52 protein-coding genes, 2 tRNA genes and 1 riboswitch (2 of these 55 cut by a window edge) are annotated in these 55,895 nt (G+C 71.9%); of the genes, 33 read left to right on the top strand and 21 right to left on the bottom strand.

The window, feature by feature from the left end; all coding sequences use genetic code 11:
- Positions 1–433 carry the end of a 1-aminocyclopropane-1-carboxylate deaminase/D-cysteine desulfhydrase gene (locus V4Y03_RS23105; protein ID WP_332436154.1) on the top strand. The gene continues 512 nt to the left of window position 1, outside the view, so the window shows 433 of its 945 coding nt (coding positions 513–945); the start codon falls outside the window, past its left edge; it ends in the stop codon at positions 431–433.
- On the opposite strand, the gene V4Y03_RS23100 is transcribed toward V4Y03_RS23105, so the two are convergent.
- Positions 409–2,007, bottom strand: a complete 1,599-nt coding sequence (locus V4Y03_RS23100; RefSeq protein ID WP_332436153.1) for a Na+/H+ antiporter — start codon at positions 2,005–2,007, stop codon at positions 409–411. The two genes, V4Y03_RS23105 and V4Y03_RS23100, sit on opposite strands and share 25 nt — an antisense overlap.
- A 47-nt stretch (positions 2,008–2,054) precedes the next feature.
- Between V4Y03_RS23100 and V4Y03_RS23095 the strand changes: the two genes are divergently transcribed.
- The 3 genes from V4Y03_RS23095 to V4Y03_RS23085 all read left to right on the top strand — a co-directional run bounded on the left by V4Y03_RS23095 (position 2,055) and on the right by V4Y03_RS23085 (position 4,136).
- Positions 2,055–2,315 (top strand): UBP-type zinc finger domain-containing protein, encoded by a 261-nt coding sequence (locus V4Y03_RS23095; protein ID WP_056567228.1) that lies wholly within the window; start codon positions 2,055–2,057, stop codon positions 2,313–2,315.
- Between the two features lie 340 nt (positions 2,316–2,655).
- Positions 2,656–3,069: an anti-sigma regulatory factor gene (locus V4Y03_RS23090; protein ID WP_332436152.1), complete on the top strand. Its 414-nt coding sequence runs from the start codon at positions 2,656–2,658 to the stop codon at positions 3,067–3,069.
- Entirely contained in the window at positions 3,066–4,136 is a 1,071-nt protein-coding gene (locus V4Y03_RS23085) for an RNA polymerase sigma factor SigF (protein WP_332436151.1), read from the top strand. The genes V4Y03_RS23090 and V4Y03_RS23085 overlap by 4 nt, the downstream gene beginning before the upstream one ends.
- A gap of 4 nt (positions 4,137–4,140) precedes the next feature.
- On the opposite strand, the gene V4Y03_RS23080 is transcribed toward V4Y03_RS23085, so the two are convergent.
- The gene (locus V4Y03_RS23080; RefSeq protein ID WP_317875622.1) at positions 4,141–4,593 is read right to left on the bottom strand and encodes a hypothetical protein; all 453 of its coding nucleotides are present in this window, start codon (positions 4,591–4,593) and stop codon (positions 4,141–4,143) included.
- A 106-nt stretch (positions 4,594–4,699) separates the two neighbouring features.
- Between V4Y03_RS23080 and V4Y03_RS23075 the strand changes: the two genes are divergently transcribed.
- Both V4Y03_RS23075 and V4Y03_RS23070 read left to right on the top strand, forming a co-directional pair.
- On the top strand, positions 4,700–5,668 hold the full coding sequence (locus V4Y03_RS23075) for a diacylglycerol/lipid kinase family protein (protein WP_317875623.1): 969 nt from the start codon (positions 4,700–4,702) through the stop codon (positions 5,666–5,668).
- A 318-nt stretch (positions 5,669–5,986) separates the two neighbouring features.
- Positions 5,987–6,244, top strand: coding sequence for a WhiB family transcriptional regulator (locus tag V4Y03_RS23070; protein ID WP_003953983.1), 258 nt, complete (start codon positions 5,987–5,989; stop codon positions 6,242–6,244).
- 195 nt (positions 6,245–6,439) lie between these two features.
- Here the strand turns inward: V4Y03_RS23070 and V4Y03_RS23065 are convergent, their stop codons facing one another.
- A complete protein-coding gene (locus tag V4Y03_RS23065; protein WP_317875624.1) occupies positions 6,440–7,921 on the bottom strand; it encodes a histidine kinase N-terminal domain-containing protein in 1,482 nt (493 codons plus the stop codon).
- Positions 7,922–8,517: 596 nt separating this feature from the next.
- Here V4Y03_RS23065 and nagB point away from each other — a divergent pair.
- Entirely contained in the window at positions 8,518–9,303 is a 786-nt protein-coding gene (gene nagB / locus V4Y03_RS23060; RefSeq protein ID WP_317875625.1) for a glucosamine-6-phosphate deaminase, read from the top strand.
- A 100-nt stretch (positions 9,304–9,403) separates the two neighbouring features.
- Here nagB and V4Y03_RS23055 read toward each other — a convergent pair whose 3' ends face one another.
- The 4 genes from V4Y03_RS23055 to V4Y03_RS23040 all read right to left on the bottom strand — a co-directional run bounded on the left by V4Y03_RS23055 (position 9,404) and on the right by V4Y03_RS23040 (position 14,255).
- Positions 9,404–10,927, bottom strand: a complete 1,524-nt coding sequence (locus V4Y03_RS23055) for a glycoside hydrolase family 3 protein (RefSeq protein WP_332436150.1) — start codon at positions 10,925–10,927, stop codon at positions 9,404–9,406.
- 9 nt (positions 10,928–10,936) lie between these two features.
- A complete protein-coding gene (locus tag V4Y03_RS23050; protein WP_442809710.1) occupies positions 10,937–11,803 on the bottom strand; it encodes a carbohydrate ABC transporter permease in 867 nt (288 codons plus the stop codon).
- A complete protein-coding gene (locus V4Y03_RS23045; protein ID WP_317875627.1) occupies positions 11,800–12,822 on the bottom strand; it encodes a carbohydrate ABC transporter permease in 1,023 nt (340 codons plus the stop codon). The genes V4Y03_RS23050 and V4Y03_RS23045 overlap by 4 nt, the downstream gene beginning before the upstream one ends.
- Before the next feature lie 137 nt (positions 12,823–12,959).
- Complete coding sequence (locus V4Y03_RS23040; protein WP_317875628.1) at positions 12,960–14,255, bottom strand: extracellular solute-binding protein; 1,296 nt, start codon at positions 14,253–14,255, stop codon at positions 12,960–12,962.
- 285 nt (positions 14,256–14,540) lie between these two features.
- Between V4Y03_RS23040 and V4Y03_RS23035 the strand changes: the two genes are divergently transcribed.
- The 19 genes from V4Y03_RS23035 to V4Y03_RS22945 all read left to right on the top strand — a co-directional run bounded on the left by V4Y03_RS23035 (position 14,541) and on the right by V4Y03_RS22945 (position 35,279).
- Positions 14,541–15,305, top strand: a complete 765-nt coding sequence (locus V4Y03_RS23035) for a GntR family transcriptional regulator (protein WP_317875635.1) — start codon at positions 14,541–14,543, stop codon at positions 15,303–15,305.
- 420 nt (positions 15,306–15,725) lie between these two features.
- Positions 15,726–15,926 (top strand): hypothetical protein, encoded by a 201-nt coding sequence (locus V4Y03_RS23030; protein WP_332436149.1) that lies wholly within the window; start codon positions 15,726–15,728, stop codon positions 15,924–15,926.
- Positions 15,927–15,952: 26 nt separating this feature from the next.
- Entirely contained in the window at positions 15,953–16,231 is a 279-nt protein-coding gene (locus tag V4Y03_RS23025) for a hypothetical protein (RefSeq protein ID WP_332436148.1), read from the top strand.
- 95 nt (positions 16,232–16,326) lie between these two features.
- Positions 16,327–17,352 carry a glycosyltransferase family 2 protein gene (locus V4Y03_RS23020; protein ID WP_332436147.1) on the top strand — a complete coding sequence of 342 codons (1,026 nt, stop codon included), beginning with the start codon at positions 16,327–16,329 and terminating at the stop codon, positions 17,350–17,352.
- A 40-nt stretch (positions 17,353–17,392) separates the two neighbouring features.
- Positions 17,393–18,355, top strand: coding sequence for a UbiA prenyltransferase family protein (locus V4Y03_RS23015; protein ID WP_332436146.1), 963 nt, complete (start codon positions 17,393–17,395; stop codon positions 18,353–18,355).
- Positions 18,352–19,389, top strand: coding sequence for a lysylphosphatidylglycerol synthase domain-containing protein (locus V4Y03_RS23010; RefSeq protein ID WP_332436145.1), 1,038 nt, complete (start codon positions 18,352–18,354; stop codon positions 19,387–19,389). The genes V4Y03_RS23015 and V4Y03_RS23010 overlap by 4 nt, the downstream gene beginning before the upstream one ends.
- Positions 19,386–20,816 (top strand): aspartate aminotransferase family protein, encoded by a 1,431-nt coding sequence (locus tag V4Y03_RS23005; protein ID WP_332436144.1) that lies wholly within the window; start codon positions 19,386–19,388, stop codon positions 20,814–20,816. Before V4Y03_RS23010 ends, V4Y03_RS23005 begins: the two co-directional genes overlap by 4 nt.
- Positions 20,810–21,871 (top strand): NAD-dependent epimerase/dehydratase family protein, encoded by a 1,062-nt coding sequence (locus V4Y03_RS23000; RefSeq protein ID WP_332436143.1) that lies wholly within the window; start codon positions 20,810–20,812, stop codon positions 21,869–21,871. Before V4Y03_RS23005 ends, V4Y03_RS23000 begins: the two co-directional genes overlap by 7 nt.
- Before the next feature lie 12 nt (positions 21,872–21,883).
- A complete protein-coding gene (locus V4Y03_RS22995; protein WP_332436142.1) occupies positions 21,884–22,936 on the top strand; it encodes a glycosyltransferase family 2 protein in 1,053 nt (350 codons plus the stop codon).
- Positions 22,929–24,047, top strand: coding sequence for an endonuclease/exonuclease/phosphatase family protein (locus V4Y03_RS22990; RefSeq protein ID WP_332436141.1), 1,119 nt, complete (start codon positions 22,929–22,931; stop codon positions 24,045–24,047). The genes V4Y03_RS22995 and V4Y03_RS22990 overlap by 8 nt, the downstream gene beginning before the upstream one ends.
- On the top strand, positions 24,044–25,015 hold the full coding sequence (locus V4Y03_RS22985; protein ID WP_332436140.1) for an endonuclease/exonuclease/phosphatase family protein: 972 nt from the start codon (positions 24,044–24,046) through the stop codon (positions 25,013–25,015). Before V4Y03_RS22990 ends, V4Y03_RS22985 begins: the two co-directional genes overlap by 4 nt.
- A gap of 17 nt (positions 25,016–25,032) precedes the next feature.
- Positions 25,033–25,998, top strand: coding sequence for an aldo/keto reductase (locus tag V4Y03_RS22980; RefSeq protein WP_332436139.1), 966 nt, complete (start codon positions 25,033–25,035; stop codon positions 25,996–25,998).
- Entirely contained in the window at positions 25,988–27,904 is a 1,917-nt protein-coding gene (locus V4Y03_RS22975) for an MMPL family transporter (RefSeq protein WP_332436138.1), read from the top strand. Before V4Y03_RS22980 ends, V4Y03_RS22975 begins: the two co-directional genes overlap by 11 nt.
- A gap of 90 nt (positions 27,905–27,994) precedes the next feature.
- Positions 27,995–28,978 (top strand): LuxR C-terminal-related transcriptional regulator, encoded by a 984-nt coding sequence (locus V4Y03_RS22970; RefSeq protein WP_332436137.1) that lies wholly within the window; start codon positions 27,995–27,997, stop codon positions 28,976–28,978.
- A gap of 185 nt (positions 28,979–29,163) precedes the next feature.
- Complete coding sequence (locus V4Y03_RS22965; protein ID WP_056558058.1) at positions 29,164–29,376, top strand: DUF3311 domain-containing protein; 213 nt, start codon at positions 29,164–29,166, stop codon at positions 29,374–29,376.
- Positions 29,373–30,995, top strand: a complete 1,623-nt coding sequence (gene mctP / locus V4Y03_RS22960; protein ID WP_317877227.1) for a monocarboxylate uptake permease MctP — start codon at positions 29,373–29,375, stop codon at positions 30,993–30,995. Before V4Y03_RS22965 ends, mctP begins: the two co-directional genes overlap by 4 nt.
- A 75-nt stretch (positions 30,996–31,070) precedes the next feature.
- Positions 31,071–31,571: a GNAT family N-acetyltransferase gene (locus V4Y03_RS22955; RefSeq protein ID WP_317877228.1), complete on the top strand. Its 501-nt coding sequence runs from the start codon at positions 31,071–31,073 to the stop codon at positions 31,569–31,571.
- Positions 31,572–31,625: 54 nt separating this feature from the next.
- Positions 31,626–31,757, top strand: a riboswitch (cobalamin riboswitch).
- Between the two features lie 133 nt (positions 31,758–31,890).
- Positions 31,891–34,266, top strand: a complete 2,376-nt coding sequence (locus tag V4Y03_RS22950; RefSeq protein ID WP_332436136.1) for a ribonucleoside-diphosphate reductase subunit alpha — start codon at positions 31,891–31,893, stop codon at positions 34,264–34,266.
- A complete protein-coding gene (locus V4Y03_RS22945) occupies positions 34,266–35,279 on the top strand; it encodes a ribonucleotide-diphosphate reductase subunit beta (protein WP_317877230.1) in 1,014 nt (337 codons plus the stop codon). The genes V4Y03_RS22950 and V4Y03_RS22945 overlap by 1 nt, the downstream gene beginning before the upstream one ends.
- Positions 35,280–35,344: 65 nt before the next feature.
- On the opposite strand, the gene def is transcribed toward V4Y03_RS22945, so the two are convergent.
- From def to V4Y03_RS22905, 8 genes are all read right to left on the bottom strand, one after another.
- Positions 35,345–35,980: a peptide deformylase gene (gene def, locus V4Y03_RS22940; RefSeq protein ID WP_332436135.1), complete on the bottom strand. Its 636-nt coding sequence runs from the start codon at positions 35,978–35,980 to the stop codon at positions 35,345–35,347.
- A gap of 67 nt (positions 35,981–36,047) precedes the next feature.
- Positions 36,048–37,028, bottom strand: a complete 981-nt coding sequence (locus V4Y03_RS22935) for a tetratricopeptide repeat protein (protein ID WP_332436134.1) — start codon at positions 37,026–37,028, stop codon at positions 36,048–36,050.
- Between the two features lie 79 nt (positions 37,029–37,107).
- A complete protein-coding gene (locus tag V4Y03_RS22930) occupies positions 37,108–38,424 on the bottom strand; it encodes an HD-GYP domain-containing protein (RefSeq protein WP_332436133.1) in 1,317 nt (438 codons plus the stop codon).
- Positions 38,421–39,806 carry an HD-GYP domain-containing protein gene (locus tag V4Y03_RS22925; protein ID WP_332437247.1) on the bottom strand — a complete coding sequence of 462 codons (1,386 nt, stop codon included), beginning with the start codon at positions 39,804–39,806 and terminating at the stop codon, positions 38,421–38,423. Before V4Y03_RS22925 ends, V4Y03_RS22930 begins: the two co-directional genes overlap by 4 nt.
- 145 nt (positions 39,807–39,951) lie before the next feature.
- Positions 39,952–40,269: a mycothiol system anti-sigma-R factor gene (rsrA, locus tag V4Y03_RS22920; protein WP_317879011.1), complete on the bottom strand. Its 318-nt coding sequence runs from the start codon at positions 40,267–40,269 to the stop codon at positions 39,952–39,954.
- The gene (locus tag V4Y03_RS22915) at positions 40,266–40,922 is read right to left on the bottom strand and encodes a sigma-70 family RNA polymerase sigma factor (RefSeq protein WP_056558039.1); all 657 of its coding nucleotides are present in this window, start codon (positions 40,920–40,922) and stop codon (positions 40,266–40,268) included. Before V4Y03_RS22915 ends, rsrA begins: the two co-directional genes overlap by 4 nt.
- Before the next feature lie 243 nt (positions 40,923–41,165).
- Positions 41,166–41,819, bottom strand: a complete 654-nt coding sequence (locus V4Y03_RS22910) for an alpha/beta hydrolase family protein (protein WP_443079819.1) — start codon at positions 41,817–41,819, stop codon at positions 41,166–41,168.
- A gap of 38 nt (positions 41,820–41,857) precedes the next feature.
- Complete coding sequence (locus V4Y03_RS22905) at positions 41,858–42,673, bottom strand: SOS response-associated peptidase (protein WP_317878363.1); 816 nt, start codon at positions 42,671–42,673, stop codon at positions 41,858–41,860.
- A gap of 49 nt (positions 42,674–42,722) precedes the next feature.
- Here V4Y03_RS22905 and V4Y03_RS22900 point away from each other — a divergent pair, with 49 nt between their 5' ends.
- The 4 genes from V4Y03_RS22900 (at position 42,723) to V4Y03_RS22885 (ending at position 46,228) form a co-directional block, all read left to right on the top strand.
- Entirely contained in the window at positions 42,723–43,418 is a 696-nt protein-coding gene (locus V4Y03_RS22900) for a M50 family metallopeptidase (protein WP_332436132.1), read from the top strand.
- A 20-nt stretch (positions 43,419–43,438) separates the two neighbouring features.
- Positions 43,439–44,794, top strand: coding sequence for a 3-phosphoshikimate 1-carboxyvinyltransferase (gene aroA / locus V4Y03_RS22895; protein WP_317878365.1), 1,356 nt, complete (start codon positions 43,439–43,441; stop codon positions 44,792–44,794).
- Between the two features lie 3 nt (positions 44,795–44,797).
- Positions 44,798–45,811, top strand: coding sequence for a ribosome small subunit-dependent GTPase A (rsgA, locus tag V4Y03_RS22890; protein ID WP_317878366.1), 1,014 nt, complete (start codon positions 44,798–44,800; stop codon positions 45,809–45,811).
- Positions 45,812–45,904: 93 nt separating this feature from the next.
- Entirely contained in the window at positions 45,905–46,228 is a 324-nt protein-coding gene (locus tag V4Y03_RS22885) for a DMT family transporter (protein ID WP_079044739.1), read from the top strand.
- Here the strand turns inward: V4Y03_RS22885 and V4Y03_RS22880 are convergent.
- Positions 46,120–46,755 carry a TetR/AcrR family transcriptional regulator gene (locus V4Y03_RS22880; RefSeq protein ID WP_332436131.1) on the bottom strand — a complete coding sequence of 212 codons (636 nt, stop codon included), beginning with the start codon at positions 46,753–46,755 and terminating at the stop codon, positions 46,120–46,122. The two genes, V4Y03_RS22885 and V4Y03_RS22880, sit on opposite strands and share 109 nt — an antisense overlap.
- A gap of 131 nt (positions 46,756–46,886) precedes the next feature.
- Between V4Y03_RS22880 and hisN the strand changes: the two genes are divergently transcribed.
- Together hisN and V4Y03_RS22870 are read left to right on the top strand one after the other, a co-directional pair.
- A complete protein-coding gene (gene hisN, locus V4Y03_RS22875; RefSeq protein WP_317878453.1) occupies positions 46,887–47,696 on the top strand; it encodes a histidinol-phosphatase in 810 nt (269 codons plus the stop codon).
- A gap of 193 nt (positions 47,697–47,889) precedes the next feature.
- Positions 47,890–48,279: a CBS domain-containing protein gene (locus tag V4Y03_RS22870; protein WP_317878452.1), complete on the top strand. Its 390-nt coding sequence runs from the start codon at positions 47,890–47,892 to the stop codon at positions 48,277–48,279.
- Positions 48,280–48,387: 108 nt separating this feature from the next.
- On the opposite strand, the gene V4Y03_RS22865 is transcribed toward V4Y03_RS22870, so the two are convergent.
- Positions 48,388–49,839 (bottom strand): catalase, encoded by a 1,452-nt coding sequence (locus V4Y03_RS22865; protein WP_317878451.1) that lies wholly within the window; start codon positions 49,837–49,839, stop codon positions 48,388–48,390.
- A gap of 127 nt (positions 49,840–49,966) precedes the next feature.
- Here V4Y03_RS22865 and V4Y03_RS22860 point away from each other — a divergent pair, with 127 nt between their 5' ends.
- Positions 49,967–50,386: a Fur family transcriptional regulator gene (locus V4Y03_RS22860; protein WP_317878450.1), complete on the top strand. Its 420-nt coding sequence runs from the start codon at positions 49,967–49,969 to the stop codon at positions 50,384–50,386.
- 121 nt (positions 50,387–50,507) lie between these two features.
- On the opposite strand, the gene V4Y03_RS22855 is transcribed toward V4Y03_RS22860, so the two are convergent.
- From V4Y03_RS22855 to V4Y03_RS22840, 4 genes are all read right to left on the bottom strand, one after another.
- A tRNA-Met gene (locus V4Y03_RS22855) sits at positions 50,508–50,581 on the bottom strand.
- Between the two features lie 80 nt (positions 50,582–50,661).
- Complete coding sequence (locus V4Y03_RS22850; protein ID WP_332436130.1) at positions 50,662–52,632, bottom strand: tetratricopeptide repeat protein; 1,971 nt, start codon at positions 52,630–52,632, stop codon at positions 50,662–50,664.
- A 204-nt stretch (positions 52,633–52,836) separates the two neighbouring features.
- Positions 52,837–52,910 (bottom strand) — tRNA-Met (locus V4Y03_RS22845).
- 45 nt (positions 52,911–52,955) lie between these two features.
- A protein-coding gene (locus V4Y03_RS22840; protein WP_317877786.1) for a UPF0182 family membrane protein crosses the window boundary here: on the bottom strand, positions 52,956–55,895 show its 3' portion. 18 nt of this gene lie beyond the right edge of the window; only the last 2,940 of its 2,958 coding nucleotides appear in the window; the start codon falls outside the window, past its right edge; its stop codon occupies positions 52,956–52,958.

Genomic DNA, 55,895 nt, shown 5'->3' with positions numbered 1-55,895 from the left:
GGCGGACACGGTCGCCGTCGCCTGCGGGACCGGCGGCACCCTCGCGGGCCTCGCGGCCGGGCTCTCCCCCGGGCAGCGGGCGCTCGGCGTCCCGGTCCTCAAGGGCGGCTTCCTGGGCGGGGAGGTCCGCGCCCTCCAGGAGGCGGCGTTCGGCGGGCCGCGCGGTGGCTGGACGCTGGACGAACGTTTCCACTGCGGGGGGTACGCGCGCACGTCCCCCGTTCTGGAGGCCTTCGCACGCGACTTCGAGGCGCGGCACGGACTCGCCATCGAGCGACTGTATGTGGCCAAAATGCTGCACGGCCTGACGACCCTCGCGGAGGAGGGCGCGTACCCGGCGGGCACCCGGCTCGTGGCCGTCGTGACGGGCGCGCCGGACGGGGCGCGGGCGGACGACCCCGGCGGCACTCAGCCGTCCGACTCCTCGCGGTAGGCCGCCGCCTCTTCCAGGTCGAGCCTGCGCAGCAGCGTCCGCATCATCTCGTCGTCGATCCGGCGCGCGTCCCGCAGCTGTACGAAGACCTCCCGCTCGGCGTCGATCATCTCGCGCGACAGCCGCCGGTAGGTGTCGTCCGCCGTCTCGCCGGTGACCTCGTTGACGGAGCCCAGCCGCTCCCAGACCGCGTTGCGGCGCCGTTCGAGGACCGTGCGCAGCCGGTCGGCGAGGGGCTTCGGCAGGGCGTTGCGCTCGTCGGCGAGGAGCTCGTCGAGGCGTTCCTCGGCGGCCCGCGAGGCCTCGCTCTGCGCCTGCGCCTCGGCCAGCGTCTCGGCGTACCCGTCCCGGCCGGGGAGCTTCAGGAGCCGGATCAGGGGCGGCAGGGTCAGTCCCTGGACCACCAGGGTGCCGATCACGGTGGTGAAGGTGAGGAAGAGGACGAGGTTGCGGGCCGGGAATTCCACGCCGTCGGTGACGACGGGGATGGAGAAGGCGATGGCCAGGGAGACCACGCCGCGCATGCCGGCCCAGCCGACGACGAGCGGCGCCCGCCAGTCCACCTCGGGCTCCCGTTCCCGGATGCGCGGGGACGTCCAGCGGGGCAGGAAGGTCGCCGGGTAGACCCAGACGAAGCGGACGACGACCACGGCGACGAAGACGCCGACCGCGTACCGGACCGCCTCGCCGATCCCGTACGGGCCGAGTCCCTGGACGACGTACGGCAGCTGGAGGCCGATCAGGGCGAAGACGGCGGACTCCAGGACGAAGGCGACCATCTTCCAGACCGCCTCCTCCTGGAGCCGGGTCGCGAAGTCGACCTGCCAGGCGCGGTGGCCGAGGAAGAGGCCGACCACGACGACGGCGAGGACTCCGGAGGCGCCGACCTCCTCGGCCGCCGCGTAGGCGACGAAGGGGATGAGGAGGGAGAGCGTGTTCTGGAGGAGGGAGTCGCCGAGGGTGCGGCGCAGCCAGTGGATGGGGACCATGAGGACCAGGCCGACGCCGATGCCGCCGAGGGCCGCGAGCGCGAACTCCCCCAGGCCGCCCGCCCAGCCGATGCCCTCGCCGACGGCCGCCGCGAGGGCGACCTTGTAGGCGGTGATGGCGGTGGCGTCGTTCACCAGGGACTCGCCCTGGAGGATCGTGGTGATCCTGTTCGGCAGGCCGAGCTTGCGCGCGATGGCGGTGGCGGCGACGGCGTCCGGCGGGGCGACCACCGCGCCCAGCACGAGCGCGGCGGTCAGCGGCAGGTCGGGGACGAGGACGTACGCGAGCCAGCCCACGGCCACGGTGGCGAAGAGGACGTACCCGACGGAGAGCAGCGCGACGGGCCGGATGTTGGCCCGCAGGTCGAGATAGGAGGAGTCGACGGCCGCCGTGTAGAGGAGCGGGGGCAGGATCAGCGGCAGCACGATGTGCGGGTCGAGGGTGTAGTCCGGCACCCCGGGGACGTACGAGGCGACGAGACCGAACGCGACGAGCAGCAGGGGGGCGGGCACCGGTGTCCGGCGCGCGATCCCCGCGATCGCGGCGCTCGCCGCCACCAGCGCCACCAGTTGCAGTGCGTCCATGCCCGTCTGCCCCGTCCCTGTCCGTGCCGCAACGTAACCTGGCCATCATGAGCGAGTGCCCGCACGTAGCCGAAATGCCGCGCCCCGAACCGGCGCCGCTGGCCGACACCTGTCCCGAGTGCCTTGCGGACGGTACGCATCCGGTCCAGCTGCGGCTCTGTCTGGCCTGCGGGCACGTCGGCTGCTGCGACTCCTCGGCGGGGCAGCACGCGACGGGGCACTTCTCCACGACCGGGCATCCGGTGATGCGGACGTTCGAGCCGGGCGAGGCCTGGCGCTGGTGCTTCGTGGACGGCTCGATCGTCTGACCGGGACCCGCGGTCCGGGCCGGATCGTCCGGCCGTCCGCCGGTCCGGTCGTAGGACCGTCCGGCGATTCGGCCGTCCGACGGTTCGGCCGCCCCCCGGTTGGGTACGTCACCCCTCCGCCGGTCGCTCGTCCCGGCCCCCGCAGACCCCTGCCCACCGTCCGCGCCCATGGGCCTACCATGGGTGACGGTCGGTGACGGGGGCGGCGGGAGCCGACGGCGACATGGCGGGACCGATCGCGATAGCGTCACGGCGGACTGCGCAGTCCCTGCGTACCGCCCGGTTCGGGGGGCCCTTTCCCCCGAGCCCCGAATGAGCTTGTGCCACCTTGGAGGTGAGGGTGTCCCAGATCACAGGCGAGCCCGGGACCCAGGACTTCGTGGAAGTCCGGCTGCCCGCTGCGGGTGCCTATCTGTCCGTGCTGCGTACGGCCACGGCCGGTCTCGCGGCGCGCTTGGACTTCACCCTCGACGAGATCGAGGACTTGCGGATCGCGGTCGACGAGGCCTGCGCCATCCTGCTCCAGCAGGCCGTGCCGGGGTCCGTCCTCAGCTGTGTCTTCCGGCTGGTCGACGACTCCCTCGACGTGACCGTCTCCGCCCCGACGACGGACGGCCGGGCGCCCGAGCGGGACACCTTCGCCTGGACGGTGCTCTCGGCACTGGCCGGGAAGGTGGAGTCGTCGGTGGCCGAAGACCGTACGGTCTCGATCAGCCTGTACAAACAGCGCGGCGCGGGGCCAGGCCCGGCGTGAGGCGCGGGGACGCGACGGCCGGCATCCCTGAGCAGCAGGCACGGCCGTATGAGGTCGCTACGGAGCAGGCGGACCAGATGAGCGAGCACGAGCAGCACCACGAGGTTCCCGAGACACCCGGTGTCTCCGAGGCCCCCCGGGGCCCCGCGAGTGCGGAGGGCTCCGCCGCGGCTCCCGAGGAGCCGCGGCCGGCGGAGGCCGATGCCGCCGCGGACGCGCGCGGGGACGCGGAGGCGGACGCCGGCGCGGGGAAGCCCGGGGACGAGGCCGAGGAGGACGACGAGGAACCGGACGTCCCCGCCGCCCCGGACCCGCACGACCGGAGCGGCGCCCGCGCCCTCTTCGTCACACTGCGCGAGCTGCCCGAGGGCTCCCCGGAGAAGGCGGAACTGCGCAACCGGCTGGTACGGATGCACCTGCCGCTGGTGGAGCACCTGGCCCGGCGATTCCGCAACCGCGGCGAGCCGCTGGACGACCTGACCCAGGTCGCGACCATCGGCCTGATCAAGTCGGTGGACCGGTTCGACCCGGAGCGCGGCGTCGAGTTCTCGACGTACGCCACCCCCACGGTCGTCGGTGAGATCAAGCGCCACTTCCGTGACAAGGGGTGGGCGGTCCGGGTGCCGCGCCGGCTCCAGGAGCTACGGCTCTCGCTGACCACGGCCACGGCGGAGCTCTCCCAGCAGCACGGCCGCTCGCCGACCGTGCACGAGCTGGCGGAGCGGCTCGGGATCTCGGAGGAAGAGGTCCTGGAGGGGCTGGAGTCGGCGAACGCCTACTCGACGCTGTCCCTGGACGTCCCCGACACGGACGACGAGTCGCCGGCGGTCGCGGACACGCTCGGCGCGGAGGACGAGGCCCTGGAGGGGGTCGAGTACCGCGAGTCGCTCAAGCCGCTGCTCGAGGACCTGCCTCCCCGGGAGAAGCGGATCCTGCTGCTGCGCTTCTTCGGGAACATGACCCAGTCGCAGATCGCGCAGGAGGTCGGCATCTCGCAGATGCACGTCTCCCGGCTGCTGGCACGGACCCTGGCGCAGCTGCGGGAGAAGCTCCTCGTCGAGGAGTGACCCGTCAGGCCTGCTGACCGGGGCGCCGGATGCCGAGCGCCTCGGTCGTGGCCGGGTTCACGAGGAGGACGAGCCCGGCGACGGCCAGGACGCCGAGGACGACGCCGGCCGGGATCATCGCGCTGTTCGCCTGGATCATCTGCCAGGCGACCGGCAGGGCCAGGATCTGGGTGATCACGGCCGGGCCTCGGCTCCAGGAGCGGCACAGCCACAGACCGCGGGCGGCGGCCAGCGGGATCAGACCGAGTGCGACAAGGGTCACAGCTCCGGTCGTGGCCCCGGTGAGGTCGTCGGACGTCCCGGTCAGGGCGTGCACCAACATGTACACGCCACCGGCGACGAGCCCGAGGGCCTCCACACCGGCCACGACCGCCGCCGCGGCGAGGCGGACGGGTCGGGCGGCGGGTCGGGCGGCGGGGGTCTGGTCCGTGCTGTTCGTGGGCTCCGTACTGCTCATAGAGGGCAGGGTAGCGGGGGCGGGCCGGGGCTTACGGAGCCGGGCGAGCCGTCCAGGGAGCGGGCTGGACTGGGCCCGGTACCGAGGGGTAGGTACCCTGACGCTCATGCGCGCACTTCTCGTGGTCAATCCGGCAGCCACCACCACCAGTGCCCGCACCCGTGACGTCCTGATCCACGCGCTCGCCAGCGAGATGAAGCTGGAGGCGGTCAGTACCGAGTACCGCGGACACGCGCGTGACCTGGGCAGACGGGCCGCCGACTCGGGCAACATCGACCTCGTGGTGGCCCTCGGCGGCGACGGCACGGTGAACGAGGTCGTCAACGGACTGCTCCACGACGGGCCGGATCCCGAGCGGCTCCCGGGACTGGCGGTGGTCCCCGGCGGCTCGACGAACGTGTTCGCCCGCGCCCTCGGACTGCCAAACGACGCCGTGGAGGCGACCGGCGCCCTGCTCGACGCCCTGCGTGAGCGGCGGGCACGCACGGTGAGCCTCGGGCTCGCCTCGGGAACGCCGGGCACGGACGACGAGTCCGTCCCCTCCCGCTGGTTCACCTTCTGCGCCGGCCTCGGTTTCGACGCGAGCGTCATCGGCCGGGTCGAACAGCAGAGGGAGAGAGGGAAGCGGTCCACGCACGCCCTCTATCTGCGCCAGGTGGCGCGTCAGTTCCTGGAGGAACCGAACCGCCGGCACGGCACGATCACCCTGGAGCGCCCCGGCGCCGAGCCGGTCGAGGACCTCGTCCTCTCCATAATCTGCAACACCTCCCCCTGGACCTACCTGGGCAATCGTCCGGTGTACGCGTCCCCGGAGGCCTCCTTCGAGACCGCGCTCGACGTCCTCGGACTGCGCCGTCTGTCCACTCCGGCGGTGGCCCGCTATGCCACCCAGCTGCTCACCTCGACCCCCGAGCGAGGGCCGCGCGGCAAGCACGCCGTGTCCCTGCACGACCTGACCGACTTCACCTTGCATTCGAAGGTCCCTCTCCCCCTCCAGATGGACGGAGACCACCTGGGACTGCGTACGAGCGTGACGTTCACAGGCGTACGCCGTGCACTGCGTGTGATTGTGTGAGTGGAAGGGCCCAAAGTCCTTTCACTCGAACGTTTAGGCGCGCATCCACCCCTTAGAAGTACGGCTGTGACCTAGCCGACACCGAGGAATCAAAAAAAACTTTCCGGAAGGGGTTGTATCCGTTGCTGGGGTTTGGGAGTCTCTTCTTGGCGATCGGGACGGCCCGCAACACCGGCCTCCACTGAGAGCCAGAACCCCTCCTCAGCAACAAGGACCACACCAGTTCACCTGGCAGTCGGCCCTTCCCTTGCGGGGGGATTCGTGAAAGCGTTCACATTCACAAGCAACTCGCACGTAACACTGAGAGAGGTAGCAGCCATGGACTGGCGTCACAACGCCGTTTGTCGTGAGGAAGACCCCGAGCTGTTCTTCCCCATCGGCAACACCGGTCCTGCGCTGCTGCAGATCGAGGAAGCCAAGGCCGTCTGCCGCCGCTGCCCCGTCATGGAGCAGTGCCTGCAGTGGGCGCTCGAGTCCGGCCAGGACTCCGGCGTCTGGGGTGGCCTCAGCGAGGACGAGCGCCGCGCGATGAAGCGCCGTGCCGCTCGCAACCGGGCGCGTAACGCCAGCGCCTGAGCCACCTGCACAGCCTGAGGCACGCGGCGCGTACACAGCGTACGCAATCACCGCTCCCGAGCCGCAGCACGCAGCAGTAACCCACAGCATTCGAGCCCCGGACCGATTTCCTCGGTCCGGGGCTCGCTGCTGTTCCGCCTTCGGGCTTTCCCCGGATTCCGGCCTTCTCCGGTTTCCGCCATTCCTGCCGTACGGCTACTTCAACGGCTGTACGGGAATGTCGAGGACCACCTTCGTGCCGCGTTCGGAGCCCGGCAGCATGTCGAAGGAACCGCCCAACTCCCCTTCCACCAGGGTCCGTACGATCTGGAGGCCGAGATTTCCCGCGCGCTGCGGATCGAATCCCTCGGGCAGCCCGCGGCCGTCGTCCCGGACGGTGATCAGGAGCCGGGCATCGGCCCTGGGTTCGCCGCGCACCGCGGTGACTTCGACGGTGCCCTCGTCGCCCGGGGCGAAGGCGTGCTCCAAGGCGTTCTGCAGGATCTCGGTGAGGACCATGGCGAGCGGGGTCGCGACCTCGGCGTCCAGAATGCCGAAGCGGCCGTTGCGCCGGCAGGTGATCCTGCCCGGGGAGATCTCGGCGACCATCGCGATCACCCGGTCGGCGATCTCGTCGAACTCGACGCGCTCGTCCAGGTTCTGAGACAGCGTCTCATGGACGATGGCGATCGAACCGACGCGCCGCACGGCCTCGTTGAGGGCCTCGCGGGCACTTCTTCCGCCTGGGGCGGCCGCGTCCATCCGGCGAGCCTGCAGGCGCAACAAGGCGGCCACCGTCTGGAGGTTGTTCTTCACCCGGTGGTGGATCTCCCGGATGGTGGCGTCCTTGGTGATCAACTCGCGCTCGCGACGGCGCAGTTCGGTGACGTCCCTGAGCAGGACGAGCGAACCGATCCGGGTGCCCTTGGGCTTGAGCGGGATCGCCCGGAGCTGGATCACCCCGCCGTTGCCCTCGACCTCGAACTCGCGGGGCGCGTAGCCGGAGGCGAGGGTGACCAGGGCCTCGTCCACCGGGCCCCGGGACGGGGCGAGTTCGGCGGTGATCTGGCCGAGGTGCTGGCCGACCAGGTCGGCGGCGAGACCGAGCCGGTGGTACGCGGAAAGGGCGTTGGGCGAGGCGTACTGGACGATGCCCTCGGCGTCGAGCCGGACCAGACCGTCGCCGGCGCGCGGCGAGGAGTCCATGTCGACCTGCTCGCCGGGGAAGGGAAACGTTCCGGCGGCGATCATCTGGGCGAGGTCGGAGGCCGACTGGAGGTAGGTCAGCTCAAGCCGGGAGGGGGTGCGGACGGTCAGCAGGTTGGTGTTGCGCGCGATGACGCCGAGGACCCGGCCCTCCCGGCGCACGGGGATGGACTCGACCCGTACCGGGACCTCCTCGCGCCACTCGGGGTCGCCCTCGCGGACGATCCGGCCCTCGTCGAGAGCGGCGTCGAGCAGCGGGCGGCGGCCTCGCGGCACCAGATGGCCGACCATGTCGTCCTGGTAGGAGGTGGGGCCGGTGTTGGGCCGCATCTGCGCGACGGACACGTACCGCGTGCCGTCGAGGGTCGGGACCCAGAGGACGAGGTCCGCGAAGGAGAGGTCGGAGAGCAGCTGCCACTCCGACACCAGCAGGTGGAGCCACTCGAGGTCGGAGTCGCTCAGGGCGGTGTGCTGGCGCACGAGGTCGTTCATGGAGGGCACGGTGCGAGCGTACCCGCGGAATAAAGGGCCGGTGAACCTGGATCTCCTGGGCTACGTGTTGGAGTATGGGCCAGGAACGACCGCGCTCCTGTGGATGGACAGACAAGAATGGTCTAGTCCACAATGAACGCAACAGAGCCTCCATCCTCCCCGCACAGGAGGATGGAACGAGGTACCCGACGCTCTCTGCCCTGACTGCGTCGAGACCTCCCACAACGGCCGAGGGACCGCACACCCCCGGCCGGCGCAACTCCGGGCTGCGGTGCCGGACGGGCTGAGGGTCCCGTCAGGCGCCGCGGCCCGCGGGCGTTTCCGGGGGCTTCGCCGGGCGCCTCCGCCGACACGGCGCTCATCGCGGTCCCGGCCACCACCGCAAGCTCCTCCGCCATGGCCCCGTCGCGGGCCCGCCGCGGCATGCCCCGGGGTTCGAGTGGCTCGGGTGAGCGGGGCGGCCGACGATGGAGGCGGCGGGGCGTCCGGGAGGCGGAACAGCATGAGGGGAAGGCCCCTCCTCTGCTAGATTTGCCTTTGATTGGTCTATACCACACGGTTCCTCACCAGCCCCTCACCAGATCGGCAGGCACAGCGTGGAAGTTGTCATCGTCAAGGACGCCAAGGCGGGCGGCGAGCTCATCGCGGACGGCATCGCCGACCTCCTGCGCCGCAAGCCCGACGCGCTGCTCGGCGTGGCCACGGGCTCGACTCCGCTGCCCATCTACGACGCCCTGATCGCCCAGGTCGAGGCCGGCTCCGTCGACGCCTCGCGGGCCCGGATCGCCCAGCTGGACGAGTACGTCGGCCTCCCCTCGGGCCACCCGGAGTCGTACCGCTCCACGGTGCTCCGTCAGGTCGTCGAGCCGCTCGGGCTCTCCCAGGAGGCCTTCATGGGCCCCGACGGCTCCGCCGACGACGTCCTGGCGGCCTGCGAGGCCTACGACCGGGCGCTGACCGCGGCCGGTGGTGTCGACCTGCAGATCCTCGGCATCGGCACCGACGGTCACATCGGCTTCAACGAGCCGTGCTCCTCGCTCGCCTCCCGCACCCGGATCAAGACGCTCACCGAGCAGACCCGCGTGGACAACGCCCGTTTCTTCGGCAACGACATCGAGCAGGTGCCGCACCACGTCATCACCCAGGGCATCGGCACCATCCTGGAGGCCCGTCACCTGGTGCTGCTCGCCACCGGTGAGGGCAAGGCCGAGGCCGTGGCGCAGACCGTCGAGGGCCCGGTGGCGGCGCTCGTGCCGGCCTCCGCGCTCCAGCTGCACCCGCACGCCACGGTCGTGGTGGACGAGGCCGCCGCCTCCAAGCTGAAGCTCGCGGACTACTTCCGTCACACCTTCGCCGCCAAGCCCGCCTGGCAGGGCATCTGAACCGCCCGGAACCCCCTGTGACCGCGCCGCGGTCACGACGAAGGGGCCCGGCACCTGTTCAGGTGCCGGGCCCCTTCGCGTACGCCTGCCGGAGCGGCCGTCAGGCGCAGGTGCCGACGACGGCCTCGGCGGCGGCCCGGCCGCAGACCCGGGCCGCGCCGTGGGTGGCGATGTGCAGGGCCCCGCGGGGCTCCGCCTCGTTCAGGCCCATCTCGACCACGACCGTGTCGGGGCGGGCCGCGACGAGGCCGTCCAGGGCCTCGCCCATCCAGGGGTGGCGGTGGACGTCACGTACGACCGCCACGATCCGCCGCTCCCCCGCTGCGGCGAGGACGGCGTCCACGGAGGAGTCGGCGTAGGAGCCGGTCTCCGTGCCGGGCAGCAGCCGGTCCAGCTCGGCCGCGACGCCCCAGGGCGTCTCGTCGCCCACCGCGAAGTTCGCGACGGGCGTGAAGGAGGCCACGTAGGGAGCGCTGCTCATCGGCGTGTACGGCCGGTCCCCCCGGGTCACCTTGAGGGCCCGGCGGGCGGCGACGAGTCCGATGCCGGCGCCGGGCGCGGTCCCCTCCTGCGCTGCCGCGCCCGGCACCGATTCAGCCCCCCTGGCCCGGTGCGCCTGGGTCCAGGACGCCAGGGCGCGCACGCGCGCCGCGGCGTCGGCCAGCCGCTCCTCGGGCAGTTCACCGGTCCGTACCGCGTTCACCAGCGCGTCGCGCAGCTGCAGCACGGTGTCCTCGTCGCACAGCCCGCCGCCGACGCAGATGGCGTCGGCGCCCGCGGCGATGGCGAGGACGGATCCGCGCTCGATGCCGTACGTCGCGGCGACGGCCTGCATCTCCATGCCGTCGGTGACGATCAGGCCCTCGAAGCCCAGCTCCTGGCGCAGCAGACCGGTGAGGATCTGCGGGCTCAGGGTGGCCGGACGGTGCGGGTCGAGCGCGGAGAGCAGGATATGCGCGCTCATGACCGCTTTGGTACCCGCGGCGATGGCCGCGCGGAAAGGCACCAGCTCACGGGCGTGCAGTGTGGCGAGGTCCACATCGATCCGGGGCAGCGCGTCGTGGGAGTCCACGTTCGTGTCGCCGTGCCCGGGGAAGTGCTTGGTGCAGGCCGCGACCCCGACGCCCTGGAGGCCGTCGACGTACGCCACGGTGTGCCGGGCGACCAGGTCCGGGTCCGGCCCGAAGGACCGGACGCCGATGACCGGGTTCTCGGCGTTGGAGTTGACGTCGGCGGACGGCGCCCAGTTGAGGTCGACGCCGCACCGGGCGAGCCGGCGGCCGAGCTCGCGGGCCACGGCCCGGGTGAGCTCGACGTCGTCCACGCTGCCGAGCGCGTAGTTGCCGGGGAACGACGACCCCTGCTTGACCTCCAGGCGGGTGACGTCGCCGCCCTCCTCGTCGATGGCGACGAGGACGTCGTCCCGCTCGGCCCGCAGCTGCGCGGTGAGCGCGGCGAGCTGCTCGGGGCTGACGATGTTCCGGCCGAAGAGACCGACCGAGGAGAGGCCCTCGCCGATGCGGCGGAGCAGCCAGTCGGGCGCGGTGGTCCCGACGAAGCCGGGCTGGAGCACCGTGAGCGCGTCACGGGTCAGGGTGTCCGCGCCGTGTACGAGTGTGGTCATGGGGAGCCGTTATCCCTTCACCGCGCCGGCGGTCATGCCGCCGACGGCCTTGCGCTGGAGGAAGAGGAAGACGATGAGGACGGGCAGTGCGAAGAGCGTGGAGGCGGCCATGGTGGCGCCCCAGTCGCTGCCGAACGCGGTCTGGAACTGGGTCAGCCAGAGCGTCAGGGTCTGCGACTCCTTGTCCTTGTTCAGCATGAGGATCATGGCGAACTCGTTCCAGGCGGTGATGAAGCCGAAGAGCGAGGTCGACATCAGTCCGGGGGCGAGCAGCGGGAAGATCACCTTGCGGAAGGCCTGTGCCCGGGTGCAGCCGTCGATCTGGGCGGCCTCCTCCAGCTCGACTGGGACGGCGGCGATGAAGCCGCGCAGGGTCCAGATGGTGAAGGGGAGGACCATCACGAAGTAGATGAGCGTGAGCATCGGAATGCTGTTCAGCATGTCGTTCTCACGGGAGATCATGTACATCGCGATGACCATGACCTCCCAGGGGGCCATCTGCGCCAGCATCACGATGAGGACGATGCCCTTGCGTCCCCTGAACCGCATGCGGGCGATGGCGAAGCTCGCGGCCAGGGCGACGAGGAGGGCCAGGAGGACGGCGCCGATGGTGACGGTGAGGCTGTTGGTGACGTACGTCCAGAACAGGTCGACACCGGTCGCCGTCGTGTAGTTCTCCAGCGTCGGCGTGAAGACGAAGACGGGGTCCTTCGTCATGATCTCGTGCTGCGGCTTCAGCGAGGACGAGAACATCCAGTAGACGGGGAAGACGAACACCACCGCGATCACGAGGGCGCTGACGTTCTTGGCGACCGTGCCGACCGTGAGCGGCTTCCTGGTGCGCAGCTTCTGCGGAGTCGGGTTGGTGGTGCTCACAGCTCCTCCTCCTGCTTCAGGATCAGGCGGAAGTAGAAGGACATGACCGCGATGAGCATCACGATCGTCAGGATGGAGATGGCGGCGGCGACACCGTAGTGGAACTGGCCGACGCCCTCGATGTAGGCGAAGACGGGGAGCGTCTCGGAGCCTCGGTCGGGACCGCCCAGGTTCATCGCGTAGACCTGCGCGAACGCCTTGAAGATCCAGATGATCTCCAGGAACGTGGTGATCATGAAGAAGGACTTCAGGTTCGGGAAGACCACGGCCCAGAAGGTCCGCCAGCCGCTGGCGCCGTCCATCTTGGCGGCCTCGTACAGCTCGGTCCCGACGGTCGTCAGGGCGGCGTACATGTTGAGGGCGACGAACGGGACGGAGCCCCAGACGAGCAGGATCAGGATGATGACCAGGGTGGAGAAGCCGGTCTCGAACCAGTTGTGCTGCTCGTAGCCGGCGAAGCCGAGCGTGCGCATCAGCCAGTTCACGACGCCGAACTGCTCGTCGAAGAGCCAGCGGAAGACCGTGACGGAGGCGACGATCGGCATGGCCCAGGCGAACATCAGGGCCAGCGAGAGGACCAGTCGCATCTTCTTGCCGAGGCGGTTGAGCAGCAGGCCTATGCCGGTGCCGATCGCCATGATGAGGACGACGTTGACGGCGGTGAAGACGAGGCTCCGGACGACGACGGTCCAGAAGTCCGGGTCGCCGAGCAGGTCCTTGTAGTTGTCGAAGCCGATCCAGACCGACTCGCGGGTGATGAATTCCTTCCGGTTGATCTGCTGGAAGGAGAGGATCACATTGCGGATCAGCGGGTAGAGCAGCAGCACCGCCATGGACAGCAGGGCAGGCGCGACGAGCAGGTACGGCAGCAGCCCGCCGGGCAGGGAGCGTCTGCCGCGCGAAGGCTGAAGGACTTCCTTCGGGCCCGAAGGGGGTGGCGGAGTCTGAGACTTCCCTGCCGCCCTCCCGGGCGCGTCCTGGGGACCGGCGGTCGCCGTCCCCTGGGAGTCCACGGTCATGGTCTTTTTCCTCGCGGTTCTGGGGCTCCCGCGCCCACCGGGGCACGGCCCGGGGGAGCGGGCCGCTGTTCACTGCTTTTCAGCAAAGCGCCGGTGGTGCGGCCGGTGCGATACCGGCCGCACCACCGGGCTACGGATTACTGCTGGTTGATGCGCTCGTTGATGACCTTGTCGGCCGCCTCCGCGGCCTTCTTGGCGTCCTCACCCTTCAGGACCTTGGTCATGTAGTCCTTGATCGGGTTCGGGGCGGTCTCGACGTTCGCCCAGCCCGGGGTGACCGGGGTGACCTTGCCGGAGGCGGAGGACAGGGCCATGGCCTCGGCGAAGGAGCCGGCGGCGGGCTTGAACTGCGCGGCGTCCGTGTTCGGAAGCAGCGCACCCTCGGTGGCGGCGGCGTACTTCGTCATGAAGTCCTTGCCGGCGGCGAGGGCCAGCCACTCCTTCGCGAGGTCCTTGTTCTTGGAGCGCTCGGCGATGGCGAGGTTCGAGCCGCCGAGGAAGACGGAGCCCGGCTTGTCGGCGGTCTTGCCCGGGATCGGGAAGTAGCCGAAGTCAGCCGTCTTGCCGGCCTTCTTCATGGCGTCGACCGCGCCGGCGGCCTCCCAGCCGAGACCGATCCAGGAGGAGACGCCACCCTTCGGGACGACGTCGGTCGACTGCTGCGGGGTCGCCTCGTCCTTGTCCTTCGGAGCGGTGGAGTAGGACGCCAGCTCCTTGTAGAAGTTCATGGCGTTGACGGCCTCGGGGGAGGACAGGTTGCCCTTCCACTTGTCGCCGTCCTTGACCGCGAGGTCGCTGCCCTCGTCCCAGACGAGACCGGCGAGGACGTACCAGCTCTGGCCCGGCAGGTAGATCGCCTGCGACTTCGGGTCGGAGGACTTGAGCTTCTTCAGACCGTCGATCCACTCGGCGCGGGTCTTCGGCGGGGTGACACCGGCCTTCTTGAAGGCGGCCTTGTCGTAGACGACGACGCGGTTGGCGGCGTACCACGGCGCGGAGTAGAGCTTGCCGTCCAGTTCGTTGGAGGCGACCATGCCCTTGTTCCAGGCGTCGTAGCCCAGCGTGGCCTTGTCACCGCTCAGGTCGGCGAGGCCGCCCGTGACGGCGTAACCGGCCGTCTGCGTGTTGCCGAGCTCCAGAACGTCCGGCGGGGTGTCCTCGGAGAGGGCGGTGGTGACCTTCTCCTGGATGCCGTTCCAGATCTGCTTCTCGACCTTGACCTTGACGCCCGGGTGCTTGGCCTCGAAGGCCTTGTTCACCTCGGCCATCCAGGTGTCCGGAGCGGAACCGTCCATGACCCAGACCGTCAGGGTCTTGTCGCCCCCGGCCGTCGCCTTGGCGCCGTCCTTGCCCGTGTCGCTGTCGGAACCACACGCAGCGATAGAGACCATCATGCCCGCGACGCCGATCGCCGCGATGAGCTTGCGCTTCACGCCACCCTCCTCAGGGATGCCTGCAACCCCTGCCCACCGCGCGAAGACATACGTCAGGTAGTGCTCGTGGGGCTGGGACCTGGTCTTTAATGGTTTAGACCAGTACCCGGAGCTTGGCCTAGACCTTTAGGGGTGTCAAGGGTGTATAAGAAGGGCAGTCGCGTCCGTTATCGGACCGACACCTGAGGGAGGGCGACGACCCGTGACCGGTCCGTGCCACCATGTGAGCCGCGACAGACGGAGGAGCCGGTGACGGCAGCAGCACAGGAGTCGGGAAGGCAGGCCATGGCCACGGACGCGGGCAGCACGGAGACGGAGGGTGGGGCACCCACCCGTACCGCGCGCGTGCCCAAGTACTACCGACTGAAGCGGCATTTGCTCGACATGACGGAGACCCTGCCGCCCGGCACGCCGGTCCCGCCCGAGCGCACTCTCGCCGCCGAGTTCGACACCTCGCGCACCACCGTGCGCCAGGCCCTGCAGGAGCTGGTCGTCGAGGGCCGCCTGGAGCGCATCCAGGGCAAGGGCACGTTCGTGGCCAAGCCCAAGGTGTCCCAGGCCCTGCAACTCACCTCCTACACGGAGGACATGCGCGCCCAGGGCCTGGAGCCCACCTCGCAGCTCCTCGACATCGGTTACGTCACGGCCGACGACACCCTCGCCGGGCTGCTCGACATCTCGGCCGGCGGCCGGGTGCTCCGCATCGAGCGGCTGCGCCTCGCGAGCGGTGAGCCGATGGCGATCGAGACGACCCATCTGTCGGCGAAGCGCTTCCCCGCGCTGCGCCGCTCGCTCGTGAAGTACACCTCGCTGTACACGGCGCTCGCCGAGGTGTACGACGTGCGCCTCGCCGAGGCCGAGGAGACCATCGAGACCTCCCTCGCCACCCCGCGCGAGGCCGGGCTGCTCGGCACGGACGTCGGCCTGCCGATGCTGATGCTCTCCCGCCACTCCGTGGACGCCCAGGGCGAGCCGGTGGAGTGGGTGCGGTCCGTCTACCGGGGCGACCGGTACAAGTTCGTGGCGCGCCTGAAGCGCCCCAACGACTGAGCCGCCCCTCCCGTACACGCCGAACGGCCGCACCCCACCGGGTGCGGCCGTTCGGCGTTTCCGGGGGCCGTACGCACCGGGACACCGGGGCCGCACGTGCCCGGGACACCAGGGCCGTACCGGCCCGGCGGCCGGACCAGGTCATTCCGGGGCCGTACGGGAGATGACGGGCGCCCGGCACCTTCCGCCTGGCAGCAACATGACGCCTCCCCGGTACGCCCAGGTCAGCGGCGCGCGGCGGCCGGGCGTACCGACTGGCTCCAAACGGCCACGCGGTTGGCGCCAGCCGGATTCCGGTGACAGGGCCCCTCGGCCGGGCCAGTCTTGGACCTGTCGAAGCCGCCCGGCAGAGCCCGGGAGCGGCGGCGGGAGACCTCCCCCGACAGCCCCGATCCGCATCGCCAGGAAGGCAGTTCCGCCATGCTCAGCGCCGCCCGTTTCGCCACTTTCGCCCGCATTCAGGTCCGTCCCGTCCTCGCCCTGCTCGTCCCCGCCACCGCCGCGCTCGCCGTCGTCCTCGCCGCCCAGCCGGCGCCCGCCGCCCCGAGCGTCACCGCGCAGGACCTGACGGTGGCGGCGGCGCAGACCACCGACAGCGACAACGGGTTCTCCTGGGGCTGATCGTCATCTACCTCATCGGCGTCTCGATGAGGGCACCGGACGACGAACCCGCACCGGACACCGACCCCCCACCGGCCCCGTCCGCCGCCGCACTCGTCGAGACGCTGCAGTGCCTCGCCCGTCCGCAGGACCGCTTCGAGTCCGCACGGGCGCTGGTTCTCGACCGGTCGGTCCGCCTCGCCCTGTACGTCGGCGGCCCCGACGAGATCGAGGCCGTGGGCCACGCGCTGCTGCTCTGCCGGCTCCTCCTCGGCCACTCCCCCGCACTCTCCCGCCACCGCATCGCGGACTTCCGGCTCCTCTGACGCCCCACCTCGCGCGGAGTCCCCTACCCCACGAGCCCCCACCGCCCGAAGAGCCCCGCGGAAAGCCCCCGCCCCAAGGAACCCAAGGAACCCCCATGCCCAGGGCCCGGCCCAGCGTGTCCGTCATCATCCCCAACTACAACTACGAGAAGACCCTCCACGCCTGTCTGACCTCGGTCTTCGCCCAGACCCACGCCCCGCTCGACGTCATCGTCGTCGACGACGCCAGCACGGACCGGTCCCGGGACATCGCCCGCGAGTTCGGCGTCGTCCTGATCGCCGGTCCCCACAACCGAGGGGTGTCCGCCGCCCGGAACACGGGGGCCGCCGCCGCCCGCGGCGAGGTCCTCTTCTTCCTCGACTCCGACACCGCCCTCCACCCCGAGGCCCTCGCCCACGCCGCCGACCTGCTCCGGGACGACCCCGGTCTCGGCTGCGTCCACGGGGTGCTCGACCCCGAGCCGCTCTTCGACGACGGGCCGGTGGAGCGCTACCACGCCCTGCACGCCCACTTCTGGCGCCGCCGGGCCGCCGGCGAGGTCCGTACCGCCTTCTTCGCCCTCGGCGCCATCCGCAAGGACGTCTTCGAGGCCACCGGCCCCTTCGACGAGAACCTCCGCGACTCGGAGGACGTCGAGTACAGCGGGCGGCTCGTCCGGACCCACCGCATCCTGATGACCGAGTCGATCCGCGGCCGGCACGACGACGTCGACCGGCTCGGGGCGATGCTCTCGGAGCAGTACCGGCGCTCCCAGCTCCTGATCGCCGCGCTCGGGCAGCTGCGGGAGGGCGGTCTCACCGCCAACCGCCCGCTCGGCGTCCTCGCCGCCGCGCTCACCCTGCCCACCCTGGCGCTCGGTCTGCTCACCCCCTGGCTGCTGCTGGTCCCGGCCCTGTGCGCGCTGCTCTTCGCCTGCGCCGATCCCGGCCTCAGCCGGTTCGCGCTGCGGACCCGGGGCCCCGGCTTCCTCCTGTACTTCACCGCCGTCCACTTCGTGCTGCACCAGGCGATCGTGCTCGGCGCGGCCCGGGGTGCCGTGCGCTGGCTGACGGAGCCGGACTTCGGGCCCGGTGTGCGGCGCCGCCCGGCCCCCGCCGCCTCCCCCTCCACCTCCGCATGACCTTCCGTACGACCACGACCCTCCCCACAGGAGTACGTCCATGGCCACGCCCACGCTCACCGGCCGAGAGGCACCGGCGGTCCCGCCGCCTGCCTCCCGTCCCCCCAGTCGTCTCGCCGACCTCACCGCTCTCGTCCGGCCCCACCAGTGGACGAAGAACCTGGTCGTCGTCCCCCTCGGACTGCTCGGCGCGCCCCGGCTCGACGGTGCCGCGCTCGGCGGCGCCCTGGCCGCGATCGGTGTCTTCACCCTGGCCTCCGCGCTGATCTACCTGGTCAACGACCTCGGTGACCGGGACCGCGACCGGCGGCACCCGGAGAAGCGGCACCGGCCGATCGCCGCCGGCCGGATCGGGGTGGCGAGCGCCGTCTCCTTCGCCGCCGCCCTCGCCGTCCTCCTCGCGGTGACGGTCGGCCTGACGGTCCTCACCGGCACGGCCTCGCTCGTCGACTGGTGGCCGGTCGCCGCGTACGTCGCGCTCAACGCCGCGTACAGCAAGGGGCTCAAGCACGTGCCCCTGCTCGATGTGTTCATCGTCGCCCTCGGCTTCGTCCTGCGGCTCGCGCAGGGCTGCCTGGCCTCGGGGAACCCGGTGCCGAGCTGGCTCACCCTCTGCGTCTTCTCGCTCTGTCTGCTGCTGATCCTCGGCAAGCGGCGCCACGAGATGGCGGTCGGCGGGGTGCTGCACCGGCCCGCGCTGCGCGGCTACACCCTCGGCTTCCTCGACCAGTTGCTCGCCTTCACCGCGGTGCTCACGGCGGTCAGCTACGTCCTGCATGTGCAGAGCAGCCCCGCGTTCGGCCCGCACGGTCCGCTGGTCGCGGTGCTCACCGCGCCGTTCGCGCTGTTCGGACTCGCCCGCTACCTCCAGCTGCTGGTGGTCGACTCGGGCGGCGGCAACCCCTCGCGCGCCCTGTTCAGCGACCGGATGACCGTCTCCAACGCCCTCCTCTGGTCGGCGCTGCTCGCCGGCGCGTGGCCGCTCAGCCACCTCGGGTCATGACGCTCACCACCGCCGTACCGACGGCGTCCACGGAGGCGGGGTCCACGGAGGCGGGGTCCACGGAAGCGGCGGGGCCGGCCGGCGGAGGGGCCGCCGCCGCCCGCACCAAGCCCGGTCTCCTGCGCCGCGCCCTGCCCGTCCTCTTCCCCGTCGCCGTCGTCACCGGCATCGGCTTCGTCCTCTACGGCCGGGCCGGTGAACTCGCCGGCCTCGTCCTGCGGCCCGACTCCGTCCCGTACCTCCTCGTGGCGCTCGCCGCGAACGCCGTCGCCGTCCTCTTCTCCATGGCCACCTGGCGGACCCTCCTGTCCGACCTCGGGCCACGCGTGCCGGGCCGGACCGCCACCCGCATCTACTTCACCTCCTACCTCGGCAAGTACGTGCCGGGCGCCGTCTGGGGCGTCCTCGCCCAGCTTCGGATGGGCGGAGCGGCCGGGGTGCCCGCGCCGGTCGTGCTCGCCGTGTTCCTGCTGAACCTGATCGTGGCCGTCCTGACCGGTCTCGCCGTCGGCCCGCTCGCCGCGCCGTGGACGATCGGCGCCGAGGCCTGGTGGCTGGTGCTGCCGGGCGCGGTCACCCTCGCCTTCGCCGTACGCCCCGGGCTGCTCCACCGGCTTGCCTCGTCCGCCGCCCGGCTGGCCCGGCGGCCCGCCCCGGGGACCCGGGCGAGCGACCGGGGCATGCGGCGGGCCATGGCCTCCGCCACCGCCTCCTGGGCGGTGGGCGGACTCCATCTGTGGGCGCTGGCCGTGATGCTCGGCGCCCCGCCGCTGACCGCGCTGCCGGTCTGCGTGGGCGGCTTCGCCCTGGCCACCGCCGCCGCCAGCCTCGTGGTGGTGCTGCCGGACGGCTGGGGCGCCCGCGAGGCCCTGCTGCTGCTCGCCCTGACCGCCGTACTGCCCTGGCAGGAGGCGACCGCCGTCGCCGTCGCCAGCCGGGTGGTGTGCACGCTCAGCGAGGTCCTCGTCGGCGGCGCCGCCCTCCTCCTCACCCTTCCCCGCCGCTCCCCCACCGACCCGAAGGAACGGACATGACCGCCCTCTACACCGTCGACGACTGCGAGTCGCTGACGGCCAAGCAGGTCCACGGCCTCTACAAGGACCACGTCAACAAGAGCCAGGTCTCCCTGATGACCTCCTTCGGCTTCGGCCAGGAGCTCGTCGAGAGTGCCGAGGGCGTCTGGATCACCCAGCGCGACGGCCGCCGGGTGCTCGACTTCACCGGTGGTGTCGGGGTCCTCAACCACGGCCACAACCACCCCCGGATCCTCGCCGCCCGGCAGCGCTTCCAGGAGCGCCGGAGCATGGAGGTCCACAAGACCTACTTCTCGCCGTACGTCGCCGCACTCGGCCACAACCTGGCGGAGCTGCTGCCCGGCGACCTGAACATGTCGTTCTTCCCCAACTCCGGGGCGGAGGCGGTCGAGGGCGCGGTCAAGCTGGCGTACAAGTTCCACGGCGGCCGGCGCTCCCGGGTGCTGCGGGCCGACATCTCCTTCCACGGCAAGCTGCTCGGCTCGGGCAGTCTGACCGGCCAGAACCAGTCCGGGTTCCAGTTCCCGGGCATCCCGGGCGTGGGGATCTTCCGGTACGGCGACCTGGGATCGGTCCGGAAACTGGTCGCCGAACTCCGCGCCGACAAGGGCGAGTCGGACGTGTACGCGATCCTCATCGAGCCGCTGTCGGCGTCCACGATGAACGAGTGCTCGGAGGAGTTCCTGCGCGGACTGCGGGAACTGTGCACGGCCGAGGGCATCGTGCTGCTCTTCGACGAGATCTACACCGGCTGGGGCAAGACCGGCACCCTGTTCCACTTCATGCGGTACGAGGGTCTCGTCCCCGACATCCTCACCACCTCGAAGTCCTTCGGCGGCGGCAAGTCCTCCATCTCCGCGTTCGTCGCCCGCGAGCCGGTCTTCCGCAAGGCCTACGACAACCTCACGGACGCCCTGCTCCAGTCGACGTCGACCACCTACTACGGCTTCGGCGAGGAGGCGGTCACCGCGATCGAGGCGGTCAACGTGGCCGTGGAGGACGACTATCCGGCCCGTGCCCGGGACATCGAGCGGATCCTCGCCCCCGGTCTGGAGCGGATCGCGAAGGAGTACCCGGACGTGGTGGCGGAGGTACGCGGCCACGGCGCCCTGCACGGGGTCTTCCTGCACAAGGGCCCGAAGATCCTGGAGCTGGTCACGAAGCTGGTGCCGGGCGCGATGACGAAGGACCCGCGCTTCCGCACCAAGCTCATCACCTCGTCGGTGGTCAACGCCCTGTACCGGGACCACGGCGTCTACACGTACTACACGCTCAACGGCGACAACCCGCTGATGGTCGCCCCCTCGCTGGTCGCCGAGCCGCACGAGGTCGAGTTCTTCCTCGACGCCCTCGACAAGACCCTCGCCCAGGGTCTGCCCCGTCTGCTCACCCGTTTCGTCAAGGAGAAGGTGTCGTCGCTGTGGTAGAGCGCATCGTGGTGACCGGCGGTGCCGGAATGCTCGGTTCGACGCTGATCGACCGGCTGCTCGACGAGGGCCGCCAGGTGCACTGCGTGGACCTGCGGGCCCCGCGCACCGGGCACGCGAACCTGACGCACACGGTCTCGGACGTCCGGGACGCGGTCGTGATGAAGCGGGTCACGGCCGAGGCGGACGTGGTGGTGCACTGCGCCGCCGCCCTGCCGAGCTACCCGGCCGACATGATCCGCTCGGTGATCGTCGGCGGTACGGAGGCGGTCCTGACGGCCGCCGAGGCGAACGCCGTGCCCAGGGTCGTGCACATCTCCTCGACCGCCGTGTACGGACTGCCGAAGGTGGTGCCGACGCCCGAGGAGTACCCGCGCGAGCCGGTCGACACGTACAGCGCCGCGAAGGCGGAGGCCGAGGAGGTCGCCGAGCGCTTCCGGGGCCGGGAGATGTGCGTACCGATCCTGCGGCCCAAGACCTTCCTCGGGCCGGGCCGGATGGGGCTGTTCGCGATGCTCTTCGAGTGGGCCGAGGAGGGCCGGAACTTCCCGGTCCTCGGCCGGGGCGACGTCCGCATCCAGATGTTCGACGTGGCCGACCTGGTCGACGCGGTGGTGACCGCGATGCACGCGCCGGCCGAGCGGGCCGACGACACCTTCAACCTCGGCGCCACCGAGTTCGGCACGATACGCGAGGACTTCCAGGCCGTCCTGGACGCGGCCGGCCACGGCAAGAAGGTCCGCTCGCTGCCCGCGAAGCCGGCCCTGGCCGCGCTGAGCCTGCTCCAGCGCTCCGGGCTCTCCCCGGTCTACGGGCGGCTGCTGCACAAGCTCCTCGACGACAGCTTCGTCTCCACCGACAAGGCCGCCGACGTCCTCGGCTTCCGGCCGGAGCACTCCAACCGGGACGCGATCCTGCGCACCTACGCCTGGTGGCGCGAGCAGCGGCGCACCGCGCCCCCGGCGGGCGCCCGCCCCGCGAAGAGGAGCGAGGGCGTCACCAGTGTCGAACCGTGGCGGCAGGGAGCCCTCTCCCTCGCCAAGGTCCTCTTCTAGGAGAACCCGATCATGACCTTCCCCCTGGTCTCCGTCATCGTCCCCAACTACAACTACGGCCGGTCGATCGGCCTGTGCGTCGAGGCCGCCCTCAACCAGACGTACCCGAACATCGAGGTCGTCGTCGTCGACGACTGCTCCACCGACGACTCCGCCGCCGTCGCCGCGGCGGCCGGCGCCCGGGTGGTCTCCACCGGCGTCAACAGCGGGGTCGCCGTCGCCCGCAACCTCGGCGCGGAACTGTCCTCGGGCGAGATCCTGGTCTTCCTCGACTCCGACGTGGCCATGCACCCCGACGCCGTCGCCAGATCGGTCGAACTCCTGGGCTCCGGCCAGGGGTACGGGGCGATCTGCGGCACCTACGAACCGGAACCGCTGATCCGGGACAGCCTCATCGAGGAGTACCGCTCGCTCCAGCAGTACTACCTGCTGCTGAAGTCCGAGGGGGTCATCGACACCGTCCACACCGCGATCCTGGCGATCCCCCGGCAGGTCTTCGACGAGGTGGGGCCGTTCAACCCGGTCCTGCGGCACACCGAGGACCAGGACTACGGGCGGCGCATCTCGGAGCGGTACAAGGTGCTCAGCTCCCTGGAGGTGCTCGGCCGGCACGACCACGACGACACCGTGCGGATCGTCCTCGACAAGGTCTTCGCCCGCGCCAGGCTCGCCGTGCCGCTCATCCTGAGCCGGCGCGCGCTCCAGGGCGGCTTCGTCACCGGGCCGCGCGCCGGGGCCAGCCTCGCCGCGCCCCTGACGGTCGCCGCGCTCGCCGCGCCGCTGCTGTGGGGGGCGGTGTGGGCGCTGCTGCCGGTCGCCCTGTTCCTGCTGGGCGTCTGGGGCGACCTGGACATGTACCGGGTGGTACGGCAGCACCGGGGGCGACTGTTCCTCGGGTACTTCGTGGCCGTCAACTTCCTGGTGAACCTGACGGTGTTCGTCGCGATCGGGGTCGCGGGCGTGCAGTGGCTGTGCTCGAAGCGGTTCCGGCACCTGTACGACCCGCAGCCGCGCCCCGACCTCGCGCGGGCGGGCGCCGGCGCCCCGGTGGCCTCCCGTGGCTGACACGCTCGCGCCGGTCGCCGTCCCCGGGGCCCCGGCCCCCGCGCCGGCCCGCCGCCGGAACCGGCTCGTCCTCGGGGCGGCCCTGGCCTGGCTGGTGCTGCTGCTCGTGGAGTGGGCGGCGGACGGCCGGATCTGGCTCGGGCATCTGACGGGAATCGTCCCGCCGGCCGTGTTCGCGCTGGTCCCGCCGCTGCTCGCGGCCCTCGCCCCGCTCGCCCGGGGCGCGGCCCGGTGGCGGACCCTGGCCGCCGCCGCGCTCGCCCTGCTCGTGGGCTTCGGGCAGTCGGGCTTCGACCCGGCGGCGCTGTGGCGGGCGGAGACGAGGCCCGGCCCGGACGCGGTACGGGTCTTCGCCTGGAACACCAACTCGTGGAACCAGCTCCTCGGCACCCAGGACCACTTCTACGCCTTCCTGAAGGGGAAGGACGCGGACGTCTACCTGCTGCACGAGTACCAGCACGTGACCGCCGACCGTAAGGGCAAGCTGCGGATCGACGATCTGGCGCGGCTGCGCCGGGAGTTCCCCGGCTACCAGGTCGCGGTCCGGGGCGAGCTGGTGACGCTCTCCCGCTTCCCGATCCTGCGGCAGCCGGCCGTGGGCCCGGCCGCCGGGCGGCCGGTCGGCACGGACTGGCAGGCGGAGTACCGGGACAACAAGGTGCTGCGGACGGACGTGCTGGTCGGGGGCCGGACGGTGTCCTTCTACAACGTGCACATGCCGGTGTGGAACAGCATGCCGGACGGTCTCCTGTCGGCCGCCTTCTACCGGCACATGCGGGAGCGGTTCGCCCCGCGCAAGGCCCAGTACGCGGGTCTGGAGGCCGATCTCGCGGCCAACCGCAACCCGGTGGTGGTGGCCGGGGACTTCAACGCGACGGCCGCGATGTCGGACCTCGACCCGATCCGGGAGCGCCTCGACGACGCGGCGGAGGTGAGCACCGACCCGTACCCCACGAGCTGGGAGGAGGGCGGCTGGAAGCCCTTCTGGCGGACCGACTGGGCGTTCACCGGGAACGGGGCGAAGGCCGAGCGGTACGAGTTCGGCGAGCCGGAGAAGCTGTCCGACCACGCGGTGCAGGACCTGTGGGTGTCGCTGCCGGGGAGTGGATGACGGAGATGGTCCTGTCCTGCGCCGCCGGCTGGGCGGTGTTCCTCGCCCTGCACCTCGCGCTGAACGGGCGCTGGTGGCCGTGGCTCGCGGTCTCGCTGCTGCCGCCGGTGGCCTTCGCCCTCGTCCCGCTGGTGCTGCTCGCCGCCGCGCTCGTCACCGGCGGCCGGCTCGCGGCGGCGCTCGCCGCGGGCTGTCTGCTGGTGGCCTGGCCGCAGAACGGGATCAACCTGCGGGCCCTCGTGAGGCGGCCGGAGACCCCGGGCGGCCTGCGGCTGGTGTCCTGGAACACCCAGCACTGGAACCAGGGCGGCGACCCCGACCGCTTCCACGCCTTCCTGCGCTCGCTCGACGCCGAGGTGTACGTCCTCCAGGAGTACCTGAACGGCTTCGAGGGCGGCGAGGTCTGGGACATCGACGACGAGGAGCGGCTGCGCGCCTCCTTCCCGGACCACCACCTGGCCGTCGGCAACAACTCCGTGACCCTGTCCCGGTTCCCGCCCGTCGGCCCGCCGGTGCCGGTCGGCGCCTGCTCGCTCCGGGTCGACCTGCGGACCGGCGACGGCGTCCTGTCCACGTACAACGTGCACATCCCGGTGCAGCTGACCGTGATGAACCCGCTGCGGCCGGCCTTCCTCCGGGACATGCGGCGCCGGGCCGCCGCCCGCGACCGGGAGTACGCGGCGCTCGTCGAGGACCTGCGGGACAACCCCCATCCGGTGCTGGTCACCGGCGACTTCAACACCAGCGCGGCCATCGGGGACATCCGCCGGATGCCCCCGTCGCTGCGCGACGCGATCGGCGCCTGCCGCTCGCTCTGCCCGGCCAGCTGGAACGCCCGCGCCCGGCTGCGGCTCTGGCGGATCGACTGGGCGTTCACGGGCGGCGGCGCCCTGGTCGGCTCGTACCGCTTCCGCACCGCCGAAGGCCTGTCGGACCACCTGGTGCAGGAACTGACCGTCACCGTCTGAGAGAGAGGGAACCCACCATGGAGTACACCAACCTGGGCGGCCCGGAGGGCCCCCGTGTGTCGACGCTGTGCCTGGGCACGCTGCCCTTCGGCACCCGGATCGACGAGGCCGCGGCCTTCGCCGTCCTCGACCGCTTCCGCGAGGCCGGCGGCACCTTCATCGACACCGCCAACACCTACGCCTTCTGGGAGCCGGGCGCGACCGGCGCCGAGAGCGAGCTGCTGATCGGCCGCTGGCTGCGCAGCCGGGGCGTACGGGACGAGATGGTGCTCGCCACCAAGGTCGGCGCGCTGCCGGACCCGCCGGGCTCGGCCTGGCCCGAGTGCGCCGAGGGGCTTTCGGCCCCGGTGCTGCGCCGCCAGGTGGAGGAGAGCCTGCGGAACCTGGGCACGGACCGGATCGACCTCTACTACGCGCACATCGACGACCGGGCGACGCCGGTCGCGGAGACCATGGGCGCCTTCGGGGAGCTGGAGGACGCCGGGAAGATCGGCCGGGCCGGCTGCTCCAACTTCGCGGCCTGGCGGATCGAGGAGTCGCGGGGCGCGGCGCTCGCCGCCGGGGTGCCGGACTACGCGGCGGTCCAGCAGCGGTACACATATCTGCGACCGCGCCCCGGCGCGGAGTTCGGGGTGAACCCGCACGCGTCGGAGGAGCTGCTCGACTATCTGGGGACGCGGCCGGAGCTGACGTTCACGGCGTACACGACCCAGCTGACGGGGGCGTACACCGATCCGGGCAAGGAGGTGCCGGAGCAGTACCGGCACGCGGGTTCGGAGCGGCGGCTCAAGGTGCTCGCGGAGGTCGCGGCGGAGCTGGGCGTGACCGCCAACCAGGTGGTGCTCGCCTGGGCGGCGGGCGGGGAGCTGCCCGTCCTGCCGGTGATCGGCGCGAGTTCGACGGCGCAGCTCGACGAGACACTCGGCGCGGTGGGGCTGCGGCTCGACGCGGAGCTGAGGAAGCGGCTCGACGATGTGGACTGAGCGGGTACGGGCCGCGGTGCTGCGGCGCCGGGTGGCGGTCGGGACGGGGTGGCTGCTCGTGCTGGTCCTGGGCGGGGCGGCGGTGGCCTTGGGCCTGGGCCGGCTCGACCAGTCGTTCACGGCCTCGGGCGGGCCGGGGCACCACGCGAACCAGGCGGTCCAGGAGCGGTACGGGAACGGGGCCGCCGTCGCCCCGCTGGTCGCCGTGGCGACCTGGCCGGAGGCGGCGGACGTACGGGACCCGGGCGTACGGGCCCCCGGCGCGGCCGTGCGGTTCGCGGCTGCCGTGGACCGGGCGGCGGGTCCGGGCGCGCGGACGGTCTCGTACGCGGACACGGGCGACGAGGGTTTCCTCGGCGCCGACGGCCGGACCGTGTACGCACTGGTCTACCCGGGGGCGGGGAAGCCCGATCTGGCGGGGCTCACGGCCGTCGAGGAGGCGGCGGTGGCGCTGCGCGCGGGGCTGCGGTCGGCGCTGCCGGAGGCCCGGGTCGAGGTGACGGGCGTGCTGCCGCTCCAGCACGACAGCGCGGTGGCGGGGCCGGGGGCGGTGGCCCTCGGGGCGAAGGCCGCCTGTGCGCTCGGGCTGCTCCTGCTGCTGTTCCTGGCGTTCCGCTCGCCGCTGGGGGTCCTCGCCCCGCTGCTGCTCGCGGGGGTGACGTCGGTGGGGGCGCTGCTTCTGGTGGAGGCGGTGGCGGCGTTCACCGAGATCGGTTTCACCGTGGTGTACCTGGTGCCGGTGACGGCGCTGGTGTTCGCGGTGCACCGCTGGGCCCAGCCGCCGGGGCCGGCCTCCCGGTCCGTGGTCGCGGCCGGTGCGGCGGGCGCGGCGGCCTGCGCGGTCCTGGCGCTCTTCCCGGCGGCGTTCCTGCGGTCGGTGGGGGTCGCGGGGCTCGCGGTGTGGGCGGTGGGCACGGCGGCGGCGCTGACGCTGGTGCCGGTGCTCCGGTCGGTGGCACCCGGCCGCCTCCCGGGCGGCGCTTTCGCCGGACGTGCGGCGCGGAGGCCGTTCGCGGCGGCCGGTCTGGCGCTGCTCGTCCTGCTCGCCGGTACGGCCACCCAGCTGAGGGTGGGCAATCCGGAGGCCCACGCCCTGGTGGCGAGCGGTCCGGCCCGCGACGGTCTCGACCGGCTCGTGGCGGCCGGGGTGCCGTCGGGGGCGCTGAACCCGCTGGAGGTCCTGGTGCCCGAGGGCGGGGACGCGGCGGCGGTCGCGGCGCGGGCGGCCCGGGTGCCGGGGGTGCTGCTCGCGGCGGCGCCGCCCGCCGACGAGTGGCGCCGCGCCGGTTCGGCCCTGGTCGTGGTCGTACCGGAGGCGGAGCCGATGACGGCGGCGGGCGCGGCGACGGTGACGGCCCTGAGGACGGCGCTCGGGGACACCTCCCGGCCTCCCGTACTCGTAGGGGGTTCCGGCGTCGTCGACCGTGATCTCGTCGACGGGGTGTACGGGCTGCTCCCCTACGCCGTCCCGGCGGCGGCCCTGGCCGCGTTCGGCGCGCTCCTGGCGTTCATGGCGGCGGGCGCGGCCGTCCGTGCCGTGCTCGGCGCGCTGCTCGCCGCCCTCGCCCCGGCCGGCGCGCTCACCCTGCTGTGGCAGTGGGGTCCGGCGGACACGGGCGCGGTGACGGGCTGGGTCCCGCTGGTGGTGGGCGTCTTCGCCTTCTGTGTGTCGCTGGACCGCGCGGTGGCCTCGGCGGCGGGCGGTCCCGGCCGGGCAGGTCCGGTGGCGGCGGGTGCGGGCGCGCTCGCGGTGCTGGCGGTCGGGATCGGCCCCCAGGTCGAACTGGCACTGCTGGTGTCGGGGTTCGCGCTGGCGGCGCTGCTCGACGCATGGGCGGGCCGGCGGACCCCCGTACCGGCGTCCCGGCGAAGTCCCGTACACCGGAGTTCACTTCGATTGGTCTAGACCTAGGCAGGTTCTCCCGCTTAGCATCGACGACCGCGATCACGAATGCGACCGGTCGCGCGACGGAACGTGACGAGGGGGAGATACCGGATGCTGGAGGCGCTCGGCATAAAGGAGTCGACGGAGACCGTCTACCGCCTGCTCCTGGAGCGGCCCGAGTACGACGTGACGGAGATGGCGGCCCATCTCGGCCGTCCCGAACCCGAGGTCCGCGAGGCGCTCGCCTGTCTCGCGGACCTCAAGCTCGTCCTCATGGACGACTCCTCCGGCGAGGTCGAGCCCTTCAACCCGGACGTCGGGTTCTCCTTCCTGCTCTCCCGCGCCGAGGCGGAGCTGAGCAAGCGCAAGCGCCAGGTCGAGCAGGCGGGCCGGGCCGTGGCCGGCATCCTCGCCTCGTACGCGGACTGCCCCGAACCGGGCGTCCGGCACGACCTGGTGGACCGCATCACCGGCCTCGACACCGTCCGCGAACGCCTGGAGGACCTCGCCGCGAACGCCCGCACCGAGTGCCTCTCGCTGCTCCCCGGCGGCGCCCAGCTGCCCGACACCATGGACGCGAGCCAGCCGCTCGACCAACTCGCCCTGGAACGCGGGGTGAAGATCCGGTCGATCTACCAGGAGAGCTTCCGCAACGACCCCGCGACCGTCGAGTACGTGCGCTGGTACTGCGACCTCGGCGGCGCGGCGCGGACCGTGCCCGTGGTCCCGATGCTGATGGTGGTCGTGGACCGGGAGGCCGCGCTCGTCCCGGTCGACCCGGAGGACGGCCGCGCGGGCGCCCTCGAAGTCCGCAGCCCAGGACTGGTGCACGCGCTCGTGGTGCTCTTCGACCGGCTGTGGGACGCCGGCACACCGTTCGGCGAGGCCCCGCGCCGCGACGAGCACGACCTCTCCCCGCAGGAGCGGGAGTTGCTGATGCTCCTCGGCATCGGCTGCACCGACGACATCGCCGCCCGGCGCCTCGGGGTCTCCCTGCGGACCGTGCGCCGGATGAGTTCGGAACTGATGAACCGGCTCGGCGCGCGCAGCCGTTTCGAGGCGGGGGTGCGGGCCGCCAAGGAGGGCTGGCTCTGAGGCGGACTCCGGGCCCGGTTCCGAAGAATCACTTCCGTTATACGGACGGGGGTTCCGTGGAGCGGGAACCGTCCCCTAGATTTCCCCAGCATTACCGAGGTGATCAGCGAGGGGACGGAATCGCCATGCCGGACACACCAGACACGCCAGAAGCCGCACAAGGGAGACAACCCACCATCACCCCCATGAGGGTGGTGATCGCGCTCTGCCTGATCGCACCGATCGTGGCGATGCTCTGGGTGGGCTCCTACGCCAAGACCGAGCCGCTCTTCATCGGCATCCCGTTCTTCTACTGGTACCAGATGCTCTGGGTGCTCATCTCGACCGCGCTCACCATGATCGCGTACAAGCTGTGGCAGCTGGACCAGCGTGCCCGCAAGGGAGGTGACGCGCGATGAAGGACGGCGTGAACGGCGTGGCGCTCGGCGTCTTCGTCTTCTTCTTCGTGGCCGTCACGGTCATGGGCTTCCTGGCCGCGCGCTGGCGCAAGGCCGACAACGAACAGAGCCTCGACGAATGGGGCCTGGGCGGCCGGTCGTTCGGCACCTGGGTGACCTGGTTCCTGCTCGGCGGCGACCTCTACACCGCGTACACCTTCGTCGCCGTCCCGGCGGCCATCTACGCGGCGGGCGCGGCCGGCTTCTTCGCCGTGCCGTACACGATCCTGGTCTACCCGCTGATCTTCACCTTCCTGCCGCGCCTGTGGTCGGTCTCGCACAAGCACGGGTACATCACCACCTCGGACTTCGTGCGCGGCCGTTTCGGCTCCAAGGGCCTGTCGCTCGCGGTCGCGGTCACCGGCATCCTCGCCACCATGCCGTACATCGCGCTCCAGCTGGTCGGCATCCAGGCCGTCCTGGACGTGATGGGCGTCGGCGGCGGCGAGAACACCCACTGGTTCGTCAAGGACCTGCCGCTGCTGCTCGCGTTCGGTGTCCTCGCGGCGTACACGTACTCCTCGGGCCTGCGCGCCCCGGCGCTCATCGCCTTCGTCAAGGACACCCTGATCTACATCGTCATCGCGGTGGCGATCATCTACATCCCGATCAAGCTGGGCGGCTTCGACGAGATCTTCGCCAAGGCGGGCGAGGCGTACGCGCAGACCAACCCGGCGACCGGCAAGCCGCGCGGCGCGCTCGTCCCCGGTGAGGCCGGCCAGTGGACGTACGCGACCCTCGCGCTCGGCTCGGCGCTCGCGCTGTTCATGTACCCGCACTCCATCACGGCGACGCTGTCGTCGAAGAGCCGTGACGTCATCCGCCGCAACACCACGATCCTGCCGCTGTACTCGCTGATGCTGGGCCTGCTCGCGCTGCTCGGCTTCATGGCGATCGCCGCCGGGATCAAGGTGAAGAACGGCCAGCTCGCGATCCCGCAGCTGTTCGAGACGATGTTCCCGGACTGGTTCGCGGGCGTCGCGTTCGCCGCGATCGGCATCGGCGCGCTCGTCCCGGCCGCGATCATGTCGATCGCCGCGGCCAACCTCTTCACCCGCAACATCTACAAGGACTTCATCAAACCGGACGCCACCCCGGCCCAGGAGACCAAGGTCTCCAAGCTGGTCTCGCTCCTGGTGAAGGTCGGCGCGCTGGTCTTCGTCCTCACCATGGACAAGACGGTCGCGATCAACTTCCAGCTGCTCGGCGGCATCTGGATCCTCCAGACCTTCCCGGCCCTGGTCGGCGGTCTGTTCACCCGCTGGTTCCACCGCTGGGCGCTGCTCGCCGGCTGGGCCGTCGGCATGGTCTACGGCACGGTCGCCGCGTACGGCGTCGCCAGCCCGACCCAGAAGCACTTCGGCGGCTCCTCCGCGGAGATCCCGGGCATCGGCGAGATCGGCTACATCGGCCTCACCGCCTTCGTCCTCAACGTCGTGGTCACGGTCGTCCTGACCTTCGTCCTCAAGGCCGTCAAGGCCCCCGAGGGCGTCGACGAGACCTCCCCGGCGGACTACACGGCCGACCGCGGCGACTCCGGGGTCAAGGACCTCCCGAAGGTCGGCGCCGGGTCGCACTGACCCACGGACGCGCGGTGAAGGGGCCCGGGAAAATCCCGGGCCCCTTTCCGTACGCGCCGGGGCACACTGACCGTCATGGACTTCACGATCAGGGCGGTACGGCCCGAGGAGTACGAGGAGCTCGGTGACCTCACCGGGCTGACCTATCTGAACGACGGACTGCTGCTGCACGGAGAGGACGACTTCTATCTGGACGTGCTGCGCGACACCGCCCGGCGGGCGCGCGAGAGCGAGGTGCTCGTCGCCGTCGACGCCGAGGACGGGATCATCGGCGGGGTGACCTTCGCCCCCGGCGGCACCACCTGGGCGGACATCGCGGTCCCCGGCGAGGCCGAGTTCCGGATGCTCGTGGTCGCTCCGGCGGCCCGCGGCAGGGGCGTCGGGGAAGCCCTCGTACGCACCTGCGTGGACCGGGCGCGGAACCTGCCGGAGTGCGCGCGGATCGTGCTCTCCACGGACGCGAAGATGGTCTCGGCGCACCGGATCTACGAGCGGTTGGGCTTCGTCCGCACCCCCGAGCGGGACTGGGAGCCGATCCCCGACCACCGCCTGCGTACCTACGCCTTGGCGTTCTGAGCCCGGGACCGACACAACATGTGGGGGGTGCCACGAGCGGCGCCCCCCACATGTATGCTCGTCCTCGCTGTCGACGCAGGGGAATCCGGCGCGAATCCGGAACTGTCCCGCAACGGTGTGCTTCATACGGATTCGACGGATCCGTACGACGTGAGTCCGAGGACCTGACGACAGCGCGCCCGGTCCGTCCGTTCCGGGTGCCACAGACGTCCGGGCCTCGCGGAGTGGGCCGGTGGACGCGGCGCACCCGCGCGTACGGGTGCCCGCCTGCCCGCCTTCCCCCGCCGCGGCCCCGAGCCGAGCGAGGGAGAGCCCCCACGTGACCATCGCGCCCGCCGATCCGGCGTCCGCCGAGGCTTCCGCGGTCGAGAGCGACGGCCCCGGGACCGTGCTGCTGCGGACCCTGACCGACCTCACCGCCGATCTCCCCGACACCGACCCCGGCAAGGTCGCCGCCGCCGCGCTCCGCGGTCGCAGCGCCGTCGCGGACGAGGCGGAGCTGCGCGAACTGGCCACCGAGGCTGCCGCGGGCCTGATCGCCGAGGACCCGGCGTACTCCCGGCTCGCCGCCCGGCTCCTGACGATCACGATCGCCGACGAGGCGGCCGGCCAGGGCGCCGTCGCCTTCTCCGCCTCCGTGGCCGTCGGTCACCGCGAGGGTCTGATCGCCGACCGCACCGCCGCCTTCGTCGCGCTGCACGCGGACCGGCTCGACGCGACGATCGACCGGGCCGGCGACGACCGCTTCGGCTACTTCGGTCTGCGCACCCTCTACTCGCGCTACCTGCTGCGCCACCCGATCACCCGCGAGGTGATCGAGACCCCGCAGCACTTCATGCTGCGCGTCGCCTGCGGTCTCGCCGAGGACGACTCGGTCCGCGCGCTCGACGAGGTCGCCGCGTTGTACGGCCTGATGAGCCGCCTGGACTACCTGCCGTCCTCCCCCACGCTCTTCAACTCCGGCACCCGCCACCCGCAGATGTCCTCCTGCTACCTGCTGGACTCCCCGCAGGACGAGCTGGACTCCATCTACGACCGCTACCACCAGGTCGCGCGGCTCTCGAAGCACGCGGGCGGCATCGGCCTCTCGTACTCCCGCATCCGGGCCCGCGGTTCGCTGATCCGGGGCACCAACGGGCACTCCAACGGCATCGTGCCGTTCCTGAAGACCCTCGACGCCTCCGTCGCCGCCGTGAACCAGGGCGGTCGCCGCAAGGGCGCCGCCGCGGTCTACCTGGAGACCTGGCACGCGGACATCGAGGAGTTCCTCGAGCTCCGCGACAACACCGGCGAGGACCAGCGCCGCACGCACAACCTGAACCTGGCGCACTGGATCCCTGACGAGTTCATGCGCCGGGTCAACGCCGACGCCGACTGGTCGCTGTTCTCCCCGGCGGACGTGCCCGAGCTGGTCGACCTGTACGGCGAGGAGTTCGACGCCGCCTACCACAAGGCCGAGGCGGCGGGCCTGGCCCGCAAGACCATGCCGGCCCGTGACCTGTACGGCCGGATGATGCGGACCCTGGCCCAGACCGGCAACGGCTGGATGACCTTCAAGGACGCCTCGAACCGGACCGCCAACCAGACCGCCGAGCCCGGCACCGTCGTCCACTCCTCGAACCTCTGCACCGAGATCATCGAGGTCACGAACGACGGCGAGACGGCCGTCTGCAACCTGGGCTCGGTCAACCTGGGTTCGTTCGTCGTCGGTTCGGACATCGACTGGGACCGCCTGGACGAGACCGTCCGCACGGCCGTCACCTTCCTCGACCGCGTCGTCGACATCAACTTCTACCCGACCGAGCAGGCGGGCCGCTCCAACGCCCGCTGGCGGCCGGTGGGCCTGGGCGCGATGGGCCTCCAGGACGTCTTCTTCCAGCTGAAGCTGCCGTTCGACTCCGCCGAGGCGCGCGCGCTGTCGACGAAGATCTCCGAGCGGATCATGCTGGCGGCGTACGAGGCCTCCGCCGACCTCGCCGAGCGCAGCGGCCCGCTCCCCGCCTGGGACGAGACCCGCACCGCCCGCGGCGTCCTGCACCCCGACCACTACGACGTGGAGCTCAACTGGCCGGAGCGCTGGGCGGCGCTGCGCGAGCGGATCGCGGCGGTCGGCATGCGCAACAGCCTCCTGCTCGCCATCGCGCCGACGGCGACCATCGCCTCGATCGCGGGCGTCTACGAGTGCATCGAGCCGCAGGTCTCCAACCTGTTCAAGCGCGAGACGCTGTCCGGCGAGTTCCTCCAGGTCAACTCCTACCTGGTCGACGAGCTGAAGAGGCTCGGCGTGTGGGACGCGCAGACCCGTGACGCGCTCCGCGACGCCAGCGGTTCGGTGGCCGGCTTCACCTGGATCCCGGCCGAGGTCCGCGAGCTGTACCGGACGGCCTGGGAGATCCCGCAGCGCGGTCTGATCGACATGGCCGCCGCCCGTACGCCGTTCCTGGACCAGTCGCAGTCGCTGAACCTGTTCCTGGAGACGCCGACGATCGGCAAGCTGTCGTCGATGTACGCGTACGCCTGGAAGCAGGGCCTGAAGACGACGTACTACCTGCGCTCCCGCCCGGCGACCCGGATCGCCCGCGCCGCCCAGGCGTCGACGGCCGCCGCCGCCATCCCCGTCCAGCAGGCGACGCCCGACGCGGACGCCCTCGCCTGCTCCCTCGAAAACCCCGAGTCCTGCGAGGCCTGCCAGTAATGACCAACGAGAAGAAGAACCTCCTCGACCCGGGCTTCGAGCTGACCCTCCGTCCGATGCGCTACCCGGACTTCTACGAGCGCTACCGCGACGCCATCAAGAACACCTGGACCGTGGAGGAGGTCGACCTCCACTCGGACGTCGCCGACCTCGCCAAGCTGACGCCGGCCGAGCAGCACATGATCGGCCGTCTGGTCGCGTTCTTCGCGACGGGCGACTCGATCGTCTCCAACAACCTGGTGCTGACGCTCTACAAGCACATCAACTCCCCGGAGGCGCGGCTGTACCTGAGCCGTCAGCTCTTCGAGGAGGCGGTGCACGTCCAGTTCTATCTGACGCTGCTGGACACCTACCTGCCCGACCCGGACGACCGCGCCGCCGCCTTCGACGCGGTCGAGGAGATCCCCTCCATCCGCGAGAAGGCGCAGTTCTGCTTCCGCTGGATGGACTCGGTCGAGAAGATCGACCGTCTGGAGACGGCCGCCGACCGCCGCCGCTTCCTGCTGAACCTGATCTGCTTCGCCGCGTGCATCGAGGGCCTGTTCTTCTACGGCGCCTTCGCGTACGTGTACTGGTTCCGGTCCCGCGGCCTGCTGCACGGCCTGGCCACCGGCACCAACTGGGTGTTCCGTGACGAGACGATGCACATGAACTTCGCCTTCGAGGTCGTGGACACCGTCCGCAAGGAGGAGCCGGAGCTCTTCGACGACGCCCTCCAGCAGCAGGTCACGGACATGCTGAAGGAGGCCGTCGAGGCGGAGCTGCAGTTCGGCCGCGACCTGTGCGGCGACGGCCTGCCCGGCATGAACACCGAGTCGATGCGCGAGTACCTCCAGTGCGTCGCCGACCAGCGCCTCCAGCGCCTCGGCTTCCCCCCGGTGTACGGCTCCGAGAACCCCTTCTCCTTCATGGAGCTCCAGGGCGTCCAGGAACTCACCAACTTCTTCGAGCGCCGCCCGTCCGCCTACCAGGTGGCGGTCGAGGGCTCGGTGGACCTCGACGAGGACTTCTAGCCGGTACGAGAAAGGGCCCCGCTCCTGGTGAGGAGCGGGGCCCTTCTTCGTGTCGCGGGGCCGGATCAGGCGTTCGGCACCGTCTCGTAGCGCGGGGTGCCCTCTTCCATCTGGCGCAGGGCGTCCTTGCGGTCGCGCTTCGACAGCTTGTCGATGTAGAGGAAGCCGTACAGGTGGTCCGTCTCGTGCTGGAGGCAGCGGGCGAAGTAGCCGGTGCCGCGGACCTTGACCGGGTTGCCCTGGGCGTCCTGGCCGTGGACCTCCGCGTAGTCGGGGCGGGCCAGCTCCGCGTAGGCGGTCGGCACCGAAAGACAGCCCTCGTTGGACTCGTCGAGGGCGCGCAGCTCGGCCGGGAGCTCCTGGAGGACCGGGTTGACCACGACACCGGTGTGCCGGACGCCCTCGTCGTCGGGGCAGTCGTAGACGAAGACCTTGAGGTCCACGCCGATCTGGTTCGCGGCCAGGCCCACGCCCTCGGCGGCCTTCTGGCTGGCGAACATGTCGTCGATCAGCTTCGCCAGCTCGTCGTCGAACTCGGTGACGTCCTTGCACTCCCGGTGAAGCACCGGGTTGCCGACGACCGTGATCGGGCGGACCGTGCCGCGCTCGCTGTGGGCGAGCTCGCGCGCCTCGCAGTCCTCCGTGTCCACGACGAAGCCGTCGTTGATCTGCGTCTGCTCGTCCGTCTCCTGCTGCGCCATGTCCGGCCGCGCCCTTCTGAAATCCCGATTCCGTCGAGGGACAGCCTACGGGCCCGCCGGGAGACGATCAGCAGACCTCTTCGAGATCGCGCCACTCCCGGCTGTCGGGACTGTCCGCCACCCAGCCGTCGAGGAGGCCCCGCACCAGGCCCGGCGGGGCCGCGATGCCGCACTCGCGCTCCGGCACCCACAGCTCGCCCGGCGAGCGGTGGCCGAGCGGCCCGGGGTGCCCCGGCTCGCTGTGGTCGTGGGGGTCGGTGTGCTCGCCCTCGCCCTCGGCGCTCGGCATGGTCGACTCCGAGCAGGCGCGGCAGAGCAGCCGCACGGAGGACGACCAGTCCTCGGCGGCGAAGCCCGCCTCGGCGGCGAGCTGCTCCAGGGCGTCCCGGTCGGCCTCGGTGGCGGCCTCCAGGAGGACGACCCAGGTGGGCACGGGTGAGGGCGCCCACAGCTCGATCTCGTCGAAGACCGGGTAGGAGGGTCCTGCGGTGGTGGTCCGCTCGCCGTTGGGCACGCCGTCGTGCAGGACGACCTCGCCCCAGCGGCGCCCGGAGGAGGGCAGCGGGATGGAGAGGACCTCGATCCGGGCCGGGTCGAGCCGGCGGCCCCACACGACCTCGGCCTCGCCCTCGGGCGAGAGGCGCACGGCGGCGCTGCCCAGCTCCATGCCGGCGGGCTCGCCGGTGCCGGCGGCGGCGCCGGGCACCTTCAGGCCGTAGGCCTGCCAGGCGCGGCGGGCCAGCGGCCAGTCCTGGAGCGCGGTGGCGGCGATGCCCACGTTCCACCAGTCGGGAGCGCCGGTCTCCTTGTCGAGCAGGGCGACCGCGCGGAGCCCGGCGGCCCGCGCCTGCTCCCAGTCGTGCCGGAACTTGTGCAGCAGCGCGAGGTTGAACCAGGACTCGGAGAGCCAGGGCTCCAGATCCGCCGCGCGCGTGAGCAGCGCCCCCGCGTCCTCGTACCGGCCGTCGCCGATCAGCGTGAACGCGCGGTCGGTGGCCTGCCGCCACGAGGCGGAGGGCCGATGCCGTACCTTCCCGAAGATCTTCACGATTCCCGCCTGCCGGTCGCTTCACCCTCTTGTTCGCATCCAACCATGCCCGGTCGGACGCGCGCTCATTACCCATGGGTTACCCAAGGACGACCGAGGTCACCCCAGGCGTCCCGCCCCGTGCCAGGACCCTGGCCAGGCATTCGACGACGTCCGGGTGGTAGTCGCGGGCGGTGCCGAGCCGGAGCCGTTCCAGGGCGTCCAGGGCGGCGCCCGCGTGCTCGCCGCCCGCGAGGCCGCCCGCGAGGCCGCCCGCGAGGTCGTCGTAGGCGTTCACGGCCCGGACGATCCGGGCGGGCAGCGGCTGCTCGCGGTACGGGTCGGCCTGCCGCTCCACGACGACGGCGACGGCCGCGGGGACACCGGTCCTGCGGACGACCTCGCCGCCCAGGAGGGCGATCCGGCGCTGCTCCTCGGTGGGCAGCAGGGCGGTGGCGCCGCCCGCGACCGGGTCGACGAGGGAGAGCTGTCCGATGTCGTGCATGAGCGCCGCCTGCTCGAGGACGGTCAGCTCGGTCCCGGAGAGCCCCAGCTCGCGCCCCACGGCGGTGCTGAGCGCGGCGACCCGGTGCGCGTGGCCGGGCGGGGTGCAGCCGGCGATCTCGGTGGCGCGGGCCAGGGAGGCGATGGTCTGCCGGTTGACGGTGCGGACGGCCGCGTACCGCTGGAAGGAGAGCTGGGTCAGCAGCAGCGGTACGGCGAACACGGGCAGCGCCCAGAGGCCTGCGGCGGCCACGCCGAGCGCGATGACGGCCCCGGTGGCGCAGACGGCGGAGCCGATGCCGAGGAGGGCGCGCAGCTCGTCGCGGAGGAGGGGCCCGTACGGGAATCCCGTACGGGCGCGGAGCACGAGCGCGGCGAGCACGGCGTCGCAGAGGGCCGTGAGGACGAGCAGCAGGAGGAGGAAGAGGGCGTACGGCGGGCCCTGCCCGAGGTGCCGGACGACGGCCCCCGAGTTGTAGAGGGGCTGGAAGCAGAGGGCGGCGAAGCCGACGGTGAGGACGCGGCGGGCCAGGTGGTCGAGGCGGGGGCCGCGGCCCCGGGCGATGTGGGGGACGATCCCGGCGAGGCAGGCGGCGACGACGACCGCGACGATCTGGAGCACGCCGTGGGTGGTGGCGGTCCCGGCGCTCGCCCCGAGCAGGGCGTAGGCGAGGGAGCCGGCGACGGCGAGCGGCGCGGGTTCCCTCCCCCGGGCCTCCTCGGGTACGGGCGCCGCCGCCGTGTGCCGCGGCGCGCCCCGGCGGGCCAGCTCGCCGAGGAGGATCAGGGTGCCGAAGGCGAGGGCGTGGGCGGGTTCGTCGACGCCGTACCAGAGGGTGGAGCCGAAGCCGGCGAGGCCCAGCAGCAGGGCCGCCGCGTACACGGCGCCGACGGTGACGGCCCCGGGTCTCATGCGCGCTCCTTCGGCCGTGCGGGGGCGGGGGCGGCGCCCGGCTCGCGGGGCGGAGGCACGGTTCCGCCGGGTCCGGCGGTCTCGTCGGCGGTGACGGCGGGCTGCCAGCCGTGCCGTTCCAGGGCGCGGACGAGGGCGGCGACCATCCGGGGGTCGAACTGGCTACCGGCGCACCGCTCCAGTTCGGCGACGGCCGTCGGGACGGGGCGGGCCCGGCTGTAGGAGCGGGTGGAGGTCATGGCGTCGAAGGAGTCGGCGACGGCCACCACCCGGGCGAACTCGGGGATCTCCTCGCCGCGCAGCCCGTAGGGGTAGCCGCTGCCGTCGATGCGCTCGTGGTGGTGGAGGATCGCGGCCCGCGCCTCGCCGAGGAAGCCGATGCCCCGGACCATCTCGTGGCCGTACTCGGGGTGCAGTTCGATGATCCGGCGTTCCTCCGGGGTGAGCGGTCCGTCCTTGCGGAGCACCCGGGTGGGGACGCCCAGTTTGCCGACGTCGTGGAGGATGCCGGCGAACCGCACCACGTCGAGCCGGTCCTCGGCCATGCCGAGTTCACGGGCGATCAGGACGGAGGCGTGGCCGACGCGTTCGCTGTGGCCGCGGGTGTAGCGGTCCTTGATGTCGACGGCCTGGACGAGGGCGCGGATGGTGGCCTGGTGGGCGGCGCGTTCGCGGTGGTACTGGGCGAAGACCCAGCAGGAGATGTACATGGGCAGGAGGACGAAGAGCGCCGCGACGGGTCCGTACGAGCTGCGCCAGAGCACGGCCGTCATCAGCCCGGCGAGTCCGTGCAGGGTGTGCGGGGCGAGGGCCCTGCCGAGGAGGCCGCGCCAGGCGGTCCTGAGGGGCAGTCCGTCGGCGGTGGCGCGGATGCCGCCGTCGAGGACGGTCAGGACCAGACAGAAGGCGAGTGCGGCGGCGAGCGCGGGCAGCAGGGCATACGGGAAGTCGGGGGCGTCCGGTCCGTGCCCGAGGGCGTTTCCGCAGCTCAGCGCCCTGGCGACATGGGCTGCGGCCCAGACGGCGAGGGCTGCGGCGGCGGCCCGCCAGGCGCGCCGGGGCGCGGCCGGCTGTTCGTCGACGCGGGCGAGGAGGCTCCCTGGCAGGGCGGTGAGCGCGGCGGCGGCGGGCGGCAGGAGGAGGGCGGCGGCGAGGAGGACGGGGAAGAGGGAGCCGGTGCCCATGGGGACGGAGCCGGCGCGGCCGCGGCCCAGGAGGCGGCAGCGCGCGGGCAGTTCGCAGAGCGCGTACAGCGCGGCGAGGAGGGCGACCGTGCCCCAGGGGGTGGCCGCGCCGGGGCGCAGCGCGGGCAGGGTGCAGGCCCCGGCGCCGAGCAGGGCGCAGCCGAGGTACACGCGGGCCGCTCGCGGAATGACCTTCACGCCCATCACGCGTATCACGCTAGCGAGTTGGGAGGCCGTCGGCGGCCCGGTGGCGATGATTCGCACCATCGGGTGATACAAGCTGATATACGAAGGAGGCCGCCGCGTCCCTGACGCGACGGCCTCCTCTCCCGCTACCGGGACGTCACTCCTGCGGAGCCGGTGTCGTCGGGACGATCTCCGTGATGTCCTGCTCGGGCACCAGGTGACCGGAGCGGATGAGGTCGATCCGGCCCATCACCTTGGCACGCAGGTCGGTGGGGACGTCGTCACTGCCGCAGCAGCGCTTGACGAGCTTCTTCACCGCCTGCTCCAGGCCGTACTTCTCCAGGCACGGGGAGCACTCCTCGAAGTGCACCTCGAACTTGGTGCAGTCACTGTCGGGCATCTCGTGGTCGAGGAACTCGTAGAGATGATCCAGGACTTCCGAGCAATCCGTCTCGTGCGGCTCTCCGCAGCTCATGAGCCCGAGCCTTTCAGATCGTTCGACGACTCTCCGGCGCCCGCGGGAACGAGCCCGCGGTCGCGAGCGTAGTCCTCGAGCATGCCGCGCAGCTGGCGGCGGCCCCGGTGCAGTCGGGACATCACCGTACCGATGGGTGTCCCCATGATGTCCGCGATCTCCTTGTACGCAAAGCCCTCGACATCCGCGAGGTAGACGGCGATGCGGAACTCCTCGGGAATCGCCTGGAGCGCTTCCTTGACGTCGGAGTCCGGGAGGTGGTCGAGCGCCTGGGACTCGGCCGAGCGCAGACCGGTCGACATGTGCGACTCGGCGCGGGCGAGCTGCCAGTCCTCGATCTCCTCGGCGGCGCTGCGCTGGGGCTCGCGCTGCTTCTTGCGGTACGAGTTGATGAAGGTGTTCGTGAGGATGCGGTACAGCCACGCCTTGAGGTTCGTGCCCTCACGGAACTGGTGGAAGGATCCGTACGCCTTGGCGTAGGTCTCCTGCACCAGGTCCTCCGCGTCCGCGGGGTTGCGCGTCATGCGCAGCGCGGCCGAGTACATCTGGTCGAGGTAGCCGAGGGCGTCCCGCTCGAAGCGCGCGTTGCGCTCCTCGGTCGTCTCCTCGGGGCCTTCGTCGGTCCCTGTGTCGGTCCCAGTGACCGGACCCACCTCCTCCAGCGCCGCGGCGAGCCCGAGGGCGGACCCACTCGATTCGGAGGATAGACGAGGAACCGCTCCGCCCGCCGCCCGAATCGGGCCCCCCTTGGGCGCGGGCAGCACTGTCCAGTCGAGGTCAGCGGCCTTCGCACGCTCCGGGCAGATGATCGAAGCCATGCGACGGACTCCCTCTTCCTTTGCTCTCACACCGACGAACCGAACAACAGTGGTCCCCCACTCAACATTCCCGGTTCGTCAGCGGAGCGAAGTGATCCACTCGGCGACCCCTTCGACGAGCACGGCCAGGGCCTCCTCCTGACCGAGGGGCGCGCGCTTGGGCAGCGCGAAGCCGTGGTCCCCGTAGGGGATCGCCAGGAGGCGGTACGGGCCTTCCGGAAACTCCGGGGGCCGTCCGAAGGTGTCGTTGCCGCCCTGGACGACGAGCGTCGGCAGCCCGGTGCCGAGCAGTTCGTCGGCGCGCGACTTCTCCGGCCTGCCCGGAGGGTGCAGCGGGAAGCTGAGCGCGAGGACGGCGAGGGCGCCCAGCTCGTCCCCGGTCCGGCAGGCGACGCGGGCGCCGGCGCTGCGGCCGCCCGCGATCACCGGGAGGCCGGGCCGGGCGAGGGCGGGCCAGAGGCCGCGCCAGCCGGTGTCCAGGGTTTTCGGCGCGGGGGCGACCTTCCTGCCCGCGACCCGCCAGGGCTGCTCGACCAGGGCGACGGTCACTCCCTGCGCGGGCAGCGTCCCGGCCAGGGCCCGCAGGTCGCGGGCCTCGATGCCGCCGCCGGCCCCGTGGCCGAGGGCGAGGACCGCCCACGGCGCGGTCCCCTCGTACCAGGTGACGCGCGCCTCACCGGCCTCGGTGGGAACGGTCTCGGAGGAGGGCTCGTACTGTGTCACGTCGCTCACACCCCCATCCTGCCCCCCGCGACCGCCGCGGGAGCGGTTCAGAACAGCGTGCCGACCTCCGGGCCCTCCAGCTCGGTCAGCAGCTCCGGCCCGTTGTTGCGGACGTTGCTGACGGCGGTCCCCACCGGGTAGGCCCGCATCAGGCCCTCCGGCGGCGCGGCGAGCAGCCCGCGCAGCTCCTCCGGGTCCGTGCGCGCCGGGTCGAGCCAGGCGTCCCAGCGGTCCTCCGTCAGCATCAGCGGCATCCGGGGGTGGATGTCCGCGAGCGAGTGCGGGCCCTCGGCGGGGGCCACGCCCAGCGGACCGGTCTCGGCCTCCGTGGTGATCACCGAGCAGGTCACCCACCACGCGGAGGGGTGGGCGTCGGGGAGGGTCCGGTCGCGCCAGAACTCGTAGAGGCCGGCCATCGCGAAGACCGAGCCGTCCGCCGGAGTCACGAAGTACGGCTGCTTACGGGGCCGCTTCTTCTTCCCCTCGACCTCCAGGTCCCGTTCCCCGGCCCCGGTCACCCACTCGTAGTAGCCGTCGGCGGGCAGGATGCAGCGGCGGGCGGCGAACGCCTTCTTGAAGGAGGGCTTCTCGGCCAGGGTCTCCGCCCGCGCGTTGATCATCCGGGCGGCGCCCTCCGGCGACTTCGCCCAGGACGGCACGAGGCCCCACTTCAGCGCACGGAGCTGGCGAACCGGACGCCGGATCTCCGCGTCTTTCAGTGGACGCTCCAGAACGGCCCAGACCTCTTTGGTGGGGGCCACGTTCCAGTCCGGGGCCAGAGTCTCCTCCGGCTCCCACTTCTCGATCCCGAAGACGCCGACGAGATCCTCGGGCCGCCGACTGGCCGCATACCTTCCGCACATACGTGCCACACTGCCACGATCCCCGACCTCCCGAGGAGCGGCCCGAAAGATGGACCTCTCGATCGACCTCCTCAGCCCGCAGGCCGCCCCCGCCGAGTGGCTGGTGATCGCCACCGGCGTCGCCGCCCTCGCCGTCACCGTGCCCCGCCGCCTCTGGCTGCTCGCCAGGAACGCGATCACCATCGCCCACGAGGGCGGCCACGGGCTCGTCGCCCTCGGCACCGGCCGCCGCCTCGAAGCGATCCGGCTGCACTCCGACACCAGCGGGCTGACCGTCAGCCGGGGCAGGCCCACCGGGCTCGGCGTCGTGCTCACGCTGGCCGCCGGGTACCCCGCCGCCCCGCTGCTCGGCCTCGGCGGCGCGGCCCTGATCGGCACCCACCGGGTGACCCTGCTGCTGTGGATCGCGACCGCCCTGCTGCTCGCCATGCTGGTGATGGTCCGCAACGCGTACGGCATCCTCACCGTCCTCCTCACCGGCGCCGCGTTCCTCCTCGTCTCCTGGCTGACCGGTCCCGAGGTCCAGTCGGCGTTCGCCTGCGCGGTGGTGTGGTTCCTGCTGCTCGGCGGCGTCCGCCCGGCCTTCGAGCTCCAGGTGAAACGACGCCACGGCGGCGCCCCAGACTCCGACGCCGACCAGTTGGCGCGGCTCACGCACGTGCCCGCCGGAGTGTGGCTGTTCTTCTTCCACGCGGTCGCGATCAGTGCCCTGATCGGCGGCGGTCGCTGGCTCCTGGGCATCTGACTCCCCCGTACAGTGAGTCCATGACCGCAGTGACCCCCGTGCACACCGACCCGCCCACCGACCTCTGGCCCGCCCCGTACGCGCGCGGCGCCGTCGACGCGACCGTCACCGTGCCCGGATCGAAGTCGGTCACCAACCGCGCCCTCGTCCTCGCCGCGCTGGCCTCCGAGCCCGGCTGGCTGCGCCGCCCGCTGCGCTCCCGCGACACCCTCCTGATGGCCGAGGCGCTCCGCACCCTCGGCGTGAGGATCGAGGAGACGGTGTCGTCCAGCTCCTCCGGCGCGGGCGCCCCCGGCGGCTCCGGCGAGGCCTGGCGGATCATCCCCTCGCCGCTGCGCGGCCCCGCGACCGTCGACGTCGGCAACGCCGGCACGGTCATGCGCTTCCTGCCCCCCGTCGCGGCCCTCGCCGACGGCCCGGTCCGCTTCGACGGCGACCCCCGCTCCCACGAGCGCCCGCTGCACGGCGTGATCGACGCGCTGCGCGCGCTCGGCGCCCGGGTCGACGACGAGGGCCGGGGCGCGCTGCCGATGACCGTGCACGGCGCCGGCGGTCTGGACGGCGGAAAGGTCGAGATCGACGCCTCCTCGTCCTCCCAGTTCGTCAGCGCCCTGCTGCTGTCCGCGCCCCGCTTCAACCAGGGCGTCGAGGTACGGCACGTCGGTTCGCGGCTCCCCTCGCTCCCCCACATCCGGATGACCGTCGACATGCTGCGCGCGGTCGGCGCCCGGGTCGACGAGCCCGAACACGGCGGCGAGCCCGATGTGTGGCGGGTCGCGCCCTCCGCGCTGCGCGGCCGGGACCTGGTCGTCGAGCCCGATCTGTCGAACGCGCAGCCGTTCCTGGCGGCGGCCCTGGTGACCGGCGGCCGGGTCACCGTCCCCGACTGGCCGGAGCGGACCACCCAGCCGGGCGACGAGCTGCGCCGGATCTTCACCGAGATGGGTGGCTCCTGCGAGCTGACCGACGCGGGTCTCACCTTCACCGGTACGGGCCGGATCCACGGCATCGACGTGGACCTCGGCGAGGTCGGCGAGCTGACCCCCGGCATCGCGGCGGTCGCGGCCCTCGCGGACTCCCCGTCGACCCTGCGCGGCGTCGCCCATCTGCGGCTGCACGAGACGGACCGGCTGGCGGCGCTCACCAAGGAGATCAACGGGCTGGGCGGCGATGTGACCGAGACCGAGGACGGTCTCCACATCCGCCCGCGCCCGCTGCACGGCGGCGTCTTCCACACGTACCACGACCACCGCATGGCGACGGCGGGCGCGGTCATCGGCCTCGCCGTCGAGGGCGTGGAGATCGAGGACGTGGCCACCACGGCGAAGACCTTGCCGGACTTCCCGGGGATGTGGACCGAAATGCTCGGGGCCTGAACCATGCGGCGTTACGGCAAGAACACCGACGAGGACGACATCCGCCAGCGGCCCAACCGCAAGGGCACCCGTCCCCGTACGACCATCCGCCCGAAGCACGAGGACGCCGTCGAGGGCATGGTCCTCACCGTCGACCGCGGCCGGCTGACCGTCCTGGTCGACGACCGGGCCGTCACGGCGATGAAGGCGCGCGAACTGGGCCGCAAGGCCGCCGTGGTCGGCGACCGGGTCTCGCTCGTCGGCGACCTGTCCGGCGAGAAGGACACCCTCGCCCGGATCGTGCGGATCGGTGAGCGCAGCTCGGTGCTGCGCCGCACGGCCGACGACGACGACCCGTACGAGCGGGTGGTCGTCGCCAACGCCGACCAGCTGGCGATCGTCACCGCGCTCGCCGACCCCGAGCCGCGCCCCCGGCTGATCGACCGCTGTCTGGTCGCCGCGTACGACGGCGGCCTCACCCCGCTGCTCGTCCTCACCAAGTCGGACCTCGCGTCGCCGGACACCCTCCTGGACATGTATGGGGCGCTGGGTGTGCCGTACGTGGTGACCACCCGTGACGAGTTCGTCGACGGGGTCGCGGCCGAGCGGGTCCACGAACACCTCAAGGGCCGGACGACCGCGTTCGTCGGGCACTCCGGTGTCGGCAAGACGACCCTGGTCAACGCCCTGGTCCCGCCGGAACGACGGCGGACCACGGGTGTCGTCAACGCGGTCACGGGCCGCGGCCGGCACACCACCACCTCCGCGCTGGCGCTGCCGCTCGACGACAAGGAGGGCGGCTGGGTCATCGACACCCCGGGCGTCCGCTCCTTCGGTCTGCACCACGTGGATCCGTCCCGGGTGATCCTCGCCTTCCCCGACCTCGTACCCGGTACGGAGAACTGCCCGCGCGCGTGCAGCCACGACGAGCCGGACTGCGCGCTCGACGCGTGGGTGGCGGAGGGGCACGCCGATCCGGCGCGGCTCGTCTCGCTCCGCCGGCTCCTGGCGACCAGGGAACGACGCGAGGGCGACTGAGCCGTCCACGTTTACGGGCTCCCACGACCGGCAAGTGCATAATCGCACCAAGTGCGACGAAGCAGTCACCGACGGGCGTGGGAGGCACTGACGATGGCGTGGCTGCTGGTGGTGGTCGCGGGGATCCTGGAGACGGGGTTCGCGGTCTGCCTGAAGCTCTCGCACGGTTTCACCCGGCTGTGGCCGACGGTCGCCTTCGCGGCCTTCGCCCTGGGCAGCTTCGGTCTCCTGACGCTCGCGCTGCGGAAGCTGGACGTGGGTCCGGCGTACGCGGTGTGGACCGGGATCGGGGCGGCCGGGACGGCGATCTACGGGATGGTCTTCCTCGGCGACGTGGTGTCCACGCTCAAGATCGTGTCCATCAGCCTGGTGATCGCGGGGGTCATCGGGCTCCAGCTCTCCGGCTCGGCGCACTGAGGGGTCACCGGCAGGGCCGGTGCGACGACATGACTGAGGGCGATCCGTACGGCGAGTTCGCAGCCGGCCGCCCACCGCTCCCCCGCGCAGGCCGCCGCCTCCGCCACGAGTTCGCCCGGCGCGGGCGGGCCCTCGTCGGCGCGCCGCTGGGCGGGGACCGGGGCGAGCCGGGCGCCCGGCCTGGCCGGCCGGGGCTGGGGCAACCACTCGTTCCAGGCGCCGGTGAGCAGGGCCCGCAGTACCGGGCGGACGGCGGCGCGGGCGACGATCCACTCGGCGACGGCGACGAGGTTCCGCTCGGGCGGGGCGGGGGCGGCGAGCAGCCGCCGGACGCCCTGGACGTAGGTGTCGGCCTCTCTGCGCACGAGAGCGCGGGCGAGGCCCTCCTTGCTGCCGAACTCGTTGTAGAGGGTCTGCCGGGAGACCCGGGCGGCGGCGGCCAGGTCGGCCATCCGCACGGCGGACCAGGACCGGTGCGCGAGCGCGGCGAGCGCGGCGTCGAGCAGGGCCTCACGGGCAGTCGGCAAGGTCGCCTCCCGGAACGAACGTGTCCGTACGCGGCTCAGGGGCCCAGCCTCGGCAGCGGTCCGGGCACTGTCAAGAGGGTCGCGGTGGACGCTTCTCCGTGCGGGGATCGCACGGCGATAGAGTGCCGACCATGGCCGACTACCACGATGATCTGCGTCTCGCCCACGTCCTCGCCGATGCCGCCGACGCGGCCACCATGGACCGGTTCCAGGCGCTCGACCTCAAGGTCGAGACCAAGCCGGACATGACCCCGGTGAGCGAGGCCGACAAGGCGGCCGAGGAGCTGATCCGGGGGCAGCTGCATCGCGCGCGACCGCGTGACGCGATCCTCGGCGAGGAGTTCGGTGTGGAGGGCTCGGGCCCGCGCCGCTGGGTGATCGACCCGATCGACGGCACGAAGAACTATGTGCGCGGGGTACCGGTCTGGGCGACCCTGATCGCGCTGATGGAGGCCGGGGACACCGGCTTCCAGCCGGTGGTCGGCGTGGTGTCGGCCCCGGCGCTCGGCCGCCGCTGGTGGGCGGCGAAGGGCCTCGGCGCGTACACCGGCCGCAGTCTGGCCTCGGCGACCCGGCTCGGCGTCTCGAAGGTCGCCACCCTGGAGGACGCCTCCTTCGGGTACTCCTCGCTGAGCGGCTGGGAGGAGCGGGGGCGCCTGGAGGGCTTCCTCGATCTCACGCGCGCGTGCTGGCGGACCCGCGCGTACGGCGACTTCTGGCCGTACATGATGGTCGCGGAGGGTTCCGTGGACATCTGCGCGGAGCCGGAGCTCTCGCTGTGGGACATGGCGGCGGTGTCGATCGTGGTCCAGGAGGCCGGCGGCACGTACACCGGGCTCGACGGCCGGCACGGCCCGCACAGCGGCAACGCGGCGGCCTCGAACGGCCTGCTCCACGGCGAGCTGCTGAGCTACCTCAACCAGGAGGACGTGCGCGACTGAGCGCGCCGACGGGCCACCCCCGGGCACACGCCGACGCCCGCGCCGAACGCGCCGAAGCGCCCCCGGGGGCGCTTCGCGCGCCCCCTTGTCGGACCCCTCCCCCGGTGCCACTCTGAGAGTCCCCCCACTTGTGAACTTGTGAATCGCTTCTCGTGGAACGCGGGAACGTTTCACCGAGGAGGTGGCTCCGTCCATGCTCGTCCGCGACGCCATGAGCACGGTGGTCCTCACCATCGGCCCCGCCCATACCCTCCGACAGGCCGCCCGGCTGATGGCGGCGCGCCGCGTCGGCGCGGCCGTCGTCCTCGACACCGACGCCGGCGGGCTCGGGATCCTCACCGAGCGCGACGTCCTCAACTCACTCGCCAGGGAGCAGGACCCCGACCTGGAGACCGCGGGTTCCCACACCACCCGTGACGTCGTCTTCGCCGCGCCCGCCTGGACCCTGGCGGAGGCGGCCGAGGCGATGACCCGCGGCGGCTTCCGCCATCTCGTCGTCCTCGACGGCCACGGGCCGGTCGGCATCGTCTCCGTGCGCGACATCATCCGCTGCTGGATCCCGGTGCACAGCGTGGCGGGCTGAGCGGACCCCGGGGCTCGCGGGCGCGCGCGCCCTCGGGCTCCCGGACACGCGAAGGCGGGCCGGACTCCGTACGGAAGTCCGGCCCGCCCTCTTCCACGGCAAGCGCCCTCAGCCGCGCAGGGCCTGGACCGCGGCCTCAAGCCGCTTGCCGAAGTCTCCGTCCGCCCGGCGGAAGTTGCCGATCGCCCGCTCGGCGATGTCCTCGCGCGAGACCTTGGCGATGAAGCCCGACAGGTTCTCGATCAGACGGCTCTTCTCGTCCTCCGACATCAGCCGGTAGAGGTTGCCCGCCTGCACGAAGTCGTCGTCCTCGGCGTGGGCGGGGGCGGCGTGGTCGCCGGTGACGCCGGTGACCGGGGCGGACTGCCACAGCGGGCGGTCCGTCTGGAACGGGCCGCCGAAGCTGTTCGGCTCGTAGTTCTTCGCGCCCTTGTGGCGTCCGTCGTAGAGGTGGCCGTCACGGGAGTGGGTGCGCGCCTCGGTGGCGTGCGGGCGGTTCACCGGCAGGTGGTCGGCGTTGATGCCGACGCGGTAGCGGTGGGCGTCGCCGTAGGCGAAGAGCCGGCCCTGGAGCATCTTGTCCGGGGAGGGGCCGATGCCCGGCACGAAGTGCGCGGGGCTGAAGATCGACTGCTCGACCTCGGCGAAGATGTTCTCCGGGTTGCGGTTGAGCTCCAGCCGGCCGATCTCGATCGGCGGGTAGTCCTCGTGCGGCCACACCTTGGTGAGGTCGAAGGGGTTGAAGCGGTAGTCCGCCGCGTCGGCCGCGGGCATGATCTGGACCTGCACGGTCCAGCTCGGGAAGTCACCGCGCTCGATGGCCTCGCGCAGGTCGCGCTGGTGCGAGTCGGGGTCCTCGCCGGCGAGCCGGTTGGCCTCGGCCTGGGTGAGGTTCTCGATGCCCTGGTCGGTCTTGAAGTGGTACTTGACCCAGAAGACCTCGCCGGCCTCGTTGTTCCACTGGAAGGTGTGCGAGCCGTAGCCGTTCATGTGGCGGTACGAGGCGGGGATGCCGCGGTCGCCGAAGAGCCAGGTCACCTGGTGGGTCGACTCCGGGGAGAGGCCCCAGAAGTCCCAGACGTTGTCGGCCTCCTGCGAGCCCGAGTACGGGTCGCGCTTCTGGGTGTGGATGAAGTCGGGGAACTTGATGGCGTCCTTGATGAAGAACACCGGGGTGTTGTTGCCGACGAGGTCGTAGTTGCCCTCTTCGGTGTAGAACTTCAGCGCCCAGCCGCGCGGGTCGCGCACGGCGTCGGCCGCGCCGAGGTTGCCCGCGACGGTGGAGAAGCGCAGGAAGGTCTCGGTCTCCTTGCCGACCTCGGAGAGGAACGCGGCGCGCGTCCACCGCGAGACGTCACGGGTGAGCGTGAAGGTGCCGTAGGCGCCCGCACCGCGCGCGTGGACCACACGCTCCGGGATGCGCTCCCGGTTGAAGTGGGCGAGCTTCTCCAGGAGGAGCTGGTCCTGTACGAGCACCGGCCCGCCGACGCCCGCCGTCTCGCTGTTCTGGTTGTCCGCGACCGGCGCGCCGGCCTCCGTGGTGAGCGGTCCCTGCGTCACGTGCGCCTCCTGCGTCCTGTCCCTGCCGTTCCGTACTTGATCCTACGATAGACATTGTCTAAGTCAAGTGAACTTCCAAAGTCACACCAGTTCGGGACTCGGGGCCGCGACTGCTACCCTGGCCCTCATGAGTGACCTGTTGGAACGACTGCGCGGACGCGGCTGGCGGATGACCGCGCAGCGACGCGTCGTGGCCGAGGTGCTCGACGGGGATCATGTGCACCTGACCGCCGACGAGGTCCACGCGCGCGCGGTGACGCGCCTTCCCGAGATCTCGCGCGCGACCGTCTACAACACGCTGGGCGAGATGGTCACCCTCGGCGAGGTCATCGAGGTCGCGACCGACGGACGCGCCAAGCGGTACGACCCGAACGCCCACCGGCCCCACCAGCACCTGGTCTGCGGCCGCTGCGGCGCGATCCGCGACGTCCACCCGGGCGGCGACCCGCTGGCGGACCTGCCGGACACCGAGCGCTTCGGCTTCACGATCTCGAACGTCGAGGTCACGTACCGGGGCCTCTGCCCGAACTGCGCGACCACCGCCTGACCGAGAACCCCGAGAAGGCCCCCGCTCCGGCGGGGGCCTTCTTCGTGCCGCCCGCACGTCCGCGCGCAGACGACGAAGGCCCGGATCCATTGACTGGATCCGGGCCTTCGTTGCTACTGAGTAGCGGGGACAGGATTTGAACCTGCGACCTCTGGGTTATGAGCCCAGCGAGCTACCGAGCTGCTCCACCCCGCGTCGGTAAACCTGACTCTACGGGACGCCCCCCGACCAGCGCAAATCCGTTGGCGCACGGCCCCCGCACGGCCCCCGGGGGACTACGCGGTCAGTTCCTGGTGCAGTGCCTCGCTCAGCCGGGCCGCCCGCTCGGCGACCTCCGCCGGGCCGAGCTCCACCGCGCGGGCGCACCAGTGGCGCCCCTCGGTCAGTTCCCCGCGCCGGGCCGCGAGCAGCGCGAGCCGGAGCGCGGCGCGGCCGTGCCCGGCCCGGGCCGCCCTGGTCCACCAGAGGGCGGCCTCGCGCTCGCTGCCCTCGCGGGCGAGCAGCAGCCCGAGGTTGAAGGCGCCGTTGCGGCTGCCCGCCTCCGCCGCCTCGCGGTACCAGCGGTCGGCCTCGGCCAGGTCGCCGCGGCCGGCGGCGAGCATCCCGACCCGCACCTGGGCGCGCCGGTGGCCCTGCTGGGCGGCCCGCTCGTACCACTCCTCGCACTCGGACTTCTCCTCGCGGGGCGCGCCGAGCACCGCGGGGCCCGGCTCGGGCCGGCGCGCGTCGAGCACCGAGGCGAGCCGGAAGGCGGCCTCGGCGCTGCCGCCGCCGGCCGCACAGCGCAGGTGCCGCTCGGCGGTCCGCTCGTCGCCGTCCCTGAGGGCCGCGATGCCCACCTGGAGCGCCGCTTCGGTGTGCCCGGCGGCCGCGGCCCGCTCGTACCAGACGAGGGCCGTACGGTCGTCGTCGCGGCCCGCGTGGAGGATGCCGAGGTTGAAGGCCGCGTCCACGCTGCCGGCCTCGGCGGCCTTGGAGAACCAGGGCTCGGCGCCGTTGGCGTCGCCGGCCTGGAGGAGCAGCACGGCGAGCGCGTTGGCGGCCTCGCGGTGGCCCGCGTAGGCGGCGCGGCGGTACCACTGCTCGGCCTGCGGGATGCGGTCCTGGGCGGCGCAGAGCAGCCCGAGGTTGTAGGCGCCGTTGACGTCGCCCGCGTCCATGGCGGCGCGGTACCAGCGCTCGGCGGTCTGCTGCTCGCCCCGGGCGGCGTGCAGCGCGCCCAGCGCGTTGGCGGCGTTGCCGTCGCCGTCCTGGGCTGCGCGCAGCCACCACACGGCGGCGCTCTCCTCGTCGCCCGCGTCGCGGAGCAGGAAGCCGAGTGCGCAGGCAGCCTTGGCCTCGCCCTCCTTGGCGGAGCTGAGGTACCAGCGGCCGGCCTCCTTGAGCTCGCCCCGGTGCTCCAGGATCGCGCCCAGGTGGAGCGCGGCCCGCCGGTGGCCGCGCGCGGCGGCCTGCCGGAACCACTGCTCGGCCTCGGTGGGCTCGCCCCCGGGCTCGCCGGGGGCGCGGGCGGGAGCGGCGAGCCCGGTGCCCGTGACGGCGCCGCCGGGCACGATCGCGCCGGTGCCGGGCGTCCTGAGCCGGGTGCCGGTCTCGTGCGGGCCGCGGGTGCTCTCGGTGGCGCGGCGCTCCAGGGCGAGGGCGAGCCGGTAGGCGGCCTCGCGGTGGCCCTGTTCGGCGGCGGCGCGCAGCCAGCGCTCGGCGCCGACGTCGCTGCGGTGCTCGAGCAGGTCGGCGAGGGCGTACGCGCCGAGGGCGTGGCCCTGCTCGGCGGCCTGGCGCAGCCAGTACTCGGCGGCGGGCTCGTCGCCGCGCTCGCGGTGGTGGCGGCCGAGGGCGTGGGCGGCGGGCGCGGAGCCGGCGACGGCGGCGACCCGCCACCAGCCGGCGGCCTCCTCGGCGTAGCCGCGCTGGTGCAGCAGGACGCCGAGGTTGTTCGCGGCGGCCCGGTCGCCCTCGGCGGTGGCGCCGCGCAGATAGGGCTCGGCGCCGTCGAGGTCACCGCGGCGCAGCAGCAGCGCGCCGAGGGCGCTCATCGAGGCGAGGTCGCCGCGCTCGGCGGCACGCCGGTGGCGGGCCTCGGTCTCGGTCTCGTTCTCGGTGTCGGCATCGGTCTCGGCGGTGGTGTCGACGGCCGCATCGACGGCCCCTACTGCCTCGATGATCTCGTCTGCGGCGTTTCTGGCGTGCCGCTGCACAAACCGCCCTGTCTCCAACAGAGTTGCCCTGTCCCCCATAAATACCATCGTCGCACCACCCGCAACCCGAGCACACCTGGTATACCGCAGCCAGTGAGGTCACTCAGCGTTTTGTCGACATGCCCACAGAGAGACAAGTCAAACACGACTCACGCCAACTCGCCCCTTCCCTACCGCGCTTCGGGCCCCCCGCGCACGCCGACACACGACGAGGGCCCGGATCCTTATGGATCCGGGCCCTCGTCCTCTGAGTAGCGGGGACAGGATTTGAACCTGCGACCTCTGGGTTATGAGCCCAGCGAGCTACCGAGCTGCTCCACCCCGCGTCGGTGAACCAACAGTACCACGGACGCGGGGTGGAAAACCTCAGGTCAGCCGCCTGATCCCGTGGAGGGGGCGCTGGAGGCGTCGCTCTTCGGCGCCGCCGGAGGGGCGCTCGCTCCGGTCGTCTTGAGCTTGGCCCCGGCGTTCGCGGCCCGCTGGAGCGCGGCCTGGAGGTCCTCCTGGGCCTTGCCGTACGCGTTCCAGTCCTGCTTCGCGAGCGCCGCCTCACCGTCGTCGTACGCCTTCTGGGCGTCGGCGATGGCCTGCTTGAGCACGGCGTCGTTGGACGCCGGCGGCGGGTTGGTGGTGCCCGGCGGGGTCGTGGGCGTGGTGGGCGGCGTGGTGGGCGACTCCACCCCGAAGACCGCGTTGAGCGCCTTGGTGAGGTTGTCCTCGAACACCGTGGTGTCCTTGGTCGTGTCACCGTCGGGCTGGTCCGCGTCCACGTACGACACGGCGACCTTCTTCAGGAGCGGGTAGAGCGCGTTCCTGCCCTGGGCGTAGACCGGTTCGACGTACAGGAACCCGCCGTCGAGCGGGACGGTCAGCAGGTTGCCGTACTGGATGTCGGAGTCGGCGCCCTTCATGTCCCGGACGAAGGTGGCCACCGACGGCAGACCGTTGAGCTTGCTCTGCACCTGGGCCGGGCCGGGCACGTCCTCGGTGACCCGCAGCAGTCTCAGCCGGCCGTACTCCTTGCTGGTGGCGTCGGCGTCGACCGCCATGAAGCCGCCCAGGTTGGGCCGCCCGTTCGGCGTGAACGTCGTCGTCAGCGAGAAGCGCTGTGCCGTGTCCCCGGGCATCTTCATGCTCAGGTAGTACGGCGGGACCGCGTTGCCGTCCTTGTTGGTCGGGTCGTCCGGCACCTGCCAGGCGTCCGAGCCGCTGTAGAACTGCGCCGGGTCGGTGACGTGGTAGCGGGTCAGCAGCTCGCGCTGGACCTTGAACATGTCCTGCGGGTAGCGCAGGTGCTGCATCAGGTCGGCGTCGATGTCGGACTTCGCCTTGACCGTGCCGGGGAAGGCCTTCATCCAGGTCTTGAGGACCGGGTCCTCGGTGTCCCACTGGTAGAGGGTCACCGTGCCGTCGTACGCGTCGACGGTGGCCTTCACCGAGTTGCGGATGTAGTTGACCTGGTTCTGCTGGGCGACGACCGCGCGCTGCTGGTTGCCGACGGTCAGCGAGTCGGCCGTGGTGTCGCCGAGCGTGGTGCGCGAGGCGTACGGGTAGCCGTTGGTCGTCGTGTAGGCGTCGATGATCCACTGGATCCGCCCGTCGACGACCGCCGGGTAGGCGTCTCCGTCGATGGTCAGCCACGGCGCGACGGCCTCGACGCGCTCCTTGGGCGTGCGGTTGTAGAGGATCCGCGAGCCCTCGCCGATGGCCCCCGAGTAGAGGATCTGCGGCTCGCTGAAGGCCACCGCGTACGCGGCGCGGTTGAAGGTGCTGGAGAGGCTGACGCCGCTCTTCTCCTTGTAGCTGGTGGTCTTCTCGCCGTTCTCCTCGTAGTCCAGCTCCTTCTGCGGGCCGCCCACGATCGAGTACTGGTCGGTCTTCTCGCCGTAGTAGATCCGCTGCTGGTACGTGCCGAGCTGACCGGTCGTCGGCAGTCCGGACTCGGTGAAGACCGGGGAGCCGTTGGCGTCGGTCTGGGTGCCCGAGGCCAGGATCGCGCCGAAGCCGTGGGTGTACGTGAAGTGGTCGTTGATCCAGTTCCGCTTCGGGATGCCCTTGATGTTGAGCTCACGGAGACCGACGACGGTGTCCTTGCCCTGGTAGCGGTCCACGTCCAGGGTCGTCGGGAACTGGTAGTACTTCCGCTTCTGCTCCAGCTGCTGGAACGTCGGCGACACGATGTTCGGGTCGAGGACGCGGTAGCTGGCCGCCGTGTCGGCGTCCGTGCGCAGCTGGTCCTTGGCCTTCACCGTCGACTTGCCCGAGTAGTTCTCGGGCTTCGTCCCGTCGATCGCGTACGCCTTGCGGGTCGCGTCGATGTTCTTCTGGATGTACGGCGCTTCCTTGGCCTGCTCGTTCGGCTGGACCTGGAACTTCTGCACGATCGCCGGGTACAGACCGCCGATCAGGATCGCGGAGAGCACCATCAGACCGAAGCCGATCACCGGCAGCTGCCAGGTGCGGCGCCAGAGCGTCGCGAAGAACAGCAGCGCGCAGATGACGGCGATGCAGAACAGGATGGTCTTCGCCGGCAGGTACGCGTTGGCGTCGACGTACCGCAGGCCGGTCCAGTTGCCGGTGGCCTTGAAGTCGCTGGACTTCACGGCCAGGCCGTACCGGTCGAGCCAGTACGCGACCGCCTTGAGCGCGACGAAGAGGCCGAGCAGCACCGAGAGGTGACCGGTGGCGGCGGCGGTGGCCCGGGCGCCGGGGCTGGTGATCCGCAGCCCGCCGTAGAGGTAGTGCGTGAGCGCCGCGGCGATCAGCGAGAGCACGGCGGCGGCGAAGCCGAAGGCGAGCAGGAAGCGGTACCAGGGCAGGTCGAAGGCGTAGAACGACACGTCGAGCCCGAACTGCGGGTCCTTCTGCCCGAACTTCACGCCGTTGACCCACATGAGCCAGGTGCGCCACTGGCCCGAGGCGGAGGCGCCGGCGATCAGCGCCACCAGGGCGGTGACGGCGAGCAGCACCCACTTCTTGAACGGGGCCAGGCCCATCCGGTACCGGTCGAGGCTCTGCTGCTCCAGCGACATCGCGCTGAGCGGCGGCCGCAGCCGGTACGCCAGCCAGATGTTGAAGCCGACGGCGAGGCCCATCAGCAGGCCGAAGACCGCGAAGAGACCGATCTTGGTCCACAGCGTGGTGGTGAACACGGACGAGTACTTGACCGAGCGGTACCAGAGCCAGTCCGTCCAGAACCCGGCGAACATCACGAACGCCATGGCCAGGACGGCCAGCACCCCGAGAGTCATGAGCAGGGTGCGGGCCCGCCGGGACGGCCGGCCGACTCTCATCCTCGGCCCGGACGGGCT

Origin of the sequence: Streptomyces sp. P9-A4 (assembly GCF_036634195.1) — a bacterium.
Lineage (GTDB): Bacteria > Actinomycetota > Actinomycetes > Streptomycetales > Streptomycetaceae > Streptomyces.
This window is presented reverse-complemented; position numbering and strand designations above follow the sequence as displayed.

Excerpts from the sequence above, each read along its gene's own strand:
- V4Y03_RS23100 (WP_332436153.1), bottom strand. The coding sequence starts at position 2,007 with ATGGACGCACTGCAACTGGTGGCGCTGGTGGCGGCGAGCGCCGCGATC.
- V4Y03_RS23095 (WP_056567228.1), top strand. The coding sequence starts at position 2,055 with ATGAGCGAGTGCCCGCACGTAGCCGAAATGCCGCGCCCCGAACCGGCG.
- V4Y03_RS23080 (WP_317875622.1), bottom strand. The coding sequence starts at position 4,593 with ATGAGCAGTACGGAGCCCACGAACAGCACGGACCAGACCCCCGCCGCC.
- V4Y03_RS23075 (WP_317875623.1), top strand. The coding sequence starts at position 4,700 with ATGCGCGCACTTCTCGTGGTCAATCCGGCAGCCACCACCACCAGTGCC.
- V4Y03_RS23070 (WP_003953983.1), top strand. The coding sequence starts at position 5,987 with ATGGACTGGCGTCACAACGCCGTTTGTCGTGAGGAAGACCCCGAGCTG.
- V4Y03_RS23065 (WP_317875624.1), bottom strand. The coding sequence starts at position 7,921 with ATGAACGACCTCGTGCGCCAGCACACCGCCCTGAGCGACTCCGACCTC.
- V4Y03_RS23055 (WP_332436150.1), bottom strand. The coding sequence starts at position 10,927 with ATGACCACACTCGTACACGGCGCGGACACCCTGACCCGTGACGCGCTC.
- V4Y03_RS23045 (WP_317875627.1), bottom strand. The coding sequence starts at position 12,822 with ATGACCGTGGACTCCCAGGGGACGGCGACCGCCGGTCCCCAGGACGCG.
- V4Y03_RS23035 (WP_317875635.1), top strand. The coding sequence starts at position 14,541 with ATGGCCACGGACGCGGGCAGCACGGAGACGGAGGGTGGGGCACCCACC.
- V4Y03_RS23030 (WP_332436149.1), top strand. The coding sequence starts at position 15,726 with ATGCTCAGCGCCGCCCGTTTCGCCACTTTCGCCCGCATTCAGGTCCGT.
- V4Y03_RS23025 (WP_332436148.1), top strand. The coding sequence starts at position 15,953 with ATGAGGGCACCGGACGACGAACCCGCACCGGACACCGACCCCCCACCG.
- V4Y03_RS23020 (WP_332436147.1), top strand. The coding sequence starts at position 16,327 with ATGCCCAGGGCCCGGCCCAGCGTGTCCGTCATCATCCCCAACTACAAC.
- V4Y03_RS23015 (WP_332436146.1), top strand. The coding sequence starts at position 17,393 with ATGGCCACGCCCACGCTCACCGGCCGAGAGGCACCGGCGGTCCCGCCG.
- V4Y03_RS23010 (WP_332436145.1), top strand. The coding sequence starts at position 18,352 with ATGACGCTCACCACCGCCGTACCGACGGCGTCCACGGAGGCGGGGTCC.
- V4Y03_RS23005 (WP_332436144.1), top strand. The coding sequence starts at position 19,386 with ATGACCGCCCTCTACACCGTCGACGACTGCGAGTCGCTGACGGCCAAG.
- V4Y03_RS22995 (WP_332436142.1), top strand. The coding sequence starts at position 21,884 with ATGACCTTCCCCCTGGTCTCCGTCATCGTCCCCAACTACAACTACGGC.
- V4Y03_RS22985 (WP_332436140.1), top strand. The coding sequence starts at position 24,044 with ATGACGGAGATGGTCCTGTCCTGCGCCGCCGGCTGGGCGGTGTTCCTC.
- V4Y03_RS22980 (WP_332436139.1), top strand. The coding sequence starts at position 25,033 with ATGGAGTACACCAACCTGGGCGGCCCGGAGGGCCCCCGTGTGTCGACG.
- V4Y03_RS22975 (WP_332436138.1), top strand. The coding sequence starts at position 25,988 with ATGTGGACTGAGCGGGTACGGGCCGCGGTGCTGCGGCGCCGGGTGGCG.
- V4Y03_RS22970 (WP_332436137.1), top strand. The coding sequence starts at position 27,995 with ATGCTGGAGGCGCTCGGCATAAAGGAGTCGACGGAGACCGTCTACCGC.
- V4Y03_RS22965 (WP_056558058.1), top strand. The coding sequence starts at position 29,164 with ATGAGGGTGGTGATCGCGCTCTGCCTGATCGCACCGATCGTGGCGATG.
- mctP (WP_317877227.1), top strand. The coding sequence starts at position 29,373 with ATGAAGGACGGCGTGAACGGCGTGGCGCTCGGCGTCTTCGTCTTCTTC.
- V4Y03_RS22955 (WP_317877228.1), top strand. The coding sequence starts at position 31,071 with ATGGACTTCACGATCAGGGCGGTACGGCCCGAGGAGTACGAGGAGCTC.
- V4Y03_RS22945 (WP_317877230.1), top strand. The coding sequence starts at position 34,266 with ATGACCAACGAGAAGAAGAACCTCCTCGACCCGGGCTTCGAGCTGACC.
- def (WP_332436135.1), bottom strand. The coding sequence starts at position 35,980 with ATGGCGCAGCAGGAGACGGACGAGCAGACGCAGATCAACGACGGCTTC.
- V4Y03_RS22930 (WP_332436133.1), bottom strand. The coding sequence starts at position 38,424 with ATGAGACCCGGGGCCGTCACCGTCGGCGCCGTGTACGCGGCGGCCCTG.
- rsrA (WP_317879011.1), bottom strand. The coding sequence starts at position 40,269 with ATGAGCTGCGGAGAGCCGCACGAGACGGATTGCTCGGAAGTCCTGGAT.
- V4Y03_RS22905 (WP_317878363.1), bottom strand. The coding sequence starts at position 42,673 with ATGTGCGGAAGGTATGCGGCCAGTCGGCGGCCCGAGGATCTCGTCGGC.
- V4Y03_RS22900 (WP_332436132.1), top strand. The coding sequence starts at position 42,723 with ATGGACCTCTCGATCGACCTCCTCAGCCCGCAGGCCGCCCCCGCCGAG.
- aroA (WP_317878365.1), top strand. The coding sequence starts at position 43,439 with ATGACCGCAGTGACCCCCGTGCACACCGACCCGCCCACCGACCTCTGG.
- rsgA (WP_317878366.1), top strand. The coding sequence starts at position 44,798 with ATGCGGCGTTACGGCAAGAACACCGACGAGGACGACATCCGCCAGCGG.
- V4Y03_RS22885 (WP_079044739.1), top strand. The coding sequence starts at position 45,905 with ATGGCGTGGCTGCTGGTGGTGGTCGCGGGGATCCTGGAGACGGGGTTC.
- hisN (WP_317878453.1), top strand. The coding sequence starts at position 46,887 with ATGGCCGACTACCACGATGATCTGCGTCTCGCCCACGTCCTCGCCGAT.
- V4Y03_RS22870 (WP_317878452.1), top strand. The coding sequence starts at position 47,890 with ATGCTCGTCCGCGACGCCATGAGCACGGTGGTCCTCACCATCGGCCCC.
- V4Y03_RS22860 (WP_317878450.1), top strand. The coding sequence starts at position 49,967 with ATGAGTGACCTGTTGGAACGACTGCGCGGACGCGGCTGGCGGATGACC.
- V4Y03_RS22850 (WP_332436130.1), bottom strand. The coding sequence starts at position 52,632 with ATGGTATTTATGGGGGACAGGGCAACTCTGTTGGAGACAGGGCGGTTT.